The following is a 57,671-nucleotide window of genomic DNA, read 5'->3' as shown; positions in this document are numbered from 1 at the left end:
AGGTTGACAGATTGTTGATCTCAGTAGCGCTGATCGCACTCGAGCTGAGCGTTAATTGTGAGCTGTTTGACGTGGTGATGTAGATGTCGCCAGCGCCGGCGGCCATGGTCGCGTCTAAGTCAAAGCTGGCTCCGATCAGAGTGATGTCACCACCGTTCGAACTGACGGACACGGCGGCGAAGTTCACTTCACCTGACCCGTCATTCGAACCGCTGTGTGGTGAATCAGCTTCGAAGATGAGGTTGTTCGCACCGGAGGCGCTGGTGAGATTGGCGTTGATCAGAATGTCTTCGCCAGCTTGAAAAGCAAGCGTGTTGCCCGAGTTCGTCAGGTCAATGTCGCTGCTGATGGTGATGTTGTTGGTCGCTTGGAATGTGATGTTGGCGTTGGTGGTTTCGAATGCCGAGGGCTGAATGGCGGAGTCGGTGGCCCCGCCCTCAGCAAACAAGACCTGTTGATCGGCAAGCTGACCATTCTCCGTTCCGCTGCCATCGTCGATCACGATGTTTGTCGGGTCCAACAGTAACGTGCCGGTCTCTCCGTTAGCTGCGGACAGATCGGCATTGCCGGCAAATGTCAACGTGCCTTTGCCGCTGACTTCCACGTCGCCGCCGTCACCGGCGAGTTGACCACCGCGGGACTCGATGGTGCCGTAGAACTTGGTCCAATCGTCGGCCCAAACAATCACTTGCCCGCCGTCGCCGGTTTCGATTGCATCGGCGCGCAGCAGCACTTGGCTGCCAACGTAGGTGCGCTGTGCGTTATCGATGGTGGGGTTTGATCCTTGGAAACCACCGCCAACATAGATCGCGCCACCGCCAAAAGTTCCCGAAGCATCAAGTGTGGCCTGGTCCAGAAGCCCAACGTTTTGACCCAGAATCTTGATTTGTTGTTGCCCGTTGCTGGCTGCCGAGTCGTCGGAAACATCAATCAATGCTCTGACGATTGTGGTGCCATCAAGGCCGCTGTCTACGGTCACGTTTCCACCGGCAGCTGAGATCGTTCCCGCGATTTCGAGGGATTGTCCCGCGATGGAAAGGTTTCCACCGGCGTTGCTGAGTTGAAACTCGCTGGTGCTGGTAACGCTGGAGGTTCCCACCAGTTCCAGGCTGGCTTGATTGCCCTGAATCTCACCGTTCAGCAACAGGTCGCCTGCATGCACAGCGAAGCTTGTTTCGCCAACATCGGATTGCCCGGTCAATGAAACCACGTCGTTGTCGTCGCCGGTCAAGGACCACGTGTTGCCATCGGACAGGTCAAGCTGATGGATCGTGATCTGATCACCGCTGTTGTCGCCGGTCGAATGTGAGCTGATGTGAACGTTCGCTGTGTCGTCACGAAAACGCAGCGCGAACGTTTCACCATCCATGTCCTGAACATTCACTAAGTGCATGCCAGCGGCAAGGTCGCTGCCTAGTGTGATCTGATTGCCGCTTTGGTGAATCTCTACCGAAGCATCATCTGTGAGCAGCTGATTGCTGATCGAGTCCAGGTTCAAATAGTCGAGTTGCTGGAGACTGTCGACGCCGACCAAGTCCAGTTGCCCCGATTCGGCAGTTTCAATGGAGTGGATGATGGACTGCAAATGTTGCAGATCATGCTGAGACTCGGTCAGCGCCAAACTGTCGTTGCCCGAGGCACCATCAATTTCAATTTGCAGGCCATCAATCGGGCCGTCGACCCACTGAACTGTAATCTGATCGTTGTCTTGAGAGCCCTGAATCGAGAGAGTGTCGATTTCGCCGATGGCATACGAGGCCTGGTGGTTGCCATTGACGGAGACGTTGACTTGATCTTGAGAAATGTCAACTTTGATGGAATCGTCTTGTCCATCGTTGGCCGCATCACCGGTGTCAACAACGACTGCACTGGTCACTGCACCGCCGTTGAGCACGCGGCGGGTTTCCAAGCGAGTCAGACCAAGTTCGGCCCAGAGTTCACGGCGCCGTTGCTGATCGCGACGCTTACGACGCGAGTTTGCAGAAATTCGGCGAGCCCATTCGGTGATTTTCATGATTCAATCCCGACCCAACGCAGATGCAAAATTTGTCTAACCTGCATAAGTCTATCCATAAAATCCGGTTATGATCGAAACAATGCGGTCCAAAACGGACAATGATCGCTCGACAAACCAGTCGCTGACGGTGATGCGTCAGCACGACGTTGCAACGGCACCAAATTTGACACTCGATTGTGGTCCCACTCGATCGAGGTCCAGCGGTCGACCACTGGGGACGGCAACTGGGGGATGTCTCGCGTGGACACAGTCACGGGGCATCCAATGCACCTTTGACGCGTCAATAACCTGGGGCGTTCTGGAACGATGCGACGTAGGGATGGAAAAGCAGATGATCTGGTCAAGCTTACCTTTGCTTCGCTGCAAAAGCCTTGATAACTGTGCCATCGAAACACAATTTGACCTGTCGATCCATCGCTAGGCGCAAACGATTGTTTTATGTTCGACTTCTTGGGGGTGTTTTCCTGATAGGCGGAGTTGGGTATTCCCGGAGGATGACGGAATCCCGTTAACCATGACGCCTGTAACGATTGTGCCTGTTTGCGCTGTCATGACTGAAAACGGGACCTCACCAATGTTTCCCCTCATCAGCTGCCGAAACTGTCCCTGGTGTGCTCCGTTCTAGCAACCGAGAGACTCACGATCCCAGTTGCCTCAGCAAGCAAGATGAAGTCAAACATGAATGCGTTTCACTTTCCATTGGTAGCGTCGATCTTGTTTCTTGGGTTGGCAACGCAAGCACGCCACTTAGCCACAGCCCAGCAGCCACAGCTGGTTGAGGCTCCAGTGATGGACGTGGCGGACGAAGAGATTCAGACACCGGCTCCCCAGTGGGGTTCTTCGCCGCTGGTGACCCCGCGCGACATTCGCCACTTCACATCGACCAATGTGATCCAAGAGGAATCGTCGTCACCGGAAAGTGATTGGCTGGACATCCGTCCCCGTTCGATCGACGGAGAGACCAATGGGCTGGTCACTAAAAATCTGCCTCAGGATAGAAGCGGCATGCCCGAGGGAATGTTGCATGGCATGCCGACGCGAACGTATCGCACCGAGTTGACCATGAGCAGCTATTGGCATGGAGCCAGGTTCTGTCATCGTCCGTTGCGATTCGAAGATCCCGCCTTGGAACGCTATGGCCGCTGCGGTGAAGGGTACTTGGGGCACTTTCCCGTCTTGCGTTCAACGGGCCTCTTCATGGCACAGTCAGCGTTGCTGCCGGTCGGTTTGGCTCTTAAGCCACCAAACAAGCACGTGTGGAGCGGACCACATCGCCCGATTCTGTATTGGCTTGAATAACGCCCGCGGTTGCCGGCATTCAGTTGAGCGGACGGAACACTTTCGAGAAGGCTCGGACGGATTTCTGCCAGAGCGTTTGCGAAGACACGGTGACGCTCGCTTCGGCAATCGCTCCGGTGACCATGCTTGCCGGCGATGAATCCAAGTCCACTGTCGCGCGATAGATCGTTTGCCGCAGACCACCGGTCTTGTCGGGTTCAAAAGTCAGTGGATCCTTTAAAACCAAACGATCAGGGATCTCATCGAGGCGTGTTTGTGCGACTTGTCGAATCACTCCCCAGGCCGTGTCGGACGTTCCCGTGTCAATGGAAAGCTTGACCGTTTGGCCTGGGGTAATCTGTGCCGCGTCCGACTGATCAAAGTAGATTTCAACCTGAAACTGGCCAGCCGGTCCGACCGAACAAAAGTGTTCGCGTCGTTCCAATGTGGCTCCTAGGTTTGCCTTGTCCAGCGGTGTGCCAAACCAGTTTCCCAACTGGTCGGTCGCAGTCTGTTTCAAATCGTGAAATTGTTGCAGCCTTCGGGGCGGCGGAATCACGATGCCGTCAATGGGAGCCGTTAGAGTCAAGTCGGCATGATCTTGCTCCAGTTGCGACAATCGCTTGCGATAATCAGCCAGGACCTGGCGGGCTTGCGGAATCTGGGCGGCTAATTCAGGGTCACCACCGCGCAGGGATTCAAGGGCGGCCACCCGGACCTCTTGGGCCAATGCCCGCTCCTTGGCTTCGACCACTTGGCGGCGTAACTCTCGATTTTGCAGCGACGCTAGCCGATCGCCTGCTTGGACCGGGTCACCTGGCGCAACATGGATCTGCCACAATCGTCCCGGCATCGTGACATAAAGGTGCCGTGCATCATGGGGCTGGATCAAGGCAACCGTCTGCAGTCGGGTCGGTAGCGGCAAGAAACAGACCACGGCAATCACGACGCCCATGCCAATCGCGGTCAGCAATAAATGGCCGCTGCGAAAACGTTTCCACATTCCGGGGGTGCTCACGATTGATTTGAGATGATTGATCGGACCGGTCGCCATACCAAGCAACAGCATCAGGGCAAATAACTTGGCCCAACCGGTCGCGTCATAGCGTTCGCAAAAACGATAAAACAAATACAGAATGGTGGTCACAACCACCACGCGATAGACCAGCGAGGCGATCGCATAAAGTAACAGCCAAACCGTTTTGATCCGCGTTCGTGGCTTTGTTTGTGACTTGATGCCCAGCAACCATCGGCCGCAGTAATGCTGCAGCATGCGGCGCGAATCCTGCCAGAGGTTTGGAGCCTGTAACCAGTCCGACAGAATGTAATAGCCATCGTAACGAAGCAATGGATTGCCGTTTAACAGCACCGTTCCAATGGAACAGATCAAAACCACATTGAAGCAAATCGTGTTCAAAAGCCCAGGCTGTGTGTACCACCAAAGGATCGTGCACAGCGCTGCTAGGACAAGTTCGACAAGGATGCCTGCAGCACCAATCGCAATCCGCTGCCAGCGGTTGGACAGTTTCCATGAATCCGTCACGTTGCAGTACAGGCACGGTGTGAAGACCAAGAGCATCACGCCAATTTCATGGCAGTGGCCACGGAAATGTCGGCAGGTATAGGCGTGTCCCAGTTCATGAAGCACTTTGGTGACGGCCAACGCAGCAGCCATCAGCACGACGTTGCCCGGACTGCTTAACGCCTGGAAATCCGGCAACCGTGCAAGCATGTCCGACAGGTTGAAAACGACCAACATCAAGGCAAGTGTCAGGACGCCCAGCACTACCGCCAATCCGCTAAGCGAGAAAAATCCCGCCACGGCATTCGACGTGCGGTCAAGGAACTTGGTCGGATCGATCCCCGGGAAACGGATCGCCAGTGGATTGGCCAGCATCGCCAGTCGTTCCCTGCAACGCACGTCGCGATGACGTTCCAACAAGCGATCGCCTTGATGATTTGCATCCGCAATCACCAGCCCATCACGATGCAGTGTGCTCAAAAAGTGCTGTAAATGGTGGCTCGAAATCTTGCGTGGTGTGAAACGCTGTTCAAAGAGTTGCTTGAGGTCCGACAGACGCCGGGTCCCGTCCAGCCACTGCAGGACCTGATACTCCTCGTGACGCAATTCAAAGTATCGCAGTGCAATCGGATCCTTGACCACCCAGATCTTTTCACCGCGTCGTTGCTGCGCAGTGACTTCCAGGTCCACGCGTCGGCGTAGATGGATGGCGGACTCGGTAGGCACAGCGATGGACATCGGTGTTGAAAAATCCCTTTGTCGGCAAGGATCAGGGAATCTTGATCGTGATCTCTGCTGCAACGCCCGGACGCATGCGTCCATCTGAATTGTCGAATTCAGCCCAGACCATGACCTCTCGATTCACGGGATCGACGATGCGGCTGACAAAGGAGATGTTACCGGTGCAAGTGACTTTCTTGTTCTTCAACAGACTTTCGATGGTGACCTCGACGCCTTGCAGGTCTTGAGACACTTTGTCCGCGTCAATAAAGCCCTGGACTCGCAGTCGATCTGTACGCACCAAGTGCATGATCACGTCGCCTGGTTTAACCCACTCGCCACGATGACGCATGGTGGCAACCACTTCACCGCTGAGAGGTGACTTGAGTTTGCGTAACTCAACCTTGCGTGCCGCAACGTCGACAGCGTTCTTTGCCAGGTCGCGGCGCAGCGCGGTTTGCGAGACATCTCGTTCGGCCTGCCGTAGCTCTGCAGCTGCGGTTGCCATTGCGAGTTCAGCTTGATCGATCTCGGTTAACGAAACGCTCTTGGGTTCATTGATGTCGATCTGCTTCAGTCGTTGGAACAGGACGGTGTTGATGCGCAGTTTGGTTTCTGCCGCCTCAATCGGGATGCGATTGGTTGCTTCATGTTCTGCGATGGATAGTTGCAGCTTGGCGCGCTGGAGCTCAAGTTGCATTTCCGAGTCATCAATCTTGCCCAGCGTGTCTCCCTCCGAGACGACTTGGCCTTCATGGACCAACAACTCGGTCAAAGGGCCTTCTGACTGGGCCGGGACTTGAACTTCATCAATGATCTGTATCAGGGCCTTTTTGACCGTGATGACCTCTGCAGACGTTGCTTGGGCGAGCACAACCGAAACCTGGCTGAGAACAACGATCACCAGGATCAGCTTGGCCATGTTTTGCTTCAGGCAATGGAGTGATGTTTGCATGGAATCGTGACTCGATGAGGGATGGTTGATGGGATTTCTGGCGTGGCGGTCAAGGAAACGCGGTGCCCTGAAAGGACATCTAGCGGTCAGAACAGTTCGCGACGGATCGAAAGCCAGATGTCGTGTGTCCAAACGTACCAGAGTGATTTCCGTCCACAGTTCACTTTGGCTTCGACGGTGGTCCCGGGACGCAATTGCTTGACCGTCGCTGGAGGTACGGTCAAGGTGACCTTGGTGACCGCCTGTCCATCAACGACTTCCGAACGCAAGCCGATCCGCGACACCGTGGTCTGCGTGACAGACCCATCGCCGGGCGAGACCGTGAACTGTGCCGTCAGCGCTGTTTCACTGGCCGCTTGTGCATCCAACAGGTGTCCAATCTGATGGTCGGGGATCAGCAATTCAATTTCCCAGGCCTCAGCAAGATTCGCTACGCTCAGCAGGCGTTGGCCGCGGGTGACCGGGCGATCAGCCAATAACTGATCCGGGTCCCAGGTTAACACGCGGCCGCTAATCGGGCTGGTCAGCATGAGTTCAGCAATCTGCTGATTGACCAGTTCAATCTGCGCCTGCAAGCTGCTGCGTCGCTCCAGGAGTTCTTGCTCCTCTGCGGCTAAGCGGCCCGAATTGCGATCCGTTGGCCGTTGTTGCAGACGCTGAACACGTTCAGAACTGACGGCCAATAATTGCTTTTCAGCCGCCCGGTCTTCACCAAGCAATCGTTGCAGTTCCTGTTCCAGTGGCGGACTGCGCATCTCGATCAGCTTTTGGTTGCGTGTCACGTTTTGCGTGGCTTGATCAATCAATACCTTAAAGACACTGGCGTCGCTGGGGGCGAACACGTGGCTGATCTTGGTTGGCTGTGCGTTGCCAACACTGCGCACTTGGTGCGTGATTGGAACCATGCCACAGATCACAATCAACACACCCACCGCCAGCAACCACTTCCACAGGACGCGGCGTTTGTTTTCACCTAGCTGTGAGGCGTACTTTTTCGAAAACCGATGCAGTGGAATCGCTTGGAACTGCAAGGCGTTGCGGATCGCAGAACTGGCCACCGCCGTCAACTGCAACATGCGCGTTTCCGTGTCCGGAGCATCCAGGCCCTTGTGTCGCCGGACCCAGCCTGCATTCGGTTCGGCTTGCTGCGAATCAATCGCATCCAGGTCCTCCAGGATCAATAATCCAACACAGTGCTGCGGTGAATCGGCTTGGTTGCTTCGCTGGGCGTCTTCCGATGAGTTCCCAGAGACAGGCCCCGATGCGGCGTCTTCGGTGTCTGTCCATGGCAGCAAGGGAATGACGTCAACATTGCGGCTATGAGACTGGTCCAGGAATTCGCAAAGCGGAGTTTCCAGCTGGGGTGGCAGTGCCTCCGTGCTGCCGCGATAGCGAAGCCACTGTCCGGAGATCGCTACCGCGTCTGACAACGATTGCATGGCCACAACCAACGCTGAACGTGAATCAACGGTGTCAATACCACTGATCGCGGCGACTTGCCAATCACTGCCTCGTGGGACCACCACGCTGACTCGATCGCAACCCACAAAGACTCGCCCATCGCAGGCAATCTGATAAGCCGTCCGTTCTAAGTCCAAGCTGCCGTGCGCTGACTGTGTCAGCGATTCATACAGCCGCCACTGATGGTTGCTTCGCGTCAGTTCTAGCACTTGATGGCGACGCAGAAAAACTTCGGTTTGATCTGCGATCAACGCCAGCAATTGTTGATTGCCCGCCAAGGCGTCCGAGGGCAGATCGGCATCTTGCAAAAACTCCAGGGCACCAATGCGATGGCCATCAAGCTGAATCGCAACGGCGATGCGAAGAATCCCGGTCGCACGGGAACCACGCTGCGCTGTGAACGGGATTTCAGTGGTTTGCCGGATCGACAATTCGGTCGGCCCATCGGATTGCAAGAGCTGGCTGGCAACCGAGTGATCGTTCCAGAGGCCAGTCTCCACCTGATGACCCGCTGCATCGAAGCAAGCCGTCAGCACGGGCTGTCCGTCGATTGAGGTCGACCACCATAGCGCGCCACGACCATCGATCAAGCCAATGGCCGCCGGCAGACATCCACGCGCGAATTCAATGACGGTGGAACAGTTGGTACTCAGTTCAGCAAGCTGGCCGACAAAGCCTTGGATTTGGTCCCAGTCCGAATCCTGATGAGGGTGATCAGGGTGGCCCTGTTGAGTCGTCGGCGATGCTGCGTTGGATTTCGAAGCTGGCGCTGCGTTGGATTTCGAAGCTGGCGCTGGGGGACCATTGTCCATTGATCGGTTGCTCTGGTTTCAACGGGTCTGGCTGCAGTTGCCTGCTGATTGAAACGGAGTCGTTGGACCACTCCGCCGTTGAAATCAACTCGGCAATTCCACGGTGCGAACTGGCAGGGAAAGTGCAAAAACCGCTCGCCAATCAACCGTCGCGTTAATTGCAGGCAATTGGGTTATCTCGGTCGTTGTCCCAGTCGCCCAGTAGGGTCTGGCAAAATAGGCGGACTGTTCAGGTTACAGCGATTCTACCAAAACCAACGATTTTATCGAAAACAGCAAACATTCAGGAGGGGAATCTGCCGACAAACTTCTTGGGGCTGTCATCGTATCACTGAACTATCCATTCACGCTACAGAACTGAACGACTTTCGATGGCGCGCAAACACGCAAAGCCCTGGATTTTCGCACTGCTGACGGTCATTGCCGTCGGTGGCTGTGCTTCGAAGGTCAAGATCGCTGATTCTTCTCTTCAGCGCATCTTGTCATCTCAAGCGGTGAAGCGAGATTCAGGTCAACGAACAACCCAAACCACCATCACTTCGATTCCTGAGGGATCGCAGCCGTTTACGGTCACGGGCAGCCAGTCCGCAAACTGGAAGCCCCCGCAGCGGTGGTCGTTGACCATTGATGAAGCGGTCCAGATCGCATTGTCCAACAGCACGGTGCTGCGAGATCTGGGAGCTCGAGTGATTCAAACTCCCGGGCTGACGCCAACAATCTACGGGCCAGCCATTCAGGCGACCAATCCCACCGGCGGTGTGGAAGCGGCTCTGAGTGCGTTTGACGCTCAAGTCGATGGCGAGCTTGTTTACGAAGACAATGACCGAGTTCTGAACAACGAGTTCATTGGTGGTGGCGTCAACTTCTATCGCCAACAGCTGACCTCGTTCGAAAACAGTCTTAGCAAACGCACCGCACTGGGGACTCAGTACACCCTGCGGCACATCTGGGAAGGTGACTTAAACAACGCCGATCGCAACCTGTTGCCCGGCCGAGCCTGGGCATGGAACTTTGAGGCCGAAGTCAGCCAGCCACTGTTGCAAGGCCGTGGAGCGGATTTCAACCGCATCGCAGGACCGAACAGCATCCCCGGAACTTATAGCGGTGTCGTCATTGCTCGCTTGAATGCGGATGTGACCGTGACGCAACTCGAGATCGCGTTGCGAGATTTCTTGACGGACGTCGAGAACGCGTACTGGGATTTGCACTTCGCCTATCAAGATTTGGAAATCAAAAAGTCCGCTCGTGACCGCAGCCTGAACACTTATCAACTGCTCAAGGCACGCGAAGGGCTGTTGATGGGAGCCGAAAAAGACAAAGTGGCTCAAGCCAGGGAACAGTACTTCCGCTTTGAGCAAGACGTTCAAGACGCGCTGGCAGGACGCTTGGTCACCGGCACTCGAGCCTTTAACGGCAGTGCAGGCGGGACCTTTCAAGGCGTTGGCGGTGTTTATGTCAGCGAGCGTCGACTGCGGATGATCATGGGCTTGCCGATCAATGATGGTCGCTTGATCAATCCCTCCAGCGGTCCCTCCCTGGCCCCGATTGCCTATGACTGGGACGACTTGGTTACCAAGGGCTTAACACGCCGTACCGAACTTCGCAAGCAGCGATTGATCGTGGACAAATCATTGCATGAGCTCAATGCGAGTCGCAATTTCCTGTTGCCACGGTTGGACATTGTTGGACGTTATCGCTTTCGAGCCTTGGGCGATGGACTCTACGATCATCGCGTTGATTTCAACGGCGACCCCGTCGGCACGGGAACGCACGAGTGGATGGCAGGTCTGTCTTACAACTATGCCGTTGGCATGCGACAAGCGAACTCCGCCGTTCGAAACGCTCAGCTGACTTTGTCTCGCGAACGAGCCATGCTAGGTGAATTGGAACGCCAGGTTGTCTTTGGTGTCAGCAACGCCGTCGCTGAAACCGACCGCGCCTTTTCGATTCTACGCACCGCTCTGAACCGCGAAGACGCCGCCCGCGAACAGTACGACATCCTTTCCGGTCAGGCTCAAGAAGCCGCACGGCAGTTTGATTTCAATTCGCTGTTGGACTCCGAACGACGCTTGGCGGACGCTTCCAACGCCGTTGCCCGTGCTCAAGTGCAATATGCCTTGTCCGTCAAGAACCTGAACTTCGAAACAGGGACGCTGATGGAGTTCTACAATATCCACATGTCAGATCGAATGAATGAAGATCGCAATGTGATCTTGCCCACCGGCGGCACCCCAACGATCAGCGTGCCAACGCAAGAATTGATCTCGACGGAGTCTGGAGAGGTGTCTGTCTTGCAGACGCCGGACTCGATCGACTTGGGAAACGGGGCGGTTGGTTCCGGTGACACGCCTGATCCACAGCTGAAACTGGAACAGGGCGAGCAAGTCGTTCCCGGTTCGATCATCTGGGAAGAGAACCAGTAAGCTGGCAATCGCAGTAAGCTGGCAATCGCAGTCGGCTGGCAATCACATGAGTCCCGCAAGACAGGACGCCACCGAGCCGGTGTTGCGCCGCTCATGTCGCTGCGTTTCGACGCTTATTCGCGATTCTCTTTCTGAAGGCTCTGGGCGTTTTTCTTGGTTTCTGCCTCGACCTCTTGTTCTCTGGCGACGACCAGTTCAAGGTTTGCCACCATGCGATCCGAATACTGGGTGGCACTGAAGTTGCCGCCGCGAAACCAGATCAGTAACGGTGACAGATAGTCTTTGGGGGCCAGTTCTGGGGCGGCGGGACCGTACCAAGCGGTGCTAAACCATCGGCCAGTGTTGGAGTCGAATTCGAATTCACCGCCGAGGCCGCATTGGATGGGAGCACCCATGATCTTTTCCGCGAACAGCAAGGTCTCGTCCGGCGGAAGATGCAGTGTGTCCACCATCAAGTTCAAAAAACGAGCGGTGTTGCGACTGGCCTGCGCAGCACGTTGATAGAGCAACTGGTTGACCCAACCTTCGAGTTGGCTGCCGTACAAACTGCCGACTCTCCCACGCACCGTGGCCATGTCTTCAGCTTCGGTGGCTTCCAGGTAGGGCAGTGTCGATCGCAGCACGTCTTGTTGAAACGAAAGCACGCTGAATCCTCCATCGGTATAGCGATACAAACCGCCGATGAGGCGATACATGCCACCACCGATTGGGCGTCCTTTGCCAAGGTTTAGCGGCAATCGATCCAGCGCCCCCGGTTGTGGCCAAGCACCCAAATAGGCAGGCAATTGACGCAGCGCCATGTACGTCCGAAAAATGCCGTCAAAGTCCTCGGGCATCGGAGGATAAGAGTCTTTGATTCCCATGAACAAATGGGTCGCCGGACCGAGCGCCTCGCTGGCAACGTGAGCCTGGACAGAAACCAGGTCATCCGGCGCTGCGGAAAACTTCACGCGCGTCGGCGGCCCGAGTTGCTTGCTGATCTTGCCGTACTTATCCGGCACCAATGGGGCGATCTCAGCGTGGATCGAAAGTTGTTCCAGTTGCGGGTGGCCGGCAACGTCGGAACGTTTGATCGCCAAGATCAAAGGATCCAATTGGGGAAACGCTCGCGAGTATTGATCGGCAATCTGTCGATACCACGCTGCCTCTTCGGGAGTCACTCGATCGATCTGAACATCTGCGATGGGCAGGAAGTGTCCTCGGGCGCCTCGCATCGTGTCCACCACGTCGTCGCCCACGCCAAACACTCCGCTGCCATCGGCACGGGTGCCAAACGAGATCGGTAAGTAACCGTTTTCGATCAAGGTCTCCAGCCCCAGTGGACCGTCCGCTGATGGTGGAATCAGCCCCTCGGCCCGAGCCATTTGGCGAGCCAGATAAACCAAGGCAACGTCGCTTTGAGCAGCAATCCGCCGCCGCAGCTCGATCATTGTTTTGGGGGCCAGTAACCCTTGCAACATCTCGGTTGGAAAGTAAGCAAAGATCGTGTCCTTGCGAGACTCAGGGACCAGCGTTCGCGAAAGACGAAACTGATCCGTGCTGGCCAGTGACTTCTTGTCATCACCCACTGCAAAGAATCGTTTGACCAGCGTTTCGCTGTTGGTAATAAAGAAGTAGCCGTCGTCTTCAGCCATAAAGGAACGCAGGCGATGATCGGGAGTGCTTAAAAACGAAACGGTCTTTCCGGCGATTTTGACATCCTTCAATGTCGCTTCATCATCCGCGTTGGCCTTCGCTTTGCGCTCGGAATTCATCGAAGAACGCAGCAGGAATGCGTTGGCGGATTGAATCAACACCCCCATCGAAGCGCCATCGTTGGTGAAAATGTCAGTGCCGATGACCGCTTGGTCGGTGACCACGGTGGGGCCAAACATGCGCGTCATTTGATTCAGTTCGACAGCAATCTGTTCTTCAAATAGTCGCGTCCCCAAATTCTTGACAACGGATAGCGAAACCATGCGGCCGATGTCCCCGCCATACTCTTTGCTCAAATCTGCGAACCAGAGGTAGTTTTCAAACGATCCAAATCGCAAGTAATAACATTCCGGCGGAACCCGCGTGGCAATCGGTTCGATCTCGATTTGATTCGGCAGGTTTGGCGGTGGAGCCTGACGCCAATTCGGAGGCTGGGGCAGTGGCTGATTGGCTTGTTGGCTTAGCTCAGGGCCTTGGGGCTGATTGTCGTGGCCCAGTCCTGCTGCTGTGCGACGAAAGATCTCGTTGGTGACCGACGGCGATCCAGAAAGGTACTTCAGCGTGTTGAGCAACAGATCGTCCGGCTGGTCTTGGCGAACGAACCACGGCGGCAAGGGAGCTCCCGTGCGCCCGCTTAGCATGGCCACCAAGTAGGATTCAACACGAGGCGGATACTTCGCTTGTTCAATCATCATTTTGGCGTGAGCTTGAAACCCGCTCCACCAAGCGCTCATGCCAACGGCGTGGTCTTGAGCCGAAGTCTGGGGTTTGATTTCGTATTGGCCAATGACTCCTGAAGGATCGCTCAGTTGAAGACGCAGAGGAGCTTCACCGGTGAACAGAAACGACACGCGGCGAGCGATGATCTGAGTCTTGGCGGCATCACGATCGGAGATCTCTTGGATCAAGTTGCCGATCCGACGCAGCAGGCGACCATTGCCAGGTTGTGGCACCGGGGTTTCAGAGGTCGGGGTGATGGGGGTGCGAACGTCGTCGCTGATGCTGTAGAAAATCCGACCAACGGTTTGCCCGTCTTCCTTGATCGATCGCTGCAGGTCTTGGACCAAGATTTTTGGGCCCGGTGCGTCGCTGCGAATCGGGCGCTGCAGCGGATACTCGATGGTGGCAACCCCGTAAGGCTGATTCTGGTCGCCCAAGTAGGCTGCCGCACGAATCGTGTTTGCCGCTGCCGGCGGTTGCGGAGGCTGACCCTCAGCGGAGGGAAGGTGCCCCAGTCGCAGGCCACCGAGAAGACAAACGAAGAGCGCGATCCAGCGCGTCACGGCTGGAAAACTCTTGGGAGCGTGCTGTTGCGAAGCGAGCATGAAGCTACCTTGCGTCGGTGGAAAGGGTTCTGCCGAGCAGCCTGCAGCCTGCAGCCTGCAGCCTGCTGACCAGGATGCAGCTTAGCAGGGACAGTCGGCTCACAGGTGGTCCGTTGGCGCCCAGCCGAACCGCCGGTGTGATTGGTTCAAGTCCGGAAATACGGGCTCTTTTGCACTGCCCGGGTCGTCAGCAAGGCTGATTCAGGCGATACTTTACCCGGTCATTGGATGGTTCGTCCATTCGGGGCGAGGGAAGTCACTCGGCTGCACTCGTTGAGTGTCCGCTGGATGCTTCACCGCTGGCCTCACATTATTCCCTGATTCCTAGCTCGTGGATAGTTACATCGTGGACAGTCCCTCACGCAGTGGCGTTTTTCAAGCCAGTACCGACGCTCGATTGGAAGCCTTTGCTGAATCGATTTCCTTTGACAAACGTCTTTATCGCCAAGACATTCGCGGTTCGATTGCTCACGCTCGCATGTTGCAAGCCAACGGGCTGATCAGTGAGTCAGATTTATCCGCCATCGTCGACACCTTGCAGCAAATCGAGACCGAAATCGAAGCAGGTGACTTCCCGATCCGCTTGGAACTGGAAGATATCCACATGCACATTGAATCCGTCTTGATTGACCGGATCGGTGATGTCGGGCGGAAACTGCATACCGCTCGCAGTCGCAATGATCAGGTTAGCACCGATGCCAGAATGTGGGTGCGTGAATCGATCGATCAGGTTGATGCCCTGTTGTTGGAGCTGCAGCGATCGTTCTTGGGACGCTGCGAAGCGGACATGGATGTGATTCTGCCAGCGTACACGCACTTGCAACGGGCCCAGCCAGTGCTGGCGCCGCACTACTGGTTGGCCTATGTGGAAAAGTTTCAGCGGGATCGGGATCGACTCGCTGACTGTCGCCGCCGCGTGAACCAGTCACCGTTAGGAGTGGCCGCTGTCGCTGGAACAACGTTGCCCATCGATCGCCAGATGACTGCCAACGCGTTGGACTTCGAAGGCGTCACTGCCAACAGCTTGGACACCAGCAGTGACCGTGACTTTATTCTCGAGTCGGCCTTCGTGCTTTCCCTGGTCGCTTCGCATCTTAGCGGTTGGGCTGAAGAATGGATTTTGTGGAGCACCGTTGAGTTTAACTTCATCAAAATGCCGCAACAGTTTTGCACCGGCAGCAGCATCATGCCACAGAAGGTCAATCCAGATACCTTGGAACTGACCCGTGGCAAGTCCGCTCGCGTGATGGGCAATTTGCAAACCTTGATGTTGCTGGTTAAGAATTTGCCGTTGGCGTACAACCGTGACTTGCAAGAAGACAAGCCACCGTTGTTCGATTCCTTTGACACCATCATCGCCATGCTGGAGTTAGCCATTCCCATCGTCGCTGGCAGCCAGCTCCAGCGCCAGGCGATCGCCGCACGCATCGAAGAGGGATACCTTGATGCGACCACATTGATGGAATGGTTGATCAAGAAGGGCATGCCACAACGCACCGCGCACCATGCCGTTGGCGCGATCGTAGGGCAGGCCATGGAGGCCGGTGTTCCACTGGCCGATCTCTCACTGCAAGCCATGCAGCAGCATGCAGCGGAGATCGATGAAAGCATTTTCGAAAGTCTCGGCACCGCCAACGCAGTTGCCGCCTTCACCAGCTATGGCTCGACCGCTCCGGACCAAGTTCGCCAGCAGGTCACCTCTTGGAGCGAACGGTTGAAATAGTTCGCGATCGCCTCGCTCGCAGCCCGTTTCAGCGAGCTAGCAGCTGGTTTTACTCAGCGAAAAGCCCGCGCGAGATTCGCAGAACGCAGCGCATCGGCAGGATTGGCTGCAAAGGCCTCGCAGTTGGGCACAGAAATTAGGATCAAGGCTGGACAAGGCAGCCCGGATCAGGCAAACTTAGGCCCATAGCCAACGCACCCGTAGCTCAACTGGATAGAGCATCGGTCTTCGGAACCGAGGGTTGGGGGTTCGAATCCCTCCGGGTGTACTCTTTTCAATCTGCGAACTGATGTTGCCACGCCGGTTCGTTCAGAGTGCCCAAGCTAACAGCATCACTTTTGCCGCGAAAAATCCACGTCTTTTGCAGTGTTTCCGCAATCGAGAGAGTCTCGGCTATCTCTGGCTAGCCGGCACGGCTGAGCCCTCGAAACCCAAAATTGGCGATTCTCGGCGGAGACTATCGCGCTCTCGCCTTTCAGCCGCGCTCTAAGTTCATTCGCCGTTTGCTTCGGCTCCTGCGAGCCGGACGGCGAAAAATCATGCTCGGGTTAACAGGTTGGAACATCTTTCGGCGACTCGATGCGTTCGACCACGTCGGGTGGAATCGAGAGCATCAACGATCGCCCGTTGTCCCATTCGACGTCAACTTGGGTCCACCCGCTTTGCGGGTACAGCCCCGTGACAGTTCCGGTTGCTCCAATTGGGATTGGGACGGGATCGTCGGTCATCGAGATCAGCCGAACGCGGTCGCCTGACTTGAGTGGTGTCGTCATGGCTGAATTCCTCGTTGGTGGCTTGCTGGGTCTGAATAAAGACCTGGCCCGCTGTCGGCCAGTGTGGTGTGTTTGGTTTGGCTTGGTAGCAGTTTCCTCTCTCACGACAAAACGCCCGCACGTTACCAACGTCGGGCGTTTTCGGCGGCGTTTGGGTTAGAACCCGAGCGGTACTAAAACGTCGGCGTCCATGCCGGCGTTTCGGCTTTCGTTCAAACCACCGCGCCGAGTTCGCTCTTTCGCAGGAGGTCGTACATTTGGTTGAAGATGTAGTGTTCTTCCAAAAGTGGTCCTTCCGTTCCGACGTCCGCGTCGGCGATCTCAAGGGCGTCGGCGAGTGGTTTGAGGTTGTCGGCGATTCGGTAGAAGTCTTCGCGAATGGTTTGGTAGGTGTCCGCGTCGAGCTTCTTCATCGCGATACGAAGCGCGTCTTGGCGGGCGGCGATTTCTTGTGTCTTGGCCATGGTTTGTATCCTGTGCAAAGGTTTGAGTTACATTCGGCCGTTGCGTTCGGACACATGAAGCCATGATCCCGCGGAGAACTCAAGAGAAACTGGCGGCACTCTGCGTCATTTTTGAATCTTTCTGGATGTCCCCCGTGTGCGACACGCACGGCGTGTCGCGTTGTCGCGAAGGATCGGCAAACTGATGCCAGACAAAGAAACGCCGCGGTGGTGGGGCAACGTCGTGGGCCGTGGTCGTTGAAACGAAAAGCCGCGGGGGAACACGGCGAAGAGTGGGCGGTTGGTTGGCACGGCCGTCTTGAATCTCATTCCGTTTGAACCAAGGTGTCGGGCGTTGCGACTTGCATTTGTGATCCGTCGACCATCGGGATGTAGTAACCGCCGATGGTCCGCCGGAGGCTGTCGAATACCTCAACGCCGTTGATTCGATCGCCGGCTTTGATCTCGTGGGCTTTGCGTTGTGTCATGTCGTTTTCGCTTTCCGGGTTGAATCGTGACTTTGAGGGCCGACATACATGGAGCCATGAAACGTTCGGTGAATCAAGTCGATTCGGAGATTTCAATGCAGCATCGTGACATTAACCTCGTCCACATCTTTCGTTGCTCGGTCCAGTCGTGTGTTTTGGCGATCGGGCAGATTTCGCGTTCTAAAATCGCATCGCGACCTTGGACGGTTCGCGGTAGGGCGAGGATTTTTTCTTGGATGTCGGGGGCCAGGTTATCGAGCCACATGATTTGGGACATGCGGGTGGTCGAGATCTGGCCATAGTGGGCCAGTTCGCTTTGGTTGATGATGACGCCGTCGCGGACGAGATCGCGGCAGCGATGCGCGAGGGCGAGTAACCGCGTGATGCGTGGGATTCGGCCGAGCGGTCTGGTGGAAGCTTTGCCGTAGGCGATCGACTTGCTGCCGTTGCGACGAACTTGAACGTGGAACGATTTATTGACGGTGAGCTTGGCGTTCATGCGGGCACCTCCATGCTTTCGGCGGTCAGGCTTTGCATGCCGGTGTCGTGAAAGGTAATGCCGACGTTGCCCTCGACGCCATCGAAGTCGACTCGGTCAACAAGCAACGACGTGAGACGGACTTGTTCACGGGGCTGGATCGTTTGCCATAATTCTTCAAAGCCAGCGAGCAGTCGCCGGACGTCGGCGGTGTCGATAGCTTGGGCGTCGAGCGATTGAAGTTCGCTGGCGATGGCTTTGAGTCGGTCTTCCGCGGTGTCGATTCGTGTTTGCAGTTCGGGCAACCCAGCGACTCGGCCGTTACCTGACACGTTGGCGGCGATGGCTCGCAACTTTTCGTGATCGTTGCGGAGCTGTCGCTGAAGCGTTTTGCGTTCGGCCTCGAGATTATCGCGGAGTTGCTCGGATCGTGATTCGATTTGACCGATCGTTTGGTTGAGCAGGTCTTCGTCGGTGCCGATGGTTTGAATTTGTTCGACAACGAAGCGTTCGATCTCGCCGGCGGGCACCGAGGGAGCCGGGCATTTCGCCCAACCCTCTTGCATCGCTGTGCCGCAAACGTAGTAGCGGTACCGCTTGCTACCTTTGCAGCTGTACGAGTGCGTCATGGGGCGTTCGCAGGCTTTGCACCAGATCAGGCCCTTCAGCAATGCGTTGTGTTTGTTGCGTACGCCCGTGCCGCCAGATTGCCCGTTGGCTTTCAATTGGTTCTGGACGCGGCGGAACAAATCGAGCGGTACGATGCCGTCATGTTCGCCTTCGTGCGTTTCGTCCTTGTAGCGAATCTTGCCAATGTAAGTCACGTTGGTCAGCAACTTGTAAACCGCGTTCTTGGTGAACGCTCGGCCGCCACGGTGATCGCCTTTCTTGGTGACCCATTGTTTGGTCGTCCAACCGCGTTGTCTGAGCTCCTTCATAACCGGCAAGAGTGAGCGATGTTCGACATACAGACTAAATATCTGGCGAACGCGATCAGCTTCGACTTCATCGACGAGCAGTTTTGTTTTTTCGACCGTGTAGCCGAGCAGCGGCATGCCACCGGACCATTTTCCGCGGCGGCGAGAGGCGGCCACTTTGTCACGGATCCGCTCGCTGATCATCTCTCGCTCAAACTGGGCGAACGAGAGCAGAACGTTGAGTACCAACCGGCCCATCGACGTTGATGTATTGAATTGCTGCGTGACGCTGACGAACGAAACTTGGTGCGAATCAAATGTCTCGATGATCCGGGTGAAGTCGAGTAGCGATCGACTGAGCCGGTCGACTTTGTAGACGATGACGCAGTCAACGTTGCCGGCTTCGATGTCGGCCAGTAGTCGTCGCAACGCCGGACGTTCCATGTTACTGCCAGTGAAGCCGCCGTCGTCATAGGACTTGGAGATGACTTCCCAACCCTCGTGCTTTTGCGAAGCGACATAAGCCTCAGCGGCGTCACGCTGAGCATCGAGCGAACTGTACTCTTGTTCGAGTCCTTCTTCGGTGCTCTTGCGGGTGTAGATCGCGCATCGCACGATCGTTTTTGAGTCTTTCTTCATTTGGATTCCTGTTGATCGAGTTTAAAAAACCGGTTGCCGCTCCAGTGCGACCCGGTGATGTGTTTGGCGACGGCGGAAAGCGAACCAAACAGCTCGCCTTCAAATTCAAAACCGTTCCCGGTGACGCGAACGCGAATCTCGCGGCCCTTGTAGACGCGTGTGATCAGCGTTCCTGGCAGCGGCGTTGTCGATGATTGCACACCGGTGGGGAGAACTCGGGTGCGTTTGTCGGCGTCGCTCGACAGCCGCCGCGTGGCCGGCGAAGTGACTCGCAAGTCAGCTCCGTCGGCCAGTTCACGGATGCGATTGATCGCATCCGCCGAAAGACCGCCTTCGACGTTGGCCTGCATCCGCCAAACGATTCGGCGGACCAACCATTTGCGGTTCTTAGCATTGGTCGTTTCGCCAGTCACGGTAGCGAATTGGTCGCGTAGTTCGCCGCAGGTCATCTTCTGCAATCGAGCGACCTCCTTGGCAACATTGAGCTTCATTTGGGACTCCTGGGTTTGCGTGTTTCTGCCGCCGAGACGTTTGGCGGTGTGACACAGAGCCCTGAGTTCGCGGACGAGTCAACCGAACGGTGGCAACTTTCGGAAGAAGTCTCAGAGATTGGCCGGGAGGCTCGCGACAAAGCTCGCAAGTTGATGATTGCGTCGGCCAAACAAGTGGCGATTTGGAGTTGGCGGGACTGGGGTGAGGGTGATGAAAATTCGACTTTCGTGAGCATCCAAACTCGGGGGATTGAGGGCACCGATCGTCATCGGCGTTGGCATAGAGCTTCCATGGGTGGGTGGTTGGTTCAATTGATGGATGAGTGGTTTGGTGGAGTGGTATTTCAGCGATTTCGTTCGTTCTTGTTGGCAGTGTCGATGCGTTTTTCGTTCAGCTGCGATTGAATGTCTGCGATCATTCCGCGCCCCCAATCGGTCTTGCGCAGCCCGTTGTAAAACGAGGGGCGGTGAACCTCGGTACCAAGTTTCTGAACGGTTTCAATCAGAAAATCGTGTGCCGGAAGTACATGGCTGGTGCGATCGTTTCGTGACCGCGTCAGACGGTGCAAGTGGCCAAGATCGAAAAGCTGTTGGCTAGCGCGGATCAACCGCATCTTTTTTCTGGCGTCATGTGGATCGGCCCACTGAGTCGGCGTGAATGGAATGCCATATCGCCGCATTCCGGTCAACCAACTCGTTGGAATTCCAAACGTGGCAATCTCAAGATCACCGAAGACCTCGATTTCAGCGACGAGTTGCGACGCGAGTTCAAAGTGGTTTTGTTTCATCGGCTTTCTCAAAAGTCGGACAACGTGTTCCAGGAAACAAACTGAGGTAAGTAAGGCGGCTGATTCGGCGGCCCTGTCATGAAAACGATCCGCCGGGAGGACCCGTTCGATTCCTGTCGATGGCGTCTTGTCTTCGTGGCCGATAGGTACAGCCATAAATGACCAACCGGCGGAAGAACTTCTTTCTTCTTTCCGGGCCATGTCGTACACGCACGCATCGAAGCCCAAAAATTGGTGTGAGGGGAGTGGGACACGAAAGAGGGAAAGAAGAGAGAGAAGTGTGTTATTTATGTTCTTTTTCAATCAATCTTCTTTCTGACTTCTTTCCGTTCTTTCGGCTTCTTTCCGAGTCCCAATAGCTCGGCATCGAGCGACTTCTTTCCGAAGCCGACCTTTTCACCCTGCGCCCGTGGGTTGCTCGGTGCGGTTCAAGCGGTAATGAGTTCCGGTTCGTCCGGCGGTCGACTCCTCTTGGGCGATGATGTCGCCACGTTCCACCAACGTTGCCATCAGCTTCTTGAACAACAACGCTTCCATGTCCATAGCCTTGAGCAATTTGCTGTGCGGAATCTTTTGGTTCTTCTCTTTGCGAATCTTGGCGAACACCTTCAAGCACTCCGTGGCGAACGGACTTTCGGCGACGTGCGATGAAGCCATGAACAGCATCCGTTTAGTCAGGTGATCGACCAACGTCATTGCCCACTCCGCCGCCGCTTCGTTGATCACCGGCGATTCATGGTTCGCACTGACCGCGTACAACAACGCCAGCTTACGTGTCTGTTCGTTAACGCGGCCCCATACGGTCGTGCCCACCGAATCGCTTTTGCGTTCGGCCTTGGTGTACTCACGCTCGGCATGGAGTCTTGCCTCGACGAGGATCTTCTTAGCAGAGTCGTCATGCGGCACAATCGTTGGCTCAGGATGCCACAAATGCAGATTGCCCGTGCCGGGTTTGTAGTCCGCCCACCATCGGGCCACGTCCATGATGGTGTCGGGCACTTCGGCGATCTTGGGTTCTTGCCCCTCACCCCGCTCACCGCACTCCAGAATCATCATGCGGGCGAAGAAGCCGTTGGTCAGCATGCGTTCCGAAAGTGCCGCGTAGTAGTGGTTGGGAATCGCGGTGCCGAAAACGACCAGTGAAGGTTGGTCGATGGTCCCCGGTGATTCTTTGCCAGCCTTGCGACGCATCGGATAAACCGTGTTGGCCGACGAGTACATCGTCAGCAGAGTCGATAGAACGTTCTCGTAACGAGCGTCGTTGGACTTCTTGATCGACTGCAACATGCCATCGACTTCGTCGGTTTGAAACAGCATCGAAGGTGTCAGATGCAACGCATCCTGAATCCCTTCGCCGGAAGCGAATCGTTCGCCGATGCAATCCGCCATGCCGGCACGATGAAGAATCTGAACGTTCAGCTTTCGCGGCCAGTCTTTGCCCGCCGCGGAATGAGCCAATCCCAACAAGTAGAGGTTCGTTCGGTTGTCGCCCGGATCGCGGACCTTGCGACCGGCCAACGTCGCCAGCAGCGCGATCGCACCGGCAAATGCGAGTGTCGGATTTGGGTACGGTGCTGTGTCGAGGCAGTGCGACATGACGTCGCCAACGAAGCCCGGAACTTGCAGCAACGAATTGGGAACCGGTCCGGGGTCGGGCAGTTCAGGTTCAGCCGGCGGTTTCGGCGGTGGTCCCGTTTTCCCCAAGCCGTCGAGAAAGCCAGACAGGTCGACGTCGCTTTCGGATGCATTGCCGAAGCCTTCGCTGGCAAGTTGCCGCGTCGCCGCGGAATAATCGCCGCCATGTTCGAGCAGCGAATAGACAGCGAACGGCGAGTATGGCTGGTTGGGTTCAAACGGGGCAGCGTTGGAACTGAAAACGTAGAACACTCCGTCCTTTAACGTCGCGCTACAGCCGGCAGTCTTTCCCGGCCGGCACCATTGTTGGTTGTTGCCATCGTGCAGCAATCGCCAGCCATGCTTCGTCAGGATCGCAGCAACATCTCCTCGTTGACTGAAGTCGTCGCCGGGCCGGCTTTCATCATTGCTGGTTTTGGTCGCCGGTACATCTTCAATGGTCGGCTTCACCTCATTGAACGAACTGGCCGCGTCAACCAAAATCGCCCGCTCGTCAATCGACATCGTGGGCAGATTTGTCAGATCACCTTGCAGGACGACGTAGCCGGGAGACGGATCGCACATCACCAAACTGCCTTCGCCAAGCGTTTCGATCAAAACCGTCTTACCTTCGATTTCGGGCATCACCGTTCGAGCATGAACGTGGCTCTTTGGAGTGAGCGACTCGTTTCGGAAGAACACATGCCGGCCGCCAGACTGGGATCTCTGTACAACCAAACGCTGCAATAAACGCGGGTCATGTTCTTCCACCAAATCGCACCACGCGTCGAACGCGCGGCCACCTTGATCAAAGTCGAGTACTTCCAAGCTGCCCGACACCTCGCCCGTCAGGATGCAGACCGCGTTGGCCGATGAGAACCACACCTCGTTTTCTTTCTCCGTTGGCGGTTTCTTGCGATACTGCTTGTAAGACTTGAGCGTTGCGAACTTGCGTTGTGCATCGGCAGGCAGCACGCGGTACCCTGCGTCGATGTACCGATATGCCGCATCCCGAATCGGATTCGCGGCTTTGGTTTGTTTCGTCATTCGATTGTTCCTCAACCGTTGGAGCGAGTGGAAGGTTGGCGATCCGCGTCCATGCGGCTCAGTTCGCTGGCGATGTGATCGAAGCTGGCTTCCGAGAACACGCGGGCGTGGCCGGCCCAGCCGGTCGCTTCGATTTTTCGCGATCGAATGATGTATTCGATGCGGTGGACCTTGGTGTCCAACCGCCGGGCGATCTCGCCGACGGTTAACAACAGCGGAGGTTGTGACATAGCATTCCTTGCGGCATTGCGGAGGGACATCGCAGCGGTTGCCGGTCAACGGGCAGGCGGCGAGGCCAGGAAAGAGGGGGACCAAAATCTGCGGCGTCACCCGAAGCTCGGGCGCATGGCAGATTCAAAAGAAGCTCGCCGCGATGAATCGCGGACGGGCGAGGAGCTCGTTGGCTCGATCGGTCGTTGGTTGGCTGAGTGGCTCGGTGTTCGAGCGAGTAGGATTATGGGAATCGAAGGAGGCTTGTCAAACAAAAGTTTCGACTGGATTCGCGACGTCGGGGCGTCTGCCGCGAAACCGATTTGACCAGGCAGAACACGTTCAAAATGCTGTGGAGTGAAGTGGTCCACGCTCCAGCTGCCGACCGATGGCGTGAACTCGTCTCAATGAGGAGCGGCTGGTCGCTTGGTGTACGTGTGGTCGTGAGCGATCGTCAAACCACGCAAAACACGGTCTCAATCTCGCCGTCAATCCTTTGATTCTGGGATTTGCTGATGTCGCGAAAATGCTCGTTGGAAAAATACAGAACTTTGCAAAATAATTTGCGAGCGTTTCGATGACTCCCTCTCAGGTTACCTATGCCGCGTTTGCGAAAACGTGCTCAGTTGTTGCCGGAGTCAGGCGAAAACGATGGCCGGAAAAACGTTGCCCCTCCCTTTCTTAACTATGCCATTGATCCGCATCACGTCCCAACGGCGCTTTCTTCGAATATTTTTTCAGCCGAGCCAAGGTCCCTCCTGGTTTAGGCAAGAACGTGGCACGTCGCGTCGACCGCTTTCTCAGCGAAACGCGATGGCCGGAGCTGAAATAGACCTACCCGGTTCGCGGTCCATGTGACGAAATATTCGGTTCCCATTAGTCACTTAATCCGTTCGCCAGAAACCTGGCGCATCAAAATTGCTTCTCGACTGTCATCCAAACGCCGAGCATGCGGTATCTGCGATGATTCTGTCCCCAAAAAGTTTTTGTTCGCGAATCGAAGCACTATCCTCCTCAGGGTTACTTATGCACGCGATGGGCAGTGAATGGTGAAATCCTCCAACTTTCATCGAAATTTCCAAACTCGGCCCTGCCTTGTCCAGGACGCGACCGGGTCGAGCGAACGAGCCCCGCCTACCTGTAGACCTACCGGAAGAAACGGCCGAATCACGAAATCGTTCCTGAATTTTTTAATGGACGATCGTGGCGTTGGTTGGCCGCGTGCCGTTGGCCTTGGCTGTGCATGTCGCAAAAAGATAGCGGGCCTCCCTAGTAACCTATGACGTTTGGAAGAACGACTGCACAAAAAATCTGAACGCACGACACAGAAGCGTGGCTCTATGCGTTGACTTCCCAATTTGCGGACCTGAAGAGCGACGCCTGCGTCTGAAATCAGCGCAGTTGTTAAGAACTTCGCAACGCCTGGTAGCGTTTCAGTTTCAGGTCATCGTATTCAAGACCAACTTGACCGACCACACGGGCAATCTCCGCGATGCTTGACAGTCCGATTTTTCGGCCAATCTCGCCTTTGTGTCGCTCAATCGTCCGCGGACTGCGATGGAGCATCTTGGCAATCGCGGGAACACTTTTTCCGTGACCTAGCAGAATGAAGATCTCCAATTCACGTGGGCTGAGAGGCGAGAGTTCGCCCAAGTCGATGAATTCGCTGTGGACAACGGTCATCAAATCATCGTCACCGTCACGATACGTCACGACAAGGGCACATCGCGGGTCGCTTGTCTCGATCGGATAGATGCACGAAACCAGATGCTTGGCATGATGAATCTGATGACCACGGACCGGTCGCCCCGATTTGATGGCTCGATCAATCCACGCGAGTCGCTCGGTGACGAATTCAGGTCGAAACACGTCGTTGAGTCTTTTTCCAATGAGCTTGTCTGGGGGCATGTCGACCTCAAAAAGTTCACAAGACGCTTCGTTGCAATAGCGAACACTTCCGTCGATTCCGATGACCGCGACGCTGACGGAGGGCAGAGTTGCGAAGACTTCCTCCCAAGCCAGGCCTTTAAGCAACTCGGTCACGATCAGCTCCTTCGGAAATGCGTGGGTGCGCCCACGGTTAGGGTCGTATGAGTGAGCCGATACCTCAAGTGGGGCACGCCAATCAGGCGGTCGGTTCGGCGGATAGGCGAATCGAACCGTCCTGATTGGCTCTTCGCCTCAAGTCTTTTCTCTGATTTCGATCGCCTTGAATTTCAGTCGCAACGATCGTGCCAACAGTAGACCTTCGCTGCTCGTCGTTAGCCGGTCGGGTCGCCTACCGGAATGCGAATCCGAACCACGGTGCCGCCCTCGGGAGCGTTGGCGGCTTCGATCGTGCCTTCGTGGGCTTCGATGATGCGTCGGCAGACGGCGAGACCCAAGCCGGTGCCTTGCTGCTTCGTGGTGAAGAACGGCTCGAACATCCGCTGCTCGACTTCACGACTCAGTCCTTCGCCGTGGTCACGGACTCGGATCTCGATCGTGGGTGCATCGGGGTAATCACAATGGAACTCGATTTCGCTTTGATTGGGACTCGCGTGGATCGCGTTCTCGAGCACGTGTCGCAGCACGTCTCCTATTCGTCCGGCATCCAGCCGGACGTTTTGGCACGCGGTAGTGCATCGAAGCGACAACCGTGGGGCGTCGTCACCGAGCGACTGGGTGAGTTCATCGTAGATCCTGCGACAAAGTTCTGGTAGATCGACCGCCTGCCGCTTCAATACAATCGGTGCCGCGTAGTCTTTAACTTCCTCATAGTTCTGCTGTATGTCCGTCAAAGCTCCACGAATCTGCTCGGTCAGCGTCATCATCTCTGATTGATCGACGAGATCCAACTGCAGCAGGTCTAGACACGACTGGGCACGCTGAAGTGCATTACGCGATTCGTGGGCGAGGCCGGAAACCATCTGCAGCACTGCAGCCAACCGCTCACCTTGGATCTGCTTTTCGTGGTTTGACGCTTGGTCGTGGATTATTCGCTGAGTCAGATCGATTACATTCACCAGACACGAATCAGTCGCTAGCGGATGCACGGTGACCTTAGTGGAGAAGGTTTGCCCATCTTTGCGGCAAGCCTGAAAAAAAAGAGGCTCCGTGGGATCTGGATCGCGCAGCTGTGACAGTATGCACTCGTGGTGAGACGCATCGTCACTCGATGGACTGCGACCCGTACCACATTCGGGAAAGACTTTTTTAATGGACCGGCCGACCAACTCATGTTCTTGATAGCCAAAGGATTCTTCGGCCAAGCGGTTCATCGCCACGATGTGGTTCTGGGAATCGGTCACGACAACGGCGGCAGGCGACGCTTCCAACAGAAGGTTCGCTAGTCGGTTTCGCCGTAAGGGGGTAGTTCTGGTTTGCATACTCAGTCCCGCCATTTACAAATGCCAACGTGCCCCAAGACCCAACCAAGGCACAGGCAATGCCAAAGGCGACTCGTTCGGGCCCCACAAACCGCATCGTTCGGCACAGTGTTCGCGTTGAAACGATTCTGCACATCGCAACTCATCTTCCAGTCGCCAGCAGATCGAGGTCTATCTCGTGGAAATGACACAAGCGGATTCGACTCAGGTCGCCCTCTACAACGCCCCTCTGATCAACGAGTCGACGGTCAGTGGATTCGATGAAAAGTCCCAAGCACTCGAATGCGCGATTCAGCAAGCGGGTCACCGCGGATTGGATCGAGTTCGAGTGACACTGTTGGACGGATGGATCGTGCTCCGAGGCCGGGTGTCATCATTCTATTTGAAGCAGCTCGCCCAAGAAGCCGTGCGACCAATGGCCATCGGGATGCAGATCCGAAACGAGCTTCACGTCGACCATTGAGCGAACCTATACACCCTATCGAGCCTACTACCGGAGCCCTGTCATGCGTGCCATTGTCATCTACGCCACTTGCGAAGGGCAAACCGAGCGGATTGCAAAACGATGTGCTGATGTGATGCGGCGGTCTGGCGTCCCGACCGACACGTTTAACGTGACTCGAAACGATGTTGCGGAGCTTGCGGTCGAATCTTACGACGCGGTGATGTTGGGGTCGTCGCTTCACTATGCCGAGCATGACCCAAGAATTGCATGGTGCATTCGCGAACACGCCAAGGATCGAGCCGAAGCCGAATGGTTGGCGGACGAATTCCTGCGTAACGAGCGAATCGAACCGACACGGCGTGCCTGCTTCGCTGGTGCGCTTCGCTATTCCAAATATGGCTGGTTGAAGAAGCGGATGATGCGTTGGATCGCAGAGAAATCCGGAAGCAAGACCGAAACGACTCACGACTATGAATACACGGACTGGGACACGGTGGACCAATTCGCGAAGGACTTTGCTGCGGATCTGATTGGAAACAAGACCGAGCGATTGCAATCGTCACTGGCGAGTTAAAGAAATGAAAGAACAATGGGATGTCATCGTGATCGGTTCTGGAATGGGCGGCATGGTCACGGCCGCGGCGCTTTCCAAACTCGGTCACAAGGTGCTGATGTTGGAACAGTACAAAGAACTCGGCGGACAGACCCACAGTTTTTCGCGAGAAGGGTTTTCGTGGGATGCCGGAATTCACTATCTCGGCGGGTTCGGTCCCGACTTTTCGCAAAAGGCGATGCTCGATTGGTTGTGTGATTCACCCATCGAATTGGCTCCCATGGGTGCCATCTACGACACGCTGCACATGGGTGATTCCGCACCGCTGCCGTTATCGCGTCCGACGGTGGCTCAGCGGATGGATTTGAAAGAACGTTTTCCCGAGGACACCAACGCGATCGACGCTTGGTTTGACGCCATCGTGGAGGGCCGCGAAGCCATGACCGCAGTGATCCAAGGAAGGCCGATGCCATCGGTGTTTGCATCCGCGTTGAAATGGTGGCGGTCCAATCGGATCCAAAATTACTGTGGCCGAACGACCGCCGAAGTCGTCAATGATCTGACCGACAATCGAGAACTTGCCAACGTCTTGATGGCCCAATGGGCGGACTTTGGCGGTCGACCGAGCACCGCAAGTTTCGCGATGCACGCCTGCGTGATGCAGTCGTACTTGGAATCCGGTGCCTACTACCCGGTCGGTGGAGCATCTTCGATCGCCGAGCACATGCTTCCGACGATCACCGGCAACGGTGGCGAGGCGCGTGCTGGAGTCGAAGTGAGATCCTTGGTGATGGAAGACGAAAACGTCACCGGTGTCGAAACGGCTGACGGAGAAACGCTGCTTGCCAAACACATCGTTTCGGACATCGGTGCAAGGGAAACGGTGGATCGCTTATTGCCAGACGGTCACGGCCACCTGGATTGGGTGGACGAGATTCGTGCGATCGGACCCAACATCTGTCACTACTCACTATTTCTTGGTTTCGCCGGTGACGTCGAAGCCGCTGGAATGACCAAATCGAATCACTGGCTGTATCCAACGGGCGAAGTCGATGCGGTTTGGACGAATATTCCCGATGACCCGCCTCCGGGGATGTTCGTTTCGTTTGCCTCGATGAAGGATCCGGCTCACAATCCCGGTCCTGAAAACAAATACGCGGGTGAGTTGATGGTGTGGTCGGATTGGTCGACCGTCCAAGAATGGGCTGGCGTTGCCTCAGATAAACGTGGCGAAGATTACCGGTCGTTTAAGAGGAAGACCGAAGCCGCGTTGTTGGATCATTTCGCCAAGTACTTTCCAAGACTGGCGAAGCTGGTTGTCTTTCACGAACTCAGCACGCCGTTGGCGACCGCCTCGATCACCGGGCATCGCATGGGATCGTTCTATGGACTCGACGTGACGCCCGCCCGATTCATGACCGACGCTCTACGGATGAAGACACCCGTCGAGGGCCTCTACTTGACCGGGCAAGACGTCGTCACACCCGGCATCCCCGGAGCGTTCTGGGGCGGCTTCCTTTGTGCGGGCAGCATTGAACCCCAAGTCTTCTTGCACATGAATGGATAGACGACCATGTCCGCATCATTGTCCCCCTTCTTTGACCGACAAAGACGGTCGGCGACAGCTTCTTCGAAGGCAAAAGCCAACATCACCATTCGTCCTGCCGAAGCCAATTTCGCGGATGGCTTGGACTATGCCCGGTTCTTCAATCAAGCGTCCGTCGGATTCATCCGGTTCATGCTTGGACGGAGGTTTGCGGAGATCATCGCAGAAGCCTTCGCAATGCCCTCGCATGACTATTCGTTCGAAAACGTCCTCGTCGCCCATCGCGATGGCGTGGTCGTTGGAACCGCTGCGGGGTACACCGCTGAACAGCATGCCCAGTGTTCCGATGAAGTCTTGGCGAAATCAGGCGGCTATCCCAAAGCACGCATGCTGGTCATGAAGCTGGCTTTCGCTTCGCTTTGGCGATTGCTGAACACCATCGAAACTGGCGATTTCTATCTGCAGTCGATTGCGGTCACATGCGAGTGCCAAGGCGAGGGCATCGGAAGCATGCTGGTTGACGCGATGGGTGATCGCGCAAAGCAAACCAACTCGACTCGGATGGTGCTTGATGTCGCTGAGAAAAATTTCGGCGCGCGGCAACTCTACGAACGTCATGGCATGAGGATTGAGTCAAAGTGGCCACGGAGACTTCCGATCCCTCGATTCGGTATCCTGCGGATGGCGAAGCAGCTTGGCTGAGCCGCCTCTGTTCGCATTTTGTGGCATCGGGGGACGCAACGAAAGACAATCGGCTGCGGTGAATTTGAAACGCGAGTCCGTCGCGCCATGCGACGATTCAACCGTCGCTGGATTCGATCAGCTTGAACAACCTATTCATGTCCAGTGGCTTGTAACAAATGTCGCTCACTCCTCTCGCCTTCAAATCGTCGAGCATGTGATCGGTTTCGTCACGGTATCCCGTGATCAAGATGGTTCTTGCATGGGGATGGGTTTGCGCCACCTGACGCATGACATCACAGCCGTCGGTCGAACCTTGGCACAAGCTCAAGTCGATCAGGGCGATTTGATAGTCTCCGTCCGACGCTTTGGTGATGCCGTCTTCTTTGGTGTAGGCCAAGCACACGCGAAACGACCGTTCTCGCAACAAGTGCCACAGCGTTTGACAGAATTCGGGATCGTCGTCGACGACGAGCACAACGGGAGAGTGAGCCAGATCGTCAATCAGCGGCAGCAACTCGCCCAGATCAACCGGCTTGCGAAGCACCTGCTGGATCCCTCCGTCACGCGCTCGTTGGGCACCGTCGCCGTGAGCGTAGGCGGTCACCATGATGGCGGCGATTTCGGGGCGTCGCTTGATGATTTCATCGTGCAAGGCCGCTCCGTCCATTCCCGGCATGCAGAAATCCAACACCGCCACGTCGTATCGTTGGGAGTCAATCAATTCCAACGCGTCGGGGCCGTCGTGAGCAACATCAGTCCGGTAGCCAAGATCATCGAGGATGTCTTTGATGTTGGCACAAATGTCCGTATCGTCATCGACAATCAATACACGTTTTTGACTCACCGGTCGTCGCCCCCGATCGGCAGCGAGAGCGTGAACCTGGTGCCTTGGCCCACCGTCGAATCGACTTGCATTGTGCCGTGGTTCTTTTGCAGGATCGCCATCGTGATCGCCATGCCCAATCCCATCCCGCGGGCTTTGGTCGAAAAAAAGGGTTCGCACAGGCGTTCAACGACCTCGGCAGTCATTCCCACGCCAGTATCCGTCACCAAGACTTGTACTTGTTGATCGTCGACTTGCGCGGCCAGCTCTAGCACACCACCGTCGGGCATCGCATCGCGGGCGTTGCGAATCAGGTTTTTCAGAACGATCGGCAATTGTTTTTCATCGACCCACGCCCCTGGCAAATCGGTGGGAAAGTCTTTTCGGACTTCGATACTTCTGGGGAGTTGTTTGTCGCGAAGAATGGCTTCGACGATGTCGGGAATCGAAACCGCCGTCGCGTTCGGTTCTGGAAGCCGTGCCAGATCAGACAACGCCGTGACCGCACTGTCGATTACGGTGACTTGACGGTCGATCCGTTGGAGATGTTCTTCGTGTTTTGCAGGAGAAGGCGAACGGGCGTTGAGCAGATAGTAGGCGGAGGTCTTGATCGCGTTGAGAGGATTGCGGATCTCGTGAGCGATACCGCCAGAGATACGACCGAGCGTTGCGAACTTTTCCTTTTCGATGAGCTGCGTTTCGGCTTGATGGAGTTGTTCGGCCTGCTGGTGGACCCGTTGATCCAAGGTCGCGTTGAGCCGTTTGAGTTCCTGTTCGACGGCCTTCAAGTCGCTGATGTCTCGCAGGATTCCCGTGTACAGCTTGCGTGATCCCGACTCCACTTCGCTGACGGCCAAGTGCAACGGGAACGTGCTGCCGTCTTTCCGCTTTCCAATCACCTCGCGACCGATCCCGATGATCTTTTTCTCGCTGGTTTCTTCATACCAATCGAGGTAGCCGTCATGCTGTTCGTGATAGGGCGAAGGCATCAAGATCTTGACGTTTTGGCCAATCAGTTCGGACGCACCGAAACCGAACATTCGCTCGGTGGCGGGATTGACCGATTGGACGATCCCGCGCTGGTCGATGATGACGATCGCATCCACGGCAGTCTTCAAGACCGAAGCTAAGATGGCTTGCTGTTCGTGGTCATCCATCTGCATCGACCGTCGTAGCGGGGCATGGCGTTGAAAGTGCTGATTCGGACTTGCTTAATCGGATCTTGAACTTAGCTCCTCCGTCGTCCGCGTCGACCACTTGAATGTCCCCGCCATGCGCATCGACGATCCGCTGAACGATGGACATGCCAAGTCCTGTCCCGGTTGCTTTGGTGGTAAAGAACGGATCGAAGATCTTTTCACGTTGGGCGTTGTCCAAGCCCGGACCGTTGTCTTCGATTGCGACCAAGATCTCATCATCGCCGCCACACTTGCAATGAACACAAATTCGGACCGGGTCTTGGCAAGCCGCCAACGCATTCTCAAACAGGTTGCGAAAGACCTGCTCCATTCGCAGGACGTCCACATCCACCGGGCAACCGCATCCACATCGGGCTTCAATCAATTCGGCATCTCGATCACCCCGTGCACTCGCCAGATATCCCCAAACCCGCCGCCAAACTTCATGCAACAACACGGACTCGCGGTGCAGGTGAATGGGGGCGGCATACCGTCGGACTTCTTCCAGCGTGGACTGCAATTCGGTGGAGGCGCGTGCGATGGAGTCGACTTCTTCGCGTGAGTCCGACTCGATAGGAATGTCCAGACGCAATAGATCGACACTGGTATTGATCCGGTGCAACGCGTTGCGGCTTTCGTGAGCCATGCCAGCGACCGTTTGCCCGATCGCCGCTAAACGGTGGTCTCGGGCAGAGCGATCTTGAGCCTCAACGACCTCGGTAACGTCAACGCCAATCGCGAGCACGGATGTAATTTGGCCATCCTCATCGGTCAGCGTCGAATTGGACCAGCGGATATGCCGGATGCGTCCGTCGGTAGTCTGGACCCCGTTGCGAACACCGGTGGATTGTTTGCCAGTGGCCGTTTTACAAAAGACCTCATGAAGTCGCGGACGTTCTGGTTCGGGGACGCAGTGGTCGATGTAGTCCTTGCCAACCAATTCTTCGATGGTCCATCCGGTAACGGTGGTGAAGTGCGAATTGAATCTCAGTACTCGGCCTTGCAGATCCAACACAACGATGAACGCTTCAGACGTTTCCAGAATCTGGTGGATGAAACGCTGCTCCTTCCGCGACTGTTGCTCAGCCTGCTTCTGTTGCGCGATCCGCGCCACACGTTGGCGAACGATCTCGGGATGAACCGGTTTGAGCATGTAGTCGGTCACGCCCAGCCGGAACGCGGCGATCGTGCTCTCGATATCTGCAAAGCCGGTCACCACGATGAACTCGGCGTGGGGGAAGAGTCCCGCCAGCTCGGGCAGGGCATCTTCCACGTTCCCGTCAGGCAACCGTCGATCCAGAATGACCAAATCAAACTCGTGATGGTCAGCGACAACACGCACTTCGGCAAAGCTGCCGGCCACCTGCGTGTGGTGCCCGTCCAATGCCAGAATGTCAACCAGGTTCGCTTGGGCATCCGGGTCATCTTCGACAAGCAGGATGGTCAGCTCGCTGTTCATCGTCCTGCTGCCACCATAAAGGACTTGATTGCGGCACGACGGATGCTCCGCTTAAAAGCCATGGTATCAGTTCTTGGACGCACCCGACAGCAAAAGACCTAAAGCGATTGAAATGATCACGAGAATCATCACCCAATCGGGCTATTCGTGGACGTGGCTGATCGGTTTCGCGTTTCTCGAAGGGATCTTTCGGCGAATCGTTCTTGAACCGCGAATGCCCGCGATGCTCGCCGAGTTGCTGGGCATTGCCATGGTGTTGGTGACCGGGACGGTGATCGCCTATCAGTTTATAAGGCGTGGCCGATTCCCGCAGTCATCCTCGGCTCTGCTGCTCATCGGCGGCCTGTGGGTGATCTACACCATCGCCTTTGAGTTTTTGTTCTTTCATTTTCTCGCGGGCGTTCCACTAAGCGAGATCATCGAAAACTACGACGTCACGAGGGGACACCTTTTTTCCATCGGACTGGCAGCGACTGTTTTCGTTCCGCTCGTGGGTCGTTCGATCTTGCGGGCACGACCGACGCAATCGAGTTAGCGCGGAACTGATGTTGCCGCTACCGATTGCAGATGCGTTGTGAACCACGCCGCAGCAAGTTCGGCGACCTCGTCAAGTTTCCCCGCCTCGGAAAACAAGTGCGACGCGCCACCAACGATCTCCAGCTTGCTTTCGCCATTGATCTTGTGCGACGCGATTTGGTTGGGGCTGACCAGCGACTTGTCTCGCTCGCCAACAATGAACAAGGTCGGTGTGGTGACTTGATCCAGCCATGGGGACACCAAGTCGACACGTCCGCCGCGGCTGACGATCGCGTGGACTGGTTTCCGTGGGTTCGCCGCCGCGACCACGACCGCCGTCATGCCGGTGCCCGATCCGAACAAACCCAGCGGCAACGACTTGATCGTTCCCTGCTGATCGGTCCAGTCGATCACTTCATTCAGACGATCAGCCAACAGTGGCGGCTTGAACGAATTGTCACGTTCGCAGGCCTCGGTTTCGGTCAGGAAATCGAACAACAACGTCGCGAAGCCGTCACGATGCAGGCGTTCGGCGATGTGCGTGTTGCGAGGGCTGGTGCAACTGCTGTCACTGCCGTGTGCGAACACGATCAGACCAGCGGCATTCTCCGGCTTCGCCAGAACCGCCTTAAGCCGCTTGTTTCCAATCCGATAATTCGTCGTTGAAATGGTTTTGAGCTGATTCATCCGAAGGCTCCTGAGTAATGCGAGGGGAAATCTAGATGCCCATCTGAGCAAGCGTGTCAGCGACCTGCCCGACGGTGCGAGCGATGTCGGGATGTTTGGACGAGAAAGTTTCGGTGTCCTCGTGCAGACGCTTGGCAAGGTCCGCCGACCGGATATCGAAACGATCAAGGCTTTCCTGAATTTCGGTCACCGCGGTTTGCAATTCTTCACGTTGCGAAGGTTGCAGTTCGTCCAAGTCGGCCAGTTGTTCGTGCAATTGACGAAGCGTGTCGTGAAGTGTCTCGGGCATGATACGTCCTCCGGCGAGCGTTGATGCAAATGAGTCAATGCAGGGCAATGCACGTCCTATTCCGACGCATAATTGAACGGTAGGCAATGCGGTGATTCGATGATCTGCTCCCTCACGCACGCCAGCGTGCTCCATCGCACAAATGTCCGTCTCTGGCGTTGGATTTCGTGGCGGCATGGCGAGTGCTTTGAAGAAGTTGACGCAGAGGTGGAGAGACGCGGGGACGCAGAGAAATACTGTCATCTTTGCGTAGCGTACTACTTCGCGTCTCTCCGTCTCCCCGGCTTTGCGTCAAGTTTTTATGTCCATCACCCAAACCAACGTCTTCACCGCCCGTAGTGTCACGAAGGTTTACCGCATGGGCGAAGTCGACGTGCATGCGTTGCGGGGTGTCAGCGTTGAGATGCTTGCTGGCGAATTCGTCGTCATCCTCGGTGCATCCGGCAGCGGCAAGTCGACGTTGCTGAACATTCTTGGCGGCTTGGATGTTCCGACGGCAGGCGAAGTCACTTTTCGCGATCAGTCATTGACCGATGCCGATGAAGACGACTTGACGGAGTTCCGCCGCGAACACGTGGGTTTTGTGTTTCAGTTCTACAACCTGATCGCCAGCCTGACCGCAGAGGAGAACGTCGCGTTGGTGGCCGACATCGCTCGCGATCCGCTGCCGCCCACCGAGGCGTTGCGAATGGTCGGGCTGCACGATCGTCGCGATCACTATCCGTCGCAGCTTTCCGGCGGCGAACAGCAACGCGTCGCCATCGCCCGCGCGATCGGCAAACGGCCCGACGTGCTGCTGTGCGATGAACCGACCGGAGCGCTTGACGTCAAGACCGGTGTCGTCGTGCTCGAAGCGATCGCACGAATCAATCAAGAACTCGGCACGATGACTGCCGTGATCACGCACAACGCCGCGATCGCGGACATCGCCGACCGAGTCATCTCGCTTTCCGACGGACAGGTTGCCGACGTGCGAGTGAACACCTCGCGAAAGCAAGCGAAGGAGTTGGTCTGGTGAACCGTCTGTTGATCGCGGACCTGAAACGACTTTGGCGACAAGGGCTGGCGATCAGCTTGCTGCTCGGTTGCGGCATCTCGTTGTTCGTGATGTCCAACAGTTCGATGCTGTCGCTGGAGCGGTCTCGCCAGCAGTACTATCGCGACTACCGTTTCGGCGAGGTCTTCACCGCTCTGGTTCGCGCCCCCGAATCGCTGGCCGACAAGATCGCCGATGTACCCGGTGTGCAAGAGGTGCAAACGCGGATCGTTCGCGACGTGTTGTTGGACATTCCCGACATGGTCGAACCGGCGTCGTGTCGCCTCGTTTCGATCGACACCGCAGACGATCCGATGAACGGAATTCATCTGTTGCGAGGTCGGTTTCCGGTGGACGACGATCGACTAGAAGTCATCGTCAGCGAGATGTTCGCGAACAGCCATGACTTCCTGCCCGGCGATTCGCTCGTCTGCATCATGGGCGGTCGAAAGCAGACGTTGCGAATCGTTGGCATCGGGATGTCGCCGGAATACGTCTACGTCGTTCAGCCCGGCATGATGATCACCGATGATCGGCGGTTCGGTATCGTCTGGATGCCGCGACGTCAAATGGCGGCGGCGTTCAACATGGAAGGAGCGTTCAACAACCTGTCGATCGACCTGCGTCCGCGAGCCAGCACTGACGAGGTGATCGCTCGGGTCGACCGCATCACCAAACCGTTCGGCGGCACGGGAGCCCACGACCGCGACGATCAAGTGTCCCATCGCCGCGTCGCCGACGAGATGTCCCAAATGAAAACAATGGCGTTCGTCACGCCCGCGATCTTTCTAGCCGTGTCAGCGTTCTTGTTCAACATTGTCTTCACGAGATTGGTCAACCAGCAAACCGAACAGATCGCGACGCTGCGAGCGTTCGGCTATCGGCCACGCGAAATTGGCTGGCACTACATCAAGATGGTGATGTTGTTGGTGTTCATCGCAACGGTGATGGGCTGGACGGTCGGACTGCGGTTGTCGTGGTGGATGACGTCGGAATACGTCAAGTTCTTTCGCTTCCCTGAAATCGACTATCAATTCGCGTCCAAACACGCCATCGCCGCGGTCGGTGTCGGCGCGTCTGCGGCGTTGATCGGAACGTTCGCCGCGATTCGCAAGGCCATCCGTTTGCAACCCGCCGAGGCGATGCGGCCAGCGGCACCGAAAGACTATCGCGGGCTGATCGCCGAACGCACGGGCCTGTCGAAGATTCTGTCGCCGGTCGGCCGGATGGTGGTTCGTCGTTTGGAGACGAATCGTATGGCGACGACGCTTTCCGTGCTTGGAATGGGGCTGGCCGTCGCCGTGCTTGTATTGGGCTCGTACATGCAAAATACGATCGACTTTTTGATCGAATTCCAGTTTGAAAAGTCACAGCGGCAAGACGTGATGCTGACGTTCGTCGATACGCTGTCGGCCAGTTCCATCCACGACGCCGCCCACCTGCCCGGCGTCTCCGATGTCGAACCATTTCGCTCGGCACCCGTGCGGTTGCGAAACGGTACACGAACACGACGCGTCGGCTTAATGGGACTCAACGCCAAACCAAACCTGTACCGCATTCTCGACGACCAACAACAATCGGTGTCGTTTCCCGTTCGCGGCGGCTTGACCGTTTCGCAGAAGATGGCGGAACTGCTCGACGTACAAACGGGCGACGAAGTCTGGGTCGACATACTTGACCGTCGCCAGCCGTCGTACCGCGTGCCAATCGCCGAAGTGTTCGCCAACTTCACCGACCCGTCGGCTTATTTGAATCGTCATCAACTGCACGATCTGTTGGGCGAAGGCGAACAGTTCTCCGGTGCGTTCCTGTCGGTCGATACCAATCGAGTCGCAGACCTCTACGCCGAAGTCAAACAAATGCCAACGGTCGCCGGCGTCGTCGACAAGAACGCCGCCGAAGCCAGTTTTCGCGATACGGTTTCCAGCAGTTCGTCATTGATGCGAATCGTCAACGCTGTATTTTCCGGGTTGATTGCTTTGGGGGTCATCTACAACTGCGCGATCATCATCTTGGCCGAGCGAGCCAGAGACTTGGCAACGCTGCGAGTGATGGGATTCCGCCGCGGCGAAGTCCAGATGGTTTTGTTGGGGGAACTGGCCGTGATCACGTTGCTGTCGATTCCGGTGGGTCTGCCGATCGGGTATGGCTTGTCGTACGTGACCACGCTCGCACTGGATACCGAAACACATCGCTTCCCCCTGATCATCGAACGATCGACTTATTCCTACGCCGCCATCGTGATCATCGCCGCTGCCAGTTTGTCCGCGATCTATGTGCGTCGCATGTTGAACAGTCTTGATTTGGTTGCCGTCTTGAAGGTGAAAGAATGAAACGTCGCGTCGCAGGCAAAGTGCTCTGGTCCATCGTCTTGCTGGGCGTGGGTGGTTTCATCATCTACGGGTATCTGCCGCAACCGATCGAAGTGGAAACGGTGACGCCGACCGTGGGTGCAATCGCAATCACAGTCGATGACGACGGCGAAACCCGCATTCGCGAACGATACGTTTTATCGGCTCCCGTGACGGGAAAGATGTTACGAGTCGAATTGCACGCGGGTGATCCGGTGACGGCGGGCGAGACCGAAATCGCTCGGATTCAGCCCTCGGATCTATCGTTGCTGGACGCTCGCAGCCGCGCCGAAGCTCAAGCTCGCGTGCGCGTCGCGGTGGCAGCTTACGGACAAGCATCGACGACAGTGCAGCGGGCCAAAGAAGCATTGAAGCTAGCTGAACAAGATTTCGAGCGTGCCGTCAAACTTCGCAAGAGCAACGCGATGGCTCAGGCAGAATACGACGCCGCGGAAAACCGGTTGCGGCTCGCGATGGCGGACGTGCGGTCGGCCGAATCCGCCCAGCGGGTCGCCCAATACGAAATCGACCAAGCCGAAGCGACGGTGCGATACATTAAGGCCACCTACGATCCCAACGATGACAATTTCTTCACCATCGTCTCGCCATTCACCGGCAAAGTGCTCGAAGTCCATCGCGAAGATTCCTGCATCGTCGCTTCGGGCACCGCGATCGCCAGCATTGGCGATCCGTCCGACCTCGAACTCGTCATCGACGTGCTGTCGACCGATGCCGTGAAAGTATGTTCGGGTGACACAGTCATCATCGAGCACTGGGGCGGCGAGGAACCGCTCGACGGCGTCGTCCGCATCGTCGAACCGTCTGCGTTCTTGAAAATCTCTGCACTCGGCGTCGAGGAAAAACGAGTCAATGTCATCGTTGACTTTGCCGACCCCTTCCAAGACCGCGATTCCCTCGGTGACGGCTTCCGTGTCGAAGCCAAGATCATCGTCGACGAAACGTCACCCGAATCCCTCAGCGTCCCCACGGGCACGCTTTTCCGCCAAGGCGAAGCATGGCAGGTCTACCGCATCGTCGAAGGCGTTGCGGAGCTAGCCACCGTCGAGGTCGGCAAAACCAACGGCCTGCGAACCGAAATCCTCTCCGGCATCACCAAGTCAGACCGTCTCATCCTGCACCCGACCGAGTCCATTCAAACGGGAGTGCAAGTCGTTGCGAAAGATTGACGCCGATGCATAAATTGAACGTAGTCGACCGATTTCGCGTTCCCCAACGGAAGGCACTGTTAGTACCCAATGAATTTGTCGTCACGCATCCAAGTGAAAACAACAATAACAACTAGCAAGCATCCTAAGGAACTGTTCAGAAACAACTTCGGTATTTTCAAATTTAGCGGAAGGGCGCGAGCCCTCCGGTGACTCACCAGGCGGCTCGCGCCGCACCGCTAACAAGGAAGTTGTTTGCGAACAACTCCTAGCCGCCGGAGCATGGAACTGTTTCTCGGCGTTTTCGTTCGACGATGCCTCGTTCTCTGGCAATCGATGCACTCTGCGTGCCGAAGCATGTTGACGCATGGAAAAGTTGGTACGGGTATTGCTGCAAGCTGCTACACGGGTTGTCTGCCCATCCGCTGAAAAACCAAGGCTGAGGAAATGACGAAGAAACCTGACTTCGACATCGTGCTATGGGGAGGCTCGAGTTTTGTCGGCAAGCTCGTCGCAGAGCACTTGCATCAAACGTATGGCGTCGACGGTTCGATTCGTTGGGCGATCGGTGGACGGAACGAGCGCAAGTTGAACGACACACGCGATTGGTTGGGGACTGGTGCCGCCGAGCTTCCCATCGTGGTTGGCGATGCCCACGATCGTGAATTTCTTGACTCGATGGTCCAGAGCACGAAAGTCGTGTTGTCGACGGTCGGTCCCTACGCACGTTATGGCAAAGAACTTGTTGCGGTCTGTGCCGCGAGCGGAACCGACTACTGCGACTTAACGGGCGAAATACCGTTCATTCAGGAAATGATGAATCGACACGCCGCCGAAGCAGATGCATCCGGGGCCAGGATCCTCCACTGTTGCGGCGTAGACTCGCTGCCTTCCGATCTGGGCGTCTGGACTCTGAATCAGGTTGCGGAAAGGCAATTCGGATGCGGGATTGCGGATGTCACGAATGAAGTGAAGTCGTTCAACGGGCGATTCAGTGGCGGCACCATCGCAAGTCTCGGCGGTACGCTGGAGGATGCGTCGCGGGACGAAAAGGTGGCGGCCGTTCTGGACAACCCGTACGCCATCTGCCCGCCGAAACGACGCAGCGGCGTTGCCCAACCGGATATCGCTGCCGTTCAGCGTTCTGAATCTGGTGCGTGGCTCGGGCCATTCTTCATGGCGATCGTCAACACACGAGTCGTGCATGCCACGAATGCGCAACTGAACTATCCGTACGGAACCAATTTCACCTACGGCGAAGGCATGCACGTCGGCGGCAAGCTAGCTGCCAACGTTTTGGGTTTGGCCTCTCGCATGTTCTATTGGGCCTACGGATTCCGGCCCACACGCGCATTGCTGAACGCAACCATCTTGCCCAATCCTGGCACCGGACCGTCCAAGAAATCACGTGAAGAAGGCGATTTCGAGTTTCACTTCATCGCTCGAACTCGATCCGGTGACCGATTGGCTCTCGTGGTTAGCGGCGAACGGGATCCCGGCTATGGCGCTTCGAGTCGCATGATTGGAGAAGTGGCGGTTTGTTTGGCGTGCGACCTGCCGAAGAGTGCCTGCCCCGGCGGCTTTTGGACGCCGGCCGCGGCAATCGCAGAGAAGATCATTCCGCGGTTGATCGAGAACGCCGGGATCAAGTTTGAACTGCTGAACGAAGCGGGCGAACGATGTCCGGTTGGATCCCTTTTGTTCGGCAGCGATCGAACGAACGCCAACGAGAATCCAAGTCCAGCAGCGGCAGTGCAATGATTCACGCGTATCGTTCGATCGCAAGAGAGGACGCTGGAATGCGGATGAAGCTGGTGCTTGGAATCTACTTCGTTATTGGGGCAGTCGACCTCGCGTTGGGGGCGACCTATTTCTTCTCAATGCAGTTCACGTCCTATCACGCTGAGGCAGTGGGCGCATCGTGGCACGAACTGGATGCAGGAATTCGGACGCTGATCTGGCACTTCTAAAACTTGCTGGCGGTGGTTGGTTTGCCTTGGGCGTGATCACGATCGTTCTTGCATGGATCGGATATAGAGCACGCAGCGCTTTCACAAGATTCACTTTGCCAGCGGTTGCATTGCTTTCTTGGTCAGCGAGTTTGACCGCAACCTGGGGCGTGTACCAAGCAACGGGTGCGTCAACGCCTTGGATCCCGTCATTGGCCATGATCGGACTTGCGATACTCGCCTTCGCTTTCGATGCGCATTGGATTTCGCTCTTTCGCCACGCTCCGATTGAATCAACTGGCGACGAAAGTGTTTTCGCATCAGCACGTCAACCGGCGAGGAAGCAACGATGAAGATTCTTGTCTATGGTGCTGGGAATATTGGTTCCCTCTATGCGGTGAAGCTGAAAGACGCGGGTAATGATGTCAGCATTCTCGCGAGAGGTCAGCGTCTGAGTGAAATCCGTGAGCAAGGGATTGTGCTCGAGAGTTTCCGCACACGCAAAACAACCTCGACGCGTGTGACCGCTGTCGAACAACTCGGTCCGGACGATGCTTACGATCTCGTGTTGGTGATCCTACCGAAACGCAGCGTCAGCGAAGTCTTGCCGATCCTCGCGGCGAATCGCCACACGCCGAGCGTCATGTTTTTTGGAAACAACGCGGCTGGCCCTTGAGAGATGATCGAAGCTCTTGAGCGAAAACGGGTTCTGCTTGGCTTTCCCGGTGCGGCTAGCGTGCCGCACGAGGAAGCGATCAGGTACGTCATCCTCGATCGACGCGAGCAGCCAACGACGATTGGTGAACTTGATGGTTCCCAATCAACACGCATCCAAGAGTTCGCAAGCGCTTTGCAGTCGGCAGGATTTCCGACGTCGATTTGCTCAAACATGGATGCGTGGCTCAAGACTCATGCAGCGGAGATCGTTCCAACGGCGGCCGTTTTCTACATGGCAGAGTGTGACATCGGCCAATTGCAGAAAAACAAAGAGGCCCTTGCGTTGATGGTGCAAGCAATCCGGGAAGGACATCGCGTTCTCTCGGCGATCGGCGTTCCCATCACTCCATCGAGTCACAGATTGTTCACTTGGATTCCCAAGCCCCTGCTGGTGCTGGCAATCCGCCGGAAGCTCCAAAGCAGCGAGTGGAAGATCAAGATCGGACATGCCGCTGCTGCACAAGACGAAATGGATGCAATCGCAGATGACCTGCATGACCTCGCACAGCGGGCATCCATCATTACACCAGCCTTCGACCAACTACGACTCTTTCTCGCCCAGGCAGATCAGCGACCACGAGTTCGATCGATCGCTGTCATCGATGCTTGACGCGGATCATCTTGGTAGCGGGATTGCGCCCCAGTGTCTCACCCCCTCCGCGGTAACTTCTTCATCCGTGCATACTCGCACACAATTCTTGAGAAACAGCGACGGCACAAGACCTGCGGATTCATTCATCTTCAATCTATTCCACTCGATCTCGAGGAAAACTGGCGATGAGAGTTCTACTGGCAACGGACGGTTCTGGAACCGCGATAGCGGCGACCAAGACTGTTGAACAATTGGCCGAGCACAATCCGATCGACGTGACGGTAGTGACCGTGTCATACGATCCCCAGCGGTATCAGTTTCAGCCGTGGGTGCCCGAGTGGACCGAACAGGAGAACGCTCGTACAGCGAAGATCCTGGCCGACGCCAAGCGGACCCTCGATCGAACGTGCCAATCCGTTTCGATCAAGCATGTCTCCGGCGCAGTCGTGCCAGCCATCCTTGACGAAGCCACGAAGTCGAGGGCTGATCTAATCGTCATCGGTGCAAAAGGTCATTCAGCGATCGGACGATTGCTGTTGGGCAGCGTTTCGGACAGCGTCGCGTCAAAGGCAGATTGCTCGGTCTTGGTCGTTCGCCCCAATGACACGCTTGGTTTTGATCGCGTCGTTGTCGGCTATGACAAGTCCGTCGCCTCACGCGAAGCCGTCGCGGAACTGATGGAGATGAAACTCAGCGACGAAATGCACTTTGATGTCGTCAGTGTCGCCGAACAGCCGTATGTCTATGTCGGCGAAGGTTTTGCGGAACCGCCGATCGCTCTTAGCCCCGCACAGATTCGACCGATCGAAGAAACCTGCGAGCGAATGGCTAGCCAAATCGCTGAACATTTTCATCGCACCCGATCGCACACTCCGATTGCAGCACACGTGGGCGACGCAATCGTGCAGCAAGCCGAATCCGCCGGGGCCGATTTGATCTTGGTCGGCGACACCGGTCACGGAATGTTGGATGAACTGTTCCTAGGCAGCACATCCAAATACGTACTCCGTCACGCTCCTTGCAGCGTTTGGATCTCTCGCCATCACACGAAAACAACAGGCGATGCGAAAGAAGAATCGGGTCATGCTGTTGCAGCGAACTGAACCGTGGGCGGTGACGGCAGCTCGAATCGCCGACATCCATGATGAGACGCCGGGTGTGAAGACGTATCAGCTTGAATTGTCCGATGCGGACGATCGCTCGACGTACGAAGCTAGGGCAGGGCAGTTCAACATGTTGTATCTGCCCGGCGTCGGCGAGTCCGCGATATCGCTCAGTCATCTGACTCAGCCTGGCGAACCGATCGTCCACACCGTTCGCGCTGTCGGCAACGTGACGCAGACCCTCGCGCGGCTATCGGTGGGAGACTCACTGGGTGTCCGCGGACCGTTCGGTTCATACTGGCCGATCGACTCAGTTCGCGGGAAGGATTTGATCTTGGTCGCCGGAGGGATCGGGTTGGCTCCGCTTCGGCCTGTGATTGACTTTATCCGATCGAACCGCGGGGTCTTTGGCAGAGTATGCCTGCTGATGGGAGCCCGCACTCCGGCTGATTTGCTATACCAAGACGAGTATCAGGCATGGCGATCGGATGACATTGACGTGCAAACGACCGTGGATCGGGCACAGTCGGATTGGCAGGGTCACGTCGGCGTCGTCACGTTGTTGGTCAACCGCGTTGGCATCGTTCGTTCGGATCGGACGATGCTGTTTTGTTGCGGTCCGGAGGTGATGATGACGTACGCGATCCGCGCGGTTCGTGAACGAGGCATTCCCCGAACCAGTCTTTGGTTGTCGCTGGAACGAAACATGAATTGCGCGATGGGTCATTGCGGTCATTGCCAGTTGGGACCGCATTTTGTTTGCAAGGACGGTCCGGTGTTGCGATACGATCAAGTCAACCGATTGATGAGGGTCGATTCGCTATGAACAAGAAACGTCTCGGTGTGTTCAAGTTTGCGTCCTGCGACGGTTGCCAGTTGTCGTTGCTGTCGTGTGAGGATGAACTGATTGAACTGGCCGGCATGATCGAGATCGTCCACTTTCTGGAAGCCAGCAGCCGCGTCGATCCGGGGCCGTTCGATGTTGCGTTGATCGAAGGTTCGATCACGACAGAGAAAGATGCTCAGCGAATTCGTGAGATTCGTCACCAATCAAAGACTCTGGTGACGATTGGAGCATGTGCGACCGCCGGCGGGATCCAAGCCCTTCGCAATTGGGCCGATCACGAAGAATTCATCGCTTCGGTCTATGCCCACCCCGAGTATATCGAGACCCTGTCCACCAGTACCCCGATCGCCGATCACGTCGCTGTCGATTTTGAACTGCGAGGTTGCCCGATTGATCGGCATCAGTTGCTGGAAGTGCTTGCGGCACTGATCGCCGATCGCAGCCCACGAACGCCGCGACACAGTGTGTGCATCGAATGCAAGCGACGCGGGACCGTCTGCCTTGTCGTGACGCAAGGTTTGCCGTGTCTTGGGCCCGTGACGCAGGCCGGCTGCGGTGCGATTTGCCCGGCCTACGATCGGCCGTGCTACGGGTGTTTCGGTCCGGCTGCGCAGGCAAACTGTCCGGCGCTGTCGACGCATCACCTCGCGGGAGCGACGACCGAAACGCAAATGGTCCACGCACTACGCAACATGAACGCCGCCGCGAACGTGTTTCAGATTGAGAGCGATCGTCTTGAATCGGGGTCGACATGAGCGACAACCGCAAGATCACCGTCAATGCATTGACGCGAGTCGAAGGCGAAGGAGCTTTGCACGTTCGCGTGAGCGGTGACCAGATCGAAAGCGTGAAGCTGACGATCTACGAACCGCCGCGGTTTTTTGAATCGTTTCTGCGGGGGCGTGCGATCGAAGAGGTCCCCGATATCACGGCAAGGATTTGCGGAATCTGTCCCGTCGCGTACCAGATGACGTCTGTTCACGCGATTGAGAATGCCTTGGATGTCGAAATCTCGTCGGGCGTGCGAGCGCTTCGTCGATTGTTGTATTGCGCGGAATGGATTGAAAGCCACGTGCTACACATCGTCATGCTGAACGCACCGGACTTCTTTGATTGTCATAGCGGCATCGAACTGGCTGAAAAGTTTCCCGACCGCGTCAACGACGGGCTGCGGATCAAGAAGATTGGTAACCGTGTGCTGGAAGTCCTCGGTGGACGTGCCATTCATCCGGTCAATGTACGTGTCGGTGGCTTTTATCGATTGCCATCACGCGACGAGCTGACCGAGTTGCTATCGGATCTCCGCTGGGCGCTCGATGCGGCGATCGACCTGGCTCGCTGGGTCGCGACGTTCGACTTCCCCGAACTCAACATCCACTGCGAACTGGTTGCGTTGCAGAACGACGATGAGTACCCGATGAACGAAGGCGCGATCGCCTCGACAATTCACTCGCCAATTTCGGTGGAAGAGTACGAGCAACATTTCGGCGAACAACACGCCCCACACAGCACGGCACTTCAATCTAAACGGCGCGATAGCGCCGCACCGTATTTCTTGGGACCGCTGGCGAGGCTGGAGTTGAATCAAGAGCAGCTTTTTCCAGCGGCACGAAAGCTAGCGGAGGAAATCTGCCCGCCGATTCCGCTGCGCAACCGTTTTCATTCGATCATCGCCCGCAGCATCGAAGTTGTTCACGCGTTGGAGGAAGCGATCGGAATCATCGAAGCCTATCAGCCACCGCCAGAGCCGTTTCGCCCTTATCAACATCGGGAAAGCGAAGGATGTGCGGCGACCGAAGCCCCCCGAGGAATGATCTACCACCACTATCGGATCAACGACGACGGAACCGTGGCGTCATCCAAAATCGTTCCGCCGACCTCGCAAAACCAACTGCAGATCGAATCCGACTTGCGAGACTATTTGCCACGGTTGCTCGACCAGCCAGACGACATTGTGGCGGCGGAATGCGAAAAACTGATTCGCAACTACGACCCGTGCATCAGTTGCTCGACCCATTTTCTGACGTTGGAAATGGAGCGGACATGAACGACGTTCCTAAACGCATCGCGATCATCGGAATCGGCAGCCCGCACGGCGACGATCAGTTCGGTTGGGCGGTCGCTGACTGCCTGAGCCGTCGCTTTGGTTCACCCGCAAGGGGCAACGCCTCGGACGATTGCCTAGCCCAGCCCGCAGGGCTGGGAATCGACAGGCTCGAATACGCCGAAGGGCCAAAGGCCCGGTCGTTTGTTGGCAATATGCCTCCCAACAAACGGTTGGACCGTTGGCCCGACGGGGATGGGGGGACGACCGACGACCCAGCCCTTCAGGCTGGGCTAGGCAAACCGATGGGCCGTTGGCCCGCAGGTGAAATTTGCATTTTCAAGTGCAACAACCCCATCGACGTCATCCCGATGCTCGACGACTTCGATCGTGTTGCTAGTGTCGATGCCGGGGTTGGCCTGCCCACGGAGACACCGTTTCGGCGACTGAACTACGCGGATGCCGTTGACCGCCAGTGGATGGCGAGTCGTCCCGTTCGGGGAACGCATGATTTTGGGCTGCACCAAACGCTGCAGCTCGCACAAACGTTGGGGAAACGGATCGACCATGTGGAGATTTGGGTGGGCAATGCGATTGCGTTTGATCCGATGTCAAAGATGACACAACAATCCGCGGCGGCAGTTCGCCCCTGCGTTGACGCAATCGCGGAGGAGTGGTGCCGTGCACGAACGATCGCTGGTTAGGGGTCTGTTGAGACAGGTCGACCAGATTGCGGCGGAGCATGATGAAGCCGACGTCGCCGAAGTGACCGTCGAGGTCGGCCCGCTCTCGGGCGTCGAGGTAGATCTTGTGAAGATTGCGTTTGAGGAGCAGTGCGGCGTAGTGGATCTTGCTAAAGATCCAGAGGGCGAGGGATCTTTAGCAAGATCCACTACGGCAAGTACAAGGCTAGAGGTTCTCGAGGTGCCGTTGATCGTTCGCTGCACGCAGTGTCATGCCGAGAGTGATTTGTCCGATTTCGTTTTTCGCTGCGTGTCCTGTGGGTCGGGAGAAGTGCAAGTCATCAGCGGTGATGAGTTTCGCTTGATCTCGCTGACGCTTGCCGAAGGAGCTAATCATGCCCGCTGAAACCATTGCAATCGATCGTGACATTCAAGCTGAAAAAAGGGCGGCAGCCGAGGGACTGCGTCGTCAATTCACTGAGCGGGGAACGTTCGTTGTCAATTTGGTTTCGTCACCGGGTTCTGGCAAAACCAGTTTGCTCGAAGCGACTTGCCGACGATGGCGTGACCGCTGGAACGTCGCCGTGCTGGTCGGCGATTTGGCCACGGACCGCGATGCCGAGCGGCTTCGTCCCTACGTGGCCGTCGAGCAACTGACGACTGGCGGTGCCTGTCATTTGGAACTCTCATTGGTTGAAAAGGGACTCGCGAAACTGCCACAAGTACCAAGGGACTTCTTGTTCATCGAGAACATTGGCAACTTGGTTTGTCCCGCGTCGCATGATCTGGCCGAGCACCTTCGTGTGGTCTGCATTAGCACGACGGAAGGTGATGACAAACCCGGCAAGTACCCGAAGATGTTTCGCACCAGCGAGGTCATGGTCATCACCAAGACCGACCTGTTGCCACACGTGCCGTTCGACGTTGCCAACGTGACCGAGGATGCTCGGCTAATCCGCGAGGACATGCAAGTGATCGAGACGTCGGCGATCAATGACATCGGCATCGACGCTTGGTGTGACCTGCTGGAACAACGTCGCGATGCAATGCTGGCGGAGGCGTCCGAGTCATGACTCTGGCGATTGCACCAACGAAAACATCGGTTCGGATATTGATGCGAGGTCTGGTTCAGGGCCAAGGGGTTCGGCCAACGATCGCGTGTCTTGCGACGCAGCAATGTCTCGCCGGAACGGTTTGTAACTCGTCAAACGGTGTTGAGATTTCGGCTAATGGTTCGGCGATCGAATTGGATCGTTTCCAAGACAAATTAAGGCAGACATTCCCGAACATTGAATTCAGTAGTGAGCCAGCGGAACACGCCGAAATTGGCGATTTCCGCATCATCGACAGTCATGGAAGCGACCGACTGCACACAGCGGTTCCGCTTGATACGGTCACGTGTCCCGACTGCATCGAGGAAGCACGGTCGATTTCGGATCGTCGTTTCGGCTACCCCTTCATCACCTGTGCGAAGTGTGGGCCACGGTATTCGATCTTGCAAAACATGCCGTTTGATCGCGGTGCAACGACGATGGATCGGTTTCCGATGTGTCCGCGATGTGAAGCGGAATATCGCGACCCACTCGATCGTCGTTTTCATGCCCAAACGATTTGCTGTCCGGATTGCGGGCCACGGTGCTGGGTCGATGATCGCCGCGGCAACCAAATTGCAATGATGGAGGATTCGATCGAACGACTCGCGCAGTGGATTACGGCGGGTAAGATTGTAGCCATGAAAGGGCTGGGTGGCTATCAGTTGGTATGCGATGCGACTAACGATGAAGCCGTCCAAAAGCTGCGTACGCGAAAAGCTCGCCCCAGCAAACCGCTGCCAGTTATGGTCAGCGATGTGGACGCGGCAAGACGTTTTGCCCACGTCAGTGAAACGGAACAATCCGCCCTGCAAAGTCCGGCGGGGCCGATCGTCTTGCTGCGAGCGTTTGGGGACAGACACTTGTCGTCGTTACTCTCGCCTCATCTCAACACGGTCGGCTTGATGCTGCCCACATCAATGCTGCATTTGATGTTGGTCGATCGAGTTGGGCGTCCACTGGTTGTCACCAGCGGCAATTCACACGGATCACCGATTATCTATCAAAACGAAGTGGCCCAGCAGGAACTGGCATCCATTGCGGACGTGTTCCTGCATCACGACCGTGACATCACGCACCCGATCGACGACAGCGTGGTTCAGTGCATCGGCGACCGCGTCATGACCATCCGAGCCGCTCGTGGGATTGCACCCATGACGTTCGCGATGCCAACTGGAAGCCCGGCCATCGCAACGGGTGGTCACCAGAAAGTGGCGGTTGCGATCCGAACCAGCGACGCGCTGGTGCTGGGGCCGCACATCGGCGACATGAATCACGAATCAAGCCGCTTGCGGTTCATGGAGAACGTTTCTTCGCTGAGCTCGTTGCATCAGGTCGATCCTTCGTGTGCGGTCCACGACCGACACCCTGACTACTTCACCACTGACTGGGCGGAGCAAAGCTTTGATAGACGCAGTAACGTGCAGCATCACCACGCCCATGTTGCCGCTGCCATGCTGGAACATGATCTACTTGAAGACACTGTCCTTGGGATTTCATTCGATGGAACTGGCTACGGCGACGACGGCACCATTTGGGGTGGCGAAGTGTTGCTGGCGGACACTTCAAAATGTCGCCGGGTTGCGCAGCTACGTTCTTTCAATCTGCCAAGTGGTGAAACTGCGATTCGGCAACCGTGGCGGATCGCCAAGTCACTTTGTTCGCAGGTTGGCCAGCCAGTCGACAACATCATGCGATACGCGATCGAGCACGGCCCGACCACTTCCAGCATGGGACGCTTGTTCGATGGCGTGGCCGCGTTGGTTTTGGGCATAGAATCGGTCGATGACGAAGGCGAAGCCGCGATGCGACTCGAAGCGGTTTGCGAACCTGAAGAAGCTTCGGCTTATCGGTTTGGAATTCCCCATCCAACACACATTGCAGGGGATGAGGGGCTTCCGCCAAGCCACTTCGACTGGCGACCCGCCGTTCGCGACATCCTCGACGACCTCGACCAACTTACACCCGGCCGCATCGCGATGAAGTTTCACCGTGCCGTTGCCAACTTGGTCTGCGATCAGTCCGCTCAAAACCTTGAGATCCCCTGCGTCCTGTGCGGTGGCGTCTTCCAAAATCGGGTGCTATTGGAGCTCATTCAAAATGAAGCTTATCGACGCAGTCTCGACGTTCGCATGCCGGGTCGGATTCCCGTCAGTGATGGCGGACTTGCCTTGGGGCAGCTTGTAGTTTCCGAATCGAGACAGCAACGGAGTCGCCAACCATGTGTTTAGGCATCCCCGGTCAAATCGTGCGCTGGGTCAATCGTGATCTCACCTTCGCCAAAGCCGAGGTCCAGTTCGCCGGCGTTCGTCGCGAAGTCCACATGGCTTGCGTGCCCGACGCGGAGGTTTCTCAGTATGTCATCGTGCATGCGGGGATCGCGATCTGCGTGGTTGATGAAGTGGAAGCGGAAAAGACCTTGGCCGAGTACGAACGGTTGGAAGCTTTGACGGGAGGCACTGATGAAATTCCTTGATGAGTTTCGCGATGTCGAGACGGCCCAACGTTTGATCGACCAGATAGGCAATCGCTGCACGCGCAGTTGGGTTTTGATGGACGTTTGTGGCGGCCAGACGCACGGCCTCGTTCGATCGGGTATCGAACGAGAGCTTGCCGGGACGGTCGAGCTGATTCACGGTCCCGGTTGCCCCGTTTGCGTAACGTCGACACAAAGCATCGACTTCGCGGTCGCACTTTCGCTTCGTCCCAAGACCATCGTCGCCACTTTCGGAGACATGATTCGTGTTCCCGGTGGCGACGGTTCGTTGATGCAGGCTCGCGGTCGTGGCGGAGATCTGCAAATGGTTTACTCACCGATGGACGCTGTCGAGCTGGCGTCGGCAAAGCCCGATCATGAAGTCATCTTTCTTGCCGTCGGATTTGAAACAACGACACCCGCGACGGCACTCGCGGTGATGCAGGCGGATCAGCTTGGCCTTTCCAATTTCTCTATCGTGGCATCGCACGTTCGCGTGCTGCCTGCCATGGAAGCGATCATGGCGATGCCCGATTGCCGCGTCGAAGGTTTCTTGGCGGCCGGGCACGTTTGCAGCATCACGGGTCACGACGTCTACGAGCCATTCGTCCGCCAGCATCAATTGCCTGTGGTGGTGACGGGTTTCGAGCCGCTGGATTTGCTGGAAGGCATCCTTCGCACGGTCACGTTGCTTGAGTCATCGCGACCCGTCGTCGACAACCGCTACGGCCGCGGTGTTCAGAAGCATGGCAACGCGGCAGCTCAGTCGTTGATCGAAACCGTTTACGAAGTCGATGATTGCGATTGGCGAGGCTTCGGGACGATTGCCGATGGCGGCTACCGGCTGAGATCGCGATACGAAGCCTTCGACGCGTCCCGGAAGTTTGAAAGCATGACTACATCTCATCACCACAACGATCGCGGTTGTCACGCCGCGGATGTGTTGTCCGGGCGAATCAAACCCAAGCAGTGCCCGGCTTTCGGAAAGACATGCACGCCAGAATCGCCGTTGGGCGCACCGATGGTTTCCGGCGAAGGAGCGTGCGCGGCCTATTACCGATTTGAACCCATTTCAATCGAGACTCCATGAGTCAGACGACATCATCTTCCATGACATGTCCGACGCCGACGATCAACTCCGGCGAGATCTCGCTGTCGCACGGTGAAGGTGGACGCGTGATGAGGCAACTCATACGCGACCGTATTGCCGCGAAGCTCTCGGACGTGCAAAGCAGCAGCGACGCGGCGTCGCTGGGAACGCTGACCGGTGAGATTGCGATCACGACAGACAGCTTTGTCGTTTCACCGCTGTTCTTTCCCGGCGGCGACATTGGTTCGCTGGCAGTCCATGGGACCGTGAATGACTTGGCGATGGCGGGTGCGAAACCGCTGTTCTTGACGCTGTCGCTGATTCTTGAAGAAGGCCTGCCATTGGGAATGCTCGATCGGATCATCGACAGCATCGCCAACGCAGCGGCGAACTGCGACGTGAAGATCGTTGCCGGTGATACCAAAGTGGTCCCCAAAGGGGCCGCCGATGGGATCTTCATTAACACGACGGGCGTGGGTATTCACGAGACGCCGCATCGCATGTCTGGCACCAGCATCCGATCCGGTGACGTGTTGATCGTGTCCGGTCCGGTTGCTCAGCACGGGTTGGCGGTGCTGGCAGCTCGCGAGTCGATCGCGTTCGACCCGCCACCGGTTTCCGATTCGGCACCACTGCAACGTGTTGCATCTGAGTTGGCCCACTGTCTCGGTCCCGATTTACGAACGATGCGGGACGCGACACGCGGCGGTGTGGCGGCGGTGCTGCACGAATGGGCCGAGGAAACCGGTTTGGCGATGCGGATCGAACAAAGCCGGGTTCCGATGACGGCGGAAAGTGAAGGCGTTTGTGAACTGCTGGGACTTGATCCGTTGATGGTTGCCAATGAAGGGACGTTTGTCGCTTGCGTGGCGACGGATCGAGCCGCGGAAGCCATGGAAATCCTTGCGGCCCATTCCCTCCGCGGGGCACCATCCGTGATCGGCGAGGTAGTCCAAAGACAGATGTCGCCGGTGTTGATCTCGCGCGGCTTGGGTGGTGACCAACCGCTCGACGAACCCATCCACGCGATGCTGCCTCGGATTTGTTGAATACCATCACAAACGGTCGGGCCGTTGGCCCTGCAGATTTCTCGTGTTTCCGTGACCCAGCCCGATGGGCTGGGCTAGGTAAACGTACGGGGATTTGCCCCTGAATTCATACGCATCGTTCTAAGCCTCGATCTCCACGACCAATGGAAGATGGTCCGAGGCGATCTTGGCCAGGTCGCTGGCGATGACTTCAGCGTGAGTCGCGATGACTTCGTCGGATGCGAAGACGTGATCAATTCGCGTCAGCGGTCGATGGCTGAACCACGTTGCGGTCGTTGGCCCGGGAGCAACTTCGTGAAGGTCTTGAAGACACCGGGTGATCGCACGGTGAGCGGGCGCATTCGGCGTTGCATTGAAATCGCCGCATAGAACGACCGGGCCTTTCAAACGAGCTGCAGAGACCCATTGATCGGTCAAAACAAATGCTTGCTGCTTTCGTTCGTTCGGATACAGACTCAAATGGGTATTGATTATCTGAATCGGCCGTCCTTGGACCGTCGTCACTTCGACCCAAATCGCACCGCGACGTTCGCGATAGGGTTTGGTGAAAGGCAACTCGTCGGATCGGATCAACCGCATCGGCAACCGACTGAGGATGGCATCCCCGTAACGTTCTTCTTCTATGTGAAGCGCCGCGTGAAAATGGTGATCCATGCACAATCGTCGTGCGATTTCATGAGCTTGGTCGATGCCGCCTGATCGCGGCCGTCCGACGTCCAGTTCTTGGAGTGCAACCACGTCGACGTCCGCTTGAGCGATCACTCTTGCGATTCGTTTGGGCGACAGCTGTCCGTCCATGCCCAAACACGAATGCACGTTGTAGGTCATCAAACGCAGCGTTCGAGTGGTCCCTGCCTCGGGCGTAACCGAATGACGCGAGACGACATTCTGCTGACCATCTCGAAAACGCATTGCGGTCGCACGTAGATCCTTAGGTCGCAGAAACGACTTTGGACTGTTGACCGGTGCATCACTGGGCAGCAGGGCGAACCCGTGCGTTTCGATTGGTCCTGGCCCGGCGTGGGCTCCCGCTTGGATGGCGAAGCTGACCGGACAACGATCGGGACACCACCCGCTGAGCACCATCTCCCCGGAATCGCGGTGATGCGACACACGCACCAAATCCGTGGAGACTTCGTCGGCAAACGGATGATCGTCGCCGAACAGCTTTGTTGACTCTTGCGGTAGGTTGTACTGTCCGCCCGACGTGATCGCGAGCGCCGATGGGCCGGGCTGGCGAACGATCACCATTGGCACTTGATGTTCATGAACGAGCGACGAAGCGACCTGCAATCGCTGTTGGCATGTCATTGGCGTCTCGCAATAGAGCAAACCCAGCGGACCACAATCGGCGACGCGAACCGTTTGGGAATCGTTGCGATCCGGAAGACTCGTGCCGAACAACTGTGCAACCAGTCCGCCGGCTGAAAGCCACTGGGCTCGGCCGACTCGTTGATTCGACCAACCGTGCTCGTCATCAACCGATAGACGCCGGTGGTTGCCGACCGCTGACTGACAGGCATCTTGAATGCTATTTCCGACGAGAGCTTCGTAGGTCGTTGTGGTCTCTTGACCATGATCCGAGTAAACCCAGACGTCGTAGTCGCGGCGGCCGGATAGGTTGGCGGCGCTGGCAAGTCGTCCAATGCAGCGGTCGATCCCCTTCAACGTCCAGCGAGCGAATCGCGACGAGGGACCGCGTCGGTGAGCGTGTTCGTCATACCCGAGCAAGTTCAAATGAATGATGGGCAGACCACGGGCCGCGTCCATCGACGCGGAAATAATCGTCAATTCGCGAAGGCCAATCGCAACCATCACACGGGAAACGATCATCAGGAGTTCTTGCCAGAGTTCGCGTCCCGTGATGGCTCGCCGCAAGAAATCGAACAGCCCGAGCCAGATTTCGATGAACACCAATCCTGCCGCACGGACAAGGCTGAACCAGTACCCGATGGCAACCACCGCGAGTCGTGATGGGCGGATCGCGCGAAGGATCTGGTCCCAACCGATGCTGGCGGCGCAGAAATGAGATTCATTGGCACCACCGTCGTAGATGTTGCAATAACTACTGCCACCGTGAAGCAATCCAATTTTGCCATCGCTGATACGCTTCTGCACCTTGGCGGCCGCATCGGGCGAGAACATCAGCACAGATTGATTCGTTTCATGATCGACGAATCCGAACGCTGGCACGGCGGTTTTGATTCCGTAAAACAATTCCCCCTGAACCGCGGGCGTGCTCGATGGAAGCCCGGAATAGAACGAATGCAATCGGTACCCTTGCCGATCGAGCAACGATTTCAAAAAAGGCATTCGGCCTTGCTCGATCGCGTTCTCCAATTCTCGCCGCGACAGTCCGTCGATCTGAATCATGATCAGGCCATCGTGGTCACGCTGGACATCCGAGACGGGCAACCCGAGCCAACGAACGGCCAACTCCGACCGGCTGGACCATCGCCGCAGCGCTCGCCAACGTCGACTCCATCGGGCAATCATGATGCGACCGGTCTGATTGAGTCACCGTTGCTGCCCTTTGAGACCAATGCGACTCGATCCTTGACTCGCCCGGCAATGCGCGCGAAAAATCTCTCAACATCCTGCGCCCAATCTTTCTTCAGTAAGACAACGGACAACTCGTCGCGAACCGTCATCCGACGCGGATTCATCAAAATCAAACTGCCGGTCTTGTCACGGTGGTCGTAAACGTCACCACCCAATGCTTTCATGACGTCATCAAACGAAAGCCGACGCGAACCCGGGGCCTTCAACATTCGAGTGGCGAAGGGTTGCGACTTCCAATCGCCGAAAATTCGATTCATCAGTGTCATTGGCAGCGAGGTTCCGCCCCAACGACCATTACATTCGATGAACTGCATTTGCGACGATTCCAAATCCTGTCCGATCAAAACCATGTCAAACGAACAACGCCCCACGTAGCCGAGTCGCTGGTACACGCGAGCGAGTTGCAAACACTGCCGCGTCATTCGGTCGCGTAAGTCCGTTGGCAGATCCGCGGAGCCAAAGCCGGTGAATCGACCTTCGTCGCCTTCGATGCGTTGGATGAACAGGCCTTCCAAAATCGGCATCCTGTCATCGCCCGGTGGAATCCATAACTGAGCCGACGGTGCCGCGATCACGCCGGTTTGCCACGCAGTCACGACAAGCTCGTCACCGTCTTCGTAACGCAACTGAGGCATGCGGTCTCGCAGCATTCGGTCAACGTCCATCAACGACCAGTCACGGATCGTATCCAACGCAAAAACGAGATTGCCTTCACCGCCGGCCGCGTTGGGCAATTTCAACGCAACGCAACACGCTTGTCCTGACAACTTCTGAATCTGATGGGCGGCGTTGGCCGTGTTCCAAACGACGTGACCCGGCGGTGCCGCATGAGGGCCGAACATTCGCTGCACCAACTGCAAAAACTGTCCTTTGTCATTCGCGAATTCGGTCACCCCCGGCGGTGCGCCGATGACCTGCAGCGGTCGGTGGCTGGTTTGATGTAACAGCAATGCCAAACGCCAGACCGCATGAGAACCCATGTGCGGGTGTAGGTATCGCAGTCCGTCTTTCCGAATCGCGTGGACCAATTCACGCCGCGTGCGACGGTCTTTCCAAATCGCTTCGGCCAAATGCACGCCGTCGTTTTGTTCGAGCGTTTCATCGCCACGCGGATGGATTCGGTTCACATGCCCCAAGCCCAATTGCTCACGGCAGTAGTCTTCGTACGTCTCGTCGGCATGCCAAGAGGTTGCCAAATAGTCGCCTTCGCCGGCGCGGACTCGAGCACGTTCTTGGAAAAACGATTGATCGGAATCGTTGACACGTCGAATTTCGCTGAGGTCGTCCAGATGCAGCGAGGGTGCTTCGGACATCTCGGTCGCTTGAAACTCCGCCAACAGTGAATCGAGACCAAATTCCGCATGGCGATCAAGCAGTTCCCTTGCCACTCGGTCTGCGAAGTTCGTCTCGTCATCCGTCAACCGACAGCAGGCGTGATCGACGACGGGGAACCAATCGTTCATGACAAGTTCGACTCCGTTGAAGTTGGGGATCGCATGGACATCGTGCGTGTTTCCAATTGCGAATCAATGGAAACGATCGAGCCAT

Annotated in this window: 49 protein-coding genes and 1 tRNA gene (1 of these 50 cut by a window edge); 27 read left to right on the top strand and 23 right to left on the bottom strand. The window is 56.6% G+C overall.

What is annotated here, in order from left to right; genetic code table 11:
* A protein-coding gene (locus SV7mr_RS18560; protein WP_145275541.1) for a beta strand repeat-containing protein crosses the window boundary here: on the bottom strand, positions 1–2,014 show its 5' end (the start). It extends 12,644 nt beyond the left edge of the window; only the first 2,014 of its 14,658 coding nucleotides appear in the window; it begins with the start codon at positions 2,012–2,014; its stop codon lies off the left edge, out of view.
* Positions 2,015–2,683: 669 nt separating this feature from the next.
* Here SV7mr_RS18560 and SV7mr_RS18555 point away from each other — a divergent pair.
* Complete coding sequence (locus SV7mr_RS18555) at positions 2,684–3,316, top strand: hypothetical protein (RefSeq protein ID WP_419187588.1); 633 nt, start codon at positions 2,684–2,686, stop codon at positions 3,314–3,316.
* A 19-nt stretch (positions 3,317–3,335) separates the two neighbouring features.
* Here the strand turns inward: SV7mr_RS18555 and SV7mr_RS18550 are convergent, their stop codons facing one another.
* The 3 genes from SV7mr_RS18550 to SV7mr_RS18540 form a co-directional block, all read right to left on the bottom strand.
* A complete protein-coding gene (locus SV7mr_RS18550) occupies positions 3,336–5,555 on the bottom strand; it encodes a site-2 protease family protein (RefSeq protein ID WP_145275537.1) in 2,220 nt (739 codons plus the stop codon).
* 31 nt (positions 5,556–5,586) lie between these two features.
* Positions 5,587–6,492 (bottom strand): efflux RND transporter periplasmic adaptor subunit, encoded by a 906-nt coding sequence (locus tag SV7mr_RS18545; protein WP_145275535.1) that lies wholly within the window; start codon positions 6,490–6,492, stop codon positions 5,587–5,589.
* Positions 6,493–6,578: 86 nt separating this feature from the next.
* On the bottom strand, positions 6,579–8,765 hold the full coding sequence (locus SV7mr_RS18540) for an efflux RND transporter periplasmic adaptor subunit (protein ID WP_145275533.1): 2,187 nt from the start codon (positions 8,763–8,765) through the stop codon (positions 6,579–6,581).
* Positions 8,766–9,136: 371 nt separating this feature from the next.
* On the opposite strand from SV7mr_RS18540, the gene SV7mr_RS18535 reads away from it, so the two are divergent.
* Positions 9,137–11,188 carry a TolC family protein gene (locus SV7mr_RS18535; protein ID WP_145275531.1) on the top strand — a complete coding sequence of 684 codons (2,052 nt, stop codon included), beginning with the start codon at positions 9,137–9,139 and terminating at the stop codon, positions 11,186–11,188.
* A 113-nt stretch (positions 11,189–11,301) separates the two neighbouring features.
* Here the strand turns inward: SV7mr_RS18535 and SV7mr_RS18530 are convergent, their stop codons facing one another.
* On the bottom strand, positions 11,302–14,208 hold the full coding sequence (locus tag SV7mr_RS18530; RefSeq protein ID WP_145275529.1) for a hypothetical protein: 2,907 nt from the start codon (positions 14,206–14,208) through the stop codon (positions 11,302–11,304).
* A 346-nt stretch (positions 14,209–14,554) separates the two neighbouring features.
* Here SV7mr_RS18530 and argH point away from each other — a divergent pair, with 346 nt between their 5' ends.
* Entirely contained in the window at positions 14,555–15,931 is a 1,377-nt protein-coding gene (gene argH, locus SV7mr_RS18525; RefSeq protein ID WP_145278627.1) for an argininosuccinate lyase, read from the top strand.
* Positions 15,932–16,125: 194 nt separating this feature from the next.
* Positions 16,126–16,199, top strand: a tRNA-Arg gene (locus tag SV7mr_RS18520).
* A 280-nt stretch (positions 16,200–16,479) separates the two neighbouring features.
* Here SV7mr_RS18520 and SV7mr_RS18515 read toward each other — a convergent pair.
* The 11 genes from SV7mr_RS18515 to SV7mr_RS18470 all read right to left on the bottom strand — a co-directional run bounded on the left by SV7mr_RS18515 (position 16,480) and on the right by SV7mr_RS18470 (position 27,187).
* Positions 16,480–16,704, bottom strand: coding sequence for a DUF4314 domain-containing protein (locus SV7mr_RS18515; RefSeq protein ID WP_145275527.1), 225 nt, complete (start codon positions 16,702–16,704; stop codon positions 16,480–16,482).
* A 212-nt stretch (positions 16,705–16,916) separates the two neighbouring features.
* Positions 16,917–17,168, bottom strand: coding sequence for a hypothetical protein (locus tag SV7mr_RS18510; RefSeq protein ID WP_145275525.1), 252 nt, complete (start codon positions 17,166–17,168; stop codon positions 16,917–16,919).
* Between the two features lie 305 nt (positions 17,169–17,473).
* Positions 17,474–17,635 (bottom strand): hypothetical protein, encoded by a 162-nt coding sequence (locus SV7mr_RS25575; protein ID WP_184307566.1) that lies wholly within the window; start codon positions 17,633–17,635, stop codon positions 17,474–17,476.
* Between the two features lie 73 nt (positions 17,636–17,708).
* The gene (locus SV7mr_RS18505) at positions 17,709–18,134 is read right to left on the bottom strand and encodes a hypothetical protein (protein ID WP_145275523.1); all 426 of its coding nucleotides are present in this window, start codon (positions 18,132–18,134) and stop codon (positions 17,709–17,711) included.
* Positions 18,131–19,669: a recombinase family protein gene (locus SV7mr_RS18500; RefSeq protein ID WP_145275521.1), complete on the bottom strand. Its 1,539-nt coding sequence runs from the start codon at positions 19,667–19,669 to the stop codon at positions 18,131–18,133. The genes SV7mr_RS18505 and SV7mr_RS18500 overlap by 4 nt, the downstream gene beginning before the upstream one ends.
* The gene (locus SV7mr_RS18495) at positions 19,666–20,160 is read right to left on the bottom strand and encodes a DUF2924 domain-containing protein (RefSeq protein ID WP_145275519.1); all 495 of its coding nucleotides are present in this window, start codon (positions 20,158–20,160) and stop codon (positions 19,666–19,668) included. The genes SV7mr_RS18500 and SV7mr_RS18495 overlap by 4 nt, the downstream gene beginning before the upstream one ends.
* 344 nt (positions 20,161–20,504) lie before the next feature.
* Positions 20,505–20,948 (bottom strand): hypothetical protein, encoded by a 444-nt coding sequence (locus SV7mr_RS18490; RefSeq protein WP_145275516.1) that lies wholly within the window; start codon positions 20,946–20,948, stop codon positions 20,505–20,507.
* Between the two features lie 396 nt (positions 20,949–21,344).
* Positions 21,345–23,609 carry a DUF3987 domain-containing protein gene (locus tag SV7mr_RS18485; RefSeq protein ID WP_145275514.1) on the bottom strand — a complete coding sequence of 755 codons (2,265 nt, stop codon included), beginning with the start codon at positions 23,607–23,609 and terminating at the stop codon, positions 21,345–21,347.
* Positions 23,610–23,620: 11 nt separating this feature from the next.
* The gene (locus SV7mr_RS18480) at positions 23,621–23,839 is read right to left on the bottom strand and encodes a hypothetical protein (protein ID WP_145275512.1); all 219 of its coding nucleotides are present in this window, start codon (positions 23,837–23,839) and stop codon (positions 23,621–23,623) included.
* A gap of 1,384 nt (positions 23,840–25,223) precedes the next feature.
* A complete protein-coding gene (locus SV7mr_RS18475; protein ID WP_145275510.1) occupies positions 25,224–25,862 on the bottom strand; it encodes a PAS and helix-turn-helix domain-containing protein in 639 nt (212 codons plus the stop codon).
* A 218-nt stretch (positions 25,863–26,080) separates the two neighbouring features.
* Entirely contained in the window at positions 26,081–27,187 is a 1,107-nt protein-coding gene (locus tag SV7mr_RS18470; protein ID WP_419187587.1) for a sensor histidine kinase, read from the bottom strand.
* Between the two features lie 184 nt (positions 27,188–27,371).
* Between SV7mr_RS18470 and SV7mr_RS18465 the strand changes: the two genes are divergently transcribed.
* The 4 genes from SV7mr_RS18465 to SV7mr_RS18450 are packed head-to-tail and all read left to right on the top strand — an operon-like array spanning position 27,372 to position 30,433.
* Complete coding sequence (locus tag SV7mr_RS18465; RefSeq protein ID WP_145278625.1) at positions 27,372–27,650, top strand: BON domain-containing protein; 279 nt, start codon at positions 27,372–27,374, stop codon at positions 27,648–27,650.
* Positions 27,651–27,693: 43 nt separating this feature from the next.
* Positions 27,694–28,206, top strand: a complete 513-nt coding sequence (locus tag SV7mr_RS18460) for a flavodoxin domain-containing protein (protein WP_145275506.1) — start codon at positions 27,694–27,696, stop codon at positions 28,204–28,206.
* Between the two features lie 4 nt (positions 28,207–28,210).
* The gene (locus tag SV7mr_RS18455) at positions 28,211–29,752 is read left to right on the top strand and encodes a phytoene desaturase family protein (RefSeq protein ID WP_145275504.1); all 1,542 of its coding nucleotides are present in this window, start codon (positions 28,211–28,213) and stop codon (positions 29,750–29,752) included.
* 6 nt (positions 29,753–29,758) lie between these two features.
* Positions 29,759–30,433 carry a GNAT family N-acetyltransferase gene (locus tag SV7mr_RS18450; RefSeq protein ID WP_145275502.1) on the top strand — a complete coding sequence of 225 codons (675 nt, stop codon included), beginning with the start codon at positions 29,759–29,761 and terminating at the stop codon, positions 30,431–30,433.
* 97 nt (positions 30,434–30,530) lie between these two features.
* Here the strand turns inward: SV7mr_RS18450 and SV7mr_RS18445 are convergent, their stop codons facing one another.
* Genes SV7mr_RS18445 through SV7mr_RS18435 form a run of 3 tightly spaced genes read right to left on the bottom strand, consistent with a single transcriptional unit; the run spans position 30,531 to position 33,875 of the window.
* Positions 30,531–31,259: a response regulator gene (locus tag SV7mr_RS18445; protein WP_145275500.1), complete on the bottom strand. Its 729-nt coding sequence runs from the start codon at positions 31,257–31,259 to the stop codon at positions 30,531–30,533.
* Entirely contained in the window at positions 31,256–32,395 is a 1,140-nt protein-coding gene (locus SV7mr_RS18440; protein WP_145275498.1) for a two-component system sensor histidine kinase NtrB, read from the bottom strand. The genes SV7mr_RS18445 and SV7mr_RS18440 overlap by 4 nt, the downstream gene beginning before the upstream one ends.
* The gene (locus SV7mr_RS18435; protein ID WP_145275496.1) at positions 32,388–33,875 is read right to left on the bottom strand and encodes a hybrid sensor histidine kinase/response regulator; all 1,488 of its coding nucleotides are present in this window, start codon (positions 33,873–33,875) and stop codon (positions 32,388–32,390) included. Before SV7mr_RS18435 ends, SV7mr_RS18440 begins: the two co-directional genes overlap by 8 nt.
* 214 nt (positions 33,876–34,089) lie before the next feature.
* Between SV7mr_RS18435 and SV7mr_RS18430 the strand changes: the two genes are divergently transcribed.
* Positions 34,090–34,410: a hypothetical protein gene (locus SV7mr_RS18430; RefSeq protein WP_419187586.1), complete on the top strand. Its 321-nt coding sequence runs from the start codon at positions 34,090–34,092 to the stop codon at positions 34,408–34,410.
* Here SV7mr_RS18430 and SV7mr_RS18425 read toward each other — a convergent pair.
* Both SV7mr_RS18425 and SV7mr_RS18420 read right to left on the bottom strand, forming a co-directional pair.
* Positions 34,407–35,078, bottom strand: coding sequence for a dienelactone hydrolase family protein (locus tag SV7mr_RS18425; protein WP_145275492.1), 672 nt, complete (start codon positions 35,076–35,078; stop codon positions 34,407–34,409). The genes SV7mr_RS18430 and SV7mr_RS18425 overlap by 4 nt on opposite strands.
* A 31-nt stretch (positions 35,079–35,109) precedes the next feature.
* Positions 35,110–35,367, bottom strand: coding sequence for a DUF4404 family protein (locus tag SV7mr_RS18420; protein ID WP_145278623.1), 258 nt, complete (start codon positions 35,365–35,367; stop codon positions 35,110–35,112).
* A gap of 301 nt (positions 35,368–35,668) precedes the next feature.
* Here SV7mr_RS18420 and SV7mr_RS18415 point away from each other — a divergent pair, with 301 nt between their 5' ends.
* The 18 genes from SV7mr_RS18415 to hypE all read left to right on the top strand — a co-directional run bounded on the left by SV7mr_RS18415 (position 35,669) and on the right by hypE (position 53,561).
* On the top strand, positions 35,669–36,385 hold the full coding sequence (locus tag SV7mr_RS18415) for an ABC transporter ATP-binding protein (RefSeq protein WP_145275490.1): 717 nt from the start codon (positions 35,669–35,671) through the stop codon (positions 36,383–36,385).
* A complete protein-coding gene (locus SV7mr_RS18410) occupies positions 36,382–38,736 on the top strand; it encodes an ABC transporter permease (protein ID WP_145275488.1) in 2,355 nt (784 codons plus the stop codon). Before SV7mr_RS18415 ends, SV7mr_RS18410 begins: the two co-directional genes overlap by 4 nt.
* Positions 38,733–39,941 carry an efflux RND transporter periplasmic adaptor subunit gene (locus SV7mr_RS18405; protein WP_145275486.1) on the top strand — a complete coding sequence of 403 codons (1,209 nt, stop codon included), beginning with the start codon at positions 38,733–38,735 and terminating at the stop codon, positions 39,939–39,941. The genes SV7mr_RS18410 and SV7mr_RS18405 overlap by 4 nt, the downstream gene beginning before the upstream one ends.
* Positions 39,942–40,367: 426 nt before the next feature.
* Positions 40,368–41,681 (top strand): saccharopine dehydrogenase family protein, encoded by a 1,314-nt coding sequence (locus SV7mr_RS18395; protein ID WP_145275484.1) that lies wholly within the window; start codon positions 40,368–40,370, stop codon positions 41,679–41,681.
* Positions 41,678–41,890, top strand: coding sequence for a hypothetical protein (locus tag SV7mr_RS18390; protein WP_145275481.1), 213 nt, complete (start codon positions 41,678–41,680; stop codon positions 41,888–41,890). Before SV7mr_RS18395 ends, SV7mr_RS18390 begins: the two co-directional genes overlap by 4 nt.
* Before the next feature lie 328 nt (positions 41,891–42,218).
* Positions 42,219–42,545 carry a ketopantoate reductase family protein gene (locus SV7mr_RS18385; protein ID WP_145275479.1) on the top strand — a complete coding sequence of 109 codons (327 nt, stop codon included), beginning with the start codon at positions 42,219–42,221 and terminating at the stop codon, positions 42,543–42,545.
* A 3-nt stretch (positions 42,546–42,548) separates the two neighbouring features.
* Positions 42,549–43,196, top strand: a complete 648-nt coding sequence (locus SV7mr_RS18380; RefSeq protein WP_145275477.1) for a ketopantoate reductase family protein — start codon at positions 42,549–42,551, stop codon at positions 43,194–43,196.
* A gap of 167 nt (positions 43,197–43,363) precedes the next feature.
* The gene (locus SV7mr_RS18375) at positions 43,364–44,281 is read left to right on the top strand and encodes a universal stress protein (protein ID WP_145275475.1); all 918 of its coding nucleotides are present in this window, start codon (positions 43,364–43,366) and stop codon (positions 44,279–44,281) included.
* Positions 44,241–45,107, top strand: coding sequence for an FAD/NAD(P)-binding protein (locus tag SV7mr_RS18370; RefSeq protein ID WP_419187585.1), 867 nt, complete (start codon positions 44,241–44,243; stop codon positions 45,105–45,107). Before SV7mr_RS18375 ends, SV7mr_RS18370 begins: the two co-directional genes overlap by 41 nt.
* Positions 45,104–45,883: an NADH-quinone oxidoreductase subunit B family protein gene (locus tag SV7mr_RS18365; protein WP_145275473.1), complete on the top strand. Its 780-nt coding sequence runs from the start codon at positions 45,104–45,106 to the stop codon at positions 45,881–45,883. The genes SV7mr_RS18370 and SV7mr_RS18365 overlap by 4 nt, the downstream gene beginning before the upstream one ends.
* Positions 45,880–47,175 (top strand): Ni/Fe hydrogenase subunit alpha, encoded by a 1,296-nt coding sequence (locus tag SV7mr_RS18360; RefSeq protein WP_145275471.1) that lies wholly within the window; start codon positions 45,880–45,882, stop codon positions 47,173–47,175. Before SV7mr_RS18365 ends, SV7mr_RS18360 begins: the two co-directional genes overlap by 4 nt.
* The gene (locus SV7mr_RS18355) at positions 47,172–47,876 is read left to right on the top strand and encodes a hypothetical protein (RefSeq protein ID WP_145275469.1); all 705 of its coding nucleotides are present in this window, start codon (positions 47,172–47,174) and stop codon (positions 47,874–47,876) included. The genes SV7mr_RS18360 and SV7mr_RS18355 overlap by 4 nt, the downstream gene beginning before the upstream one ends.
* A complete protein-coding gene (locus SV7mr_RS18350) occupies positions 47,854–48,261 on the top strand; it encodes a hydrogenase maturation nickel metallochaperone HypA/HybF (RefSeq protein WP_419187584.1) in 408 nt (135 codons plus the stop codon). The genes SV7mr_RS18355 and SV7mr_RS18350 overlap by 23 nt, the downstream gene beginning before the upstream one ends.
* Positions 48,251–48,928: a hydrogenase nickel incorporation protein HypB gene (gene hypB, locus SV7mr_RS18345; RefSeq protein ID WP_145275465.1), complete on the top strand. Its 678-nt coding sequence runs from the start codon at positions 48,251–48,253 to the stop codon at positions 48,926–48,928. Before SV7mr_RS18350 ends, hypB begins: the two co-directional genes overlap by 11 nt.
* Before the next feature lie 41 nt (positions 48,929–48,969).
* Positions 48,970–51,177 (top strand): carbamoyltransferase HypF, encoded by a 2,208-nt coding sequence (hypF, locus tag SV7mr_RS18340; RefSeq protein ID WP_419187583.1) that lies wholly within the window; start codon positions 48,970–48,972, stop codon positions 51,175–51,177.
* Entirely contained in the window at positions 51,168–51,422 is a 255-nt protein-coding gene (locus tag SV7mr_RS18335; protein ID WP_145275461.1) for a HypC/HybG/HupF family hydrogenase formation chaperone, read from the top strand. The genes hypF and SV7mr_RS18335 overlap by 10 nt, the downstream gene beginning before the upstream one ends.
* A complete protein-coding gene (gene hypD / locus SV7mr_RS18330; protein ID WP_145275459.1) occupies positions 51,409–52,512 on the top strand; it encodes a hydrogenase formation protein HypD in 1,104 nt (367 codons plus the stop codon). The genes SV7mr_RS18335 and hypD overlap by 14 nt, the downstream gene beginning before the upstream one ends.
* 20 nt (positions 52,513–52,532) lie before the next feature.
* Complete coding sequence (gene hypE, locus SV7mr_RS18325; protein WP_419187582.1) at positions 52,533–53,561, top strand: hydrogenase expression/formation protein HypE; 1,029 nt, start codon at positions 52,533–52,535, stop codon at positions 53,559–53,561.
* Between the two features lie 120 nt (positions 53,562–53,681).
* Here the strand turns inward: hypE and SV7mr_RS18320 are convergent, their stop codons facing one another.
* Positions 53,682–56,057 carry an endonuclease/exonuclease/phosphatase family protein gene (locus SV7mr_RS18320; protein ID WP_145275455.1) on the bottom strand — a complete coding sequence of 792 codons (2,376 nt, stop codon included), beginning with the start codon at positions 56,055–56,057 and terminating at the stop codon, positions 53,682–53,684.
* Positions 56,054–57,586, bottom strand: coding sequence for a hypothetical protein (locus SV7mr_RS18315; RefSeq protein WP_145275453.1), 1,533 nt, complete (start codon positions 57,584–57,586; stop codon positions 56,054–56,056). Before SV7mr_RS18315 ends, SV7mr_RS18320 begins: the two co-directional genes overlap by 4 nt.
* Between the last annotated feature and the right edge of the window lie 85 nt (positions 57,587–57,671).

The organism is Stieleria bergensis, assembly GCA_007745635.1.
Lineage (GTDB): Bacteria > Planctomycetota > Planctomycetia > Pirellulales > Pirellulaceae > Stieleria > Stieleria bergensis.
This window is presented reverse-complemented; position numbering and strand designations above follow the sequence as displayed.

Bases quoted from the DNA above. Each gene is read 5' to 3' on its own strand.
- SV7mr_RS18415 (WP_145275490.1), top strand. From the start codon at position 35,669: ATGTCCATCACCCAAACCAACGTCTTCACCGCCCGTAGTGTCACGAAG.
- SV7mr_RS18450 (WP_145275502.1), top strand. From the start codon at position 29,759: ATGTCCGCATCATTGTCCCCCTTCTTTGACCGACAAAGACGGTCGGCG.
- SV7mr_RS18480 (WP_145275512.1), bottom strand. From the start codon at position 23,839: ATGTCACAACCTCCGCTGTTGTTAACCGTCGGCGAGATCGCCCGGCGG.
- SV7mr_RS18485 (WP_145275514.1), bottom strand. From the start codon at position 23,609: ATGACGAAACAAACCAAAGCCGCGAATCCGATTCGGGATGCGGCATAT.
- SV7mr_RS18515 (WP_145275527.1), bottom strand. From the start codon at position 16,704: ATGACGACACCACTCAAGTCAGGCGACCGCGTTCGGCTGATCTCGATG.
- hypE (WP_419187582.1), top strand. From the start codon at position 52,533: ATGACATGTCCGACGCCGACGATCAACTCCGGCGAGATCTCGCTGTCG.
- SV7mr_RS18395 (WP_145275484.1), top strand. From the start codon at position 40,368: ATGACGAAGAAACCTGACTTCGACATCGTGCTATGGGGAGGCTCGAGT.
- SV7mr_RS18430 (WP_419187586.1), top strand. From the start codon at position 34,090: ATGCCCGCGATGCTCGCCGAGTTGCTGGGCATTGCCATGGTGTTGGTG.
- SV7mr_RS18405 (WP_145275486.1), top strand. From the start codon at position 38,733: ATGAAACGTCGCGTCGCAGGCAAAGTGCTCTGGTCCATCGTCTTGCTG.
- SV7mr_RS18510 (WP_145275525.1), bottom strand. From the start codon at position 17,168: ATGGCCAAGACACAAGAAATCGCCGCCCGCCAAGACGCGCTTCGTATC.
- SV7mr_RS18380 (WP_145275477.1), top strand. From the start codon at position 42,549: ATGATCGAAGCTCTTGAGCGAAAACGGGTTCTGCTTGGCTTTCCCGGT.
- SV7mr_RS18540 (WP_145275533.1), bottom strand. From the start codon at position 8,765: ATGGACAATGGTCCCCCAGCGCCAGCTTCGAAATCCAACGCAGCGCCA.
- SV7mr_RS18315 (WP_145275453.1), bottom strand. From the start codon at position 57,586: ATGAACGATTGGTTCCCCGTCGTCGATCACGCCTGCTGTCGGTTGACG.
- SV7mr_RS18375 (WP_145275475.1), top strand. From the start codon at position 43,364: ATGAGAGTTCTACTGGCAACGGACGGTTCTGGAACCGCGATAGCGGCG.
- hypF (WP_419187583.1), top strand. From the start codon at position 48,970: ATGCGAGGTCTGGTTCAGGGCCAAGGGGTTCGGCCAACGATCGCGTGT.
- SV7mr_RS18490 (WP_145275516.1), bottom strand. From the start codon at position 20,948: ATGAAACAAAACCACTTTGAACTCGCGTCGCAACTCGTCGCTGAAATC.
- SV7mr_RS18385 (WP_145275479.1), top strand. From the start codon at position 42,219: ATGAAGATTCTTGTCTATGGTGCTGGGAATATTGGTTCCCTCTATGCG.
- SV7mr_RS18465 (WP_145278625.1), top strand. From the start codon at position 27,372: ATGACACAAGCGGATTCGACTCAGGTCGCCCTCTACAACGCCCCTCTG.
- SV7mr_RS18535 (WP_145275531.1), top strand. From the start codon at position 9,137: ATGGCGCGCAAACACGCAAAGCCCTGGATTTTCGCACTGCTGACGGTC.
- SV7mr_RS18470 (WP_419187587.1), bottom strand. From the start codon at position 27,187: ATGCAAACCAGAACTACCCCCTTACGGCGAAACCGACTAGCGAACCTT.
- hypD (WP_145275459.1), top strand. From the start codon at position 51,409: ATGAAATTCCTTGATGAGTTTCGCGATGTCGAGACGGCCCAACGTTTG.
- SV7mr_RS18370 (WP_419187585.1), top strand. From the start codon at position 44,241: ATGCGAAAGAAGAATCGGGTCATGCTGTTGCAGCGAACTGAACCGTGG.
- SV7mr_RS18505 (WP_145275523.1), bottom strand. From the start codon at position 18,134: ATGAACGCCAAGCTCACCGTCAATAAATCGTTCCACGTTCAAGTTCGT.
- SV7mr_RS18420 (WP_145278623.1), bottom strand. From the start codon at position 35,367: ATGCCCGAGACACTTCACGACACGCTTCGTCAATTGCACGAACAACTG.
- SV7mr_RS18435 (WP_145275496.1), bottom strand. From the start codon at position 33,875: ATGAACAGCGAGCTGACCATCCTGCTTGTCGAAGATGACCCGGATGCC.
- SV7mr_RS18320 (WP_145275455.1), bottom strand. From the start codon at position 56,057: ATGATTGCCCGATGGAGTCGACGTTGGCGAGCGCTGCGGCGATGGTCC.
- SV7mr_RS18550 (WP_145275537.1), bottom strand. From the start codon at position 5,555: ATGTCCATCGCTGTGCCTACCGAGTCCGCCATCCATCTACGCCGACGC.
- SV7mr_RS18390 (WP_145275481.1), top strand. From the start codon at position 41,678: ATGATTCACGCGTATCGTTCGATCGCAAGAGAGGACGCTGGAATGCGG.
- SV7mr_RS18455 (WP_145275504.1), top strand. From the start codon at position 28,211: ATGAAAGAACAATGGGATGTCATCGTGATCGGTTCTGGAATGGGCGGC.
- SV7mr_RS18360 (WP_145275471.1), top strand. From the start codon at position 45,880: ATGAGCGACAACCGCAAGATCACCGTCAATGCATTGACGCGAGTCGAA.
- SV7mr_RS18495 (WP_145275519.1), bottom strand. From the start codon at position 20,160: ATGAAGCTCAATGTTGCCAAGGAGGTCGCTCGATTGCAGAAGATGACC.
- SV7mr_RS18530 (WP_145275529.1), bottom strand. From the start codon at position 14,208: ATGCTCGCTTCGCAACAGCACGCTCCCAAGAGTTTTCCAGCCGTGACG.
- SV7mr_RS18500 (WP_145275521.1), bottom strand. From the start codon at position 19,669: ATGAAGAAAGACTCAAAAACGATCGTGCGATGCGCGATCTACACCCGC.
- SV7mr_RS18335 (WP_145275461.1), top strand. From the start codon at position 51,168: ATGTGTTTAGGCATCCCCGGTCAAATCGTGCGCTGGGTCAATCGTGAT.
- SV7mr_RS18460 (WP_145275506.1), top strand. From the start codon at position 27,694: ATGCGTGCCATTGTCATCTACGCCACTTGCGAAGGGCAAACCGAGCGG.
- SV7mr_RS18365 (WP_145275473.1), top strand. From the start codon at position 45,104: ATGAACAAGAAACGTCTCGGTGTGTTCAAGTTTGCGTCCTGCGACGGT.
- SV7mr_RS25575 (WP_184307566.1), bottom strand. From the start codon at position 17,635: ATGACACAACGCAAAGCCCACGAGATCAAAGCCGGCGATCGAATCAAC.
- SV7mr_RS18440 (WP_145275498.1), bottom strand. From the start codon at position 32,395: ATGGATGACCACGAACAGCAAGCCATCTTAGCTTCGGTCTTGAAGACT.
- SV7mr_RS18355 (WP_145275469.1), top strand. From the start codon at position 47,172: ATGAACGACGTTCCTAAACGCATCGCGATCATCGGAATCGGCAGCCCG.
- SV7mr_RS18425 (WP_145275492.1), bottom strand. From the start codon at position 35,078: ATGAATCAGCTCAAAACCATTTCAACGACGAATTATCGGATTGGAAAC.
- SV7mr_RS18545 (WP_145275535.1), bottom strand. From the start codon at position 6,492: ATGCAAACATCACTCCATTGCCTGAAGCAAAACATGGCCAAGCTGATC.
- hypB (WP_145275465.1), top strand. From the start codon at position 48,251: ATGCCCGCTGAAACCATTGCAATCGATCGTGACATTCAAGCTGAAAAA.
- SV7mr_RS18555 (WP_419187588.1), top strand. From the start codon at position 2,684: ATGAAGTCAAACATGAATGCGTTTCACTTTCCATTGGTAGCGTCGATC.